This is a genomic window from Streptomyces sp. NPDC022910, from assembly GCF_055561075.1.
In genome coordinates this window covers 1-56,973 of the sequence record NZ_JBVHHL010000039.1, presented here as the reverse complement: position 1 = coordinate 56,973, position 56,973 = coordinate 1, and the positions used below count along the sequence as shown (strand labels likewise).

The 56,973-nt window shown below is 70.5% G+C and carries 49 protein-coding genes and 2 pseudogenes (1 of these 51 only partly in view); 19 read left to right on the top strand and 32 right to left on the bottom strand.

Annotation, left to right across the window (positions count from 1 at the left end; translation table 11 throughout):
* The 8 genes from ACZ3TS_RS29625 to ACZ3TS_RS29590 all read right to left on the bottom strand — a co-directional run.
* Positions 1–1,177: the 5' portion of a hypothetical protein gene (locus ACZ3TS_RS29625; protein WP_467623956.1), read on the bottom strand. It extends 224 nt beyond the left edge of the window; 1,177 of the gene's 1,401 nt are visible here — the first part of the coding sequence; it begins with the start codon at positions 1,175–1,177; the stop codon falls past the left edge of the window.
* A 300-nt stretch (positions 1,178–1,477) separates the two neighbouring features.
* Positions 1,478–2,452: an N-acetylglucosamine kinase gene (locus tag ACZ3TS_RS29620; protein ID WP_467623924.1), complete on the bottom strand. Its 975-nt coding sequence runs from the start codon at positions 2,450–2,452 to the stop codon at positions 1,478–1,480.
* Positions 2,443–3,708 (bottom strand): 6-phospho-beta-glucosidase, encoded by a 1,266-nt coding sequence (locus ACZ3TS_RS29615; protein ID WP_467623922.1) that lies wholly within the window; start codon positions 3,706–3,708, stop codon positions 2,443–2,445. Before ACZ3TS_RS29615 ends, ACZ3TS_RS29620 begins: the two co-directional genes overlap by 10 nt.
* Positions 3,709–3,716: 8 nt before the next feature.
* Complete coding sequence (locus ACZ3TS_RS29610) at positions 3,717–4,610, bottom strand: carbohydrate ABC transporter permease (protein ID WP_467623920.1); 894 nt, start codon at positions 4,608–4,610, stop codon at positions 3,717–3,719.
* Between the two features lie 2 nt (positions 4,611–4,612).
* Positions 4,613–5,554: a carbohydrate ABC transporter permease gene (locus ACZ3TS_RS29605; RefSeq protein WP_467623918.1), complete on the bottom strand. Its 942-nt coding sequence runs from the start codon at positions 5,552–5,554 to the stop codon at positions 4,613–4,615.
* A gap of 2 nt (positions 5,555–5,556) precedes the next feature.
* On the bottom strand, positions 5,557–6,888 hold the full coding sequence (locus ACZ3TS_RS29600) for an ABC transporter substrate-binding protein (RefSeq protein ID WP_467623955.1): 1,332 nt from the start codon (positions 6,886–6,888) through the stop codon (positions 5,557–5,559).
* 103 nt (positions 6,889–6,991) lie between these two features.
* Positions 6,992–8,203 carry an ROK family transcriptional regulator gene (locus ACZ3TS_RS29595; protein ID WP_467623916.1) on the bottom strand — a complete coding sequence of 404 codons (1,212 nt, stop codon included), beginning with the start codon at positions 8,201–8,203 and terminating at the stop codon, positions 6,992–6,994.
* A gap of 636 nt (positions 8,204–8,839) precedes the next feature.
* Entirely contained in the window at positions 8,840–9,934 is a 1,095-nt protein-coding gene (locus ACZ3TS_RS29590) for a mechanosensitive ion channel family protein (protein WP_467623914.1), read from the bottom strand.
* Positions 9,935–10,289: 355 nt separating this feature from the next.
* Between ACZ3TS_RS29590 and ACZ3TS_RS29585 the strand changes: the two genes are divergently transcribed.
* A complete protein-coding gene (locus tag ACZ3TS_RS29585) occupies positions 10,290–10,826 on the top strand; it encodes an HNH endonuclease (RefSeq protein ID WP_331267001.1) in 537 nt (178 codons plus the stop codon).
* Positions 10,827–10,907: 81 nt separating this feature from the next.
* Here the strand turns inward: ACZ3TS_RS29585 and ACZ3TS_RS29580 are convergent, their stop codons facing one another.
* The 4 genes from ACZ3TS_RS29580 to ACZ3TS_RS29565 form a co-directional block, all read right to left on the bottom strand.
* Positions 10,908–11,642, bottom strand: a complete 735-nt coding sequence (locus ACZ3TS_RS29580; RefSeq protein WP_467623911.1) for an ATP-binding cassette domain-containing protein — start codon at positions 11,640–11,642, stop codon at positions 10,908–10,910.
* Positions 11,639–12,226, bottom strand: coding sequence for a hypothetical protein (locus ACZ3TS_RS29575; protein ID WP_467623910.1), 588 nt, complete (start codon positions 12,224–12,226; stop codon positions 11,639–11,641). The genes ACZ3TS_RS29580 and ACZ3TS_RS29575 overlap by 4 nt, the downstream gene beginning before the upstream one ends.
* The gene (locus ACZ3TS_RS29570; protein ID WP_467623908.1) at positions 12,223–13,527 is read right to left on the bottom strand and encodes a DUF7224 domain-containing protein; all 1,305 of its coding nucleotides are present in this window, start codon (positions 13,525–13,527) and stop codon (positions 12,223–12,225) included. The genes ACZ3TS_RS29575 and ACZ3TS_RS29570 overlap by 4 nt, the downstream gene beginning before the upstream one ends.
* Positions 13,528–13,795: 268 nt before the next feature.
* Positions 13,796–14,230 carry a hypothetical protein gene (locus ACZ3TS_RS29565; RefSeq protein ID WP_467623906.1) on the bottom strand — a complete coding sequence of 145 codons (435 nt, stop codon included), beginning with the start codon at positions 14,228–14,230 and terminating at the stop codon, positions 13,796–13,798.
* 480 nt (positions 14,231–14,710) lie between these two features.
* Here ACZ3TS_RS29565 and ACZ3TS_RS29560 point away from each other — a divergent pair, with 480 nt between their 5' ends.
* The 3 genes from ACZ3TS_RS29560 (at position 14,711) to ACZ3TS_RS29550 (ending at position 17,338) form a co-directional block, all read left to right on the top strand.
* Positions 14,711–14,950, top strand: a complete 240-nt coding sequence (locus ACZ3TS_RS29560) for a hypothetical protein (protein WP_467623904.1) — start codon at positions 14,711–14,713, stop codon at positions 14,948–14,950.
* Positions 14,951–17,032 carry a 4-alpha-glucanotransferase gene (gene malQ, locus ACZ3TS_RS29555; protein ID WP_467623902.1) on the top strand — a complete coding sequence of 694 codons (2,082 nt, stop codon included), beginning with the start codon at positions 14,951–14,953 and terminating at the stop codon, positions 17,030–17,032.
* Between the two features lie 66 nt (positions 17,033–17,098).
* Positions 17,099–17,338, top strand: coding sequence for a hypothetical protein (locus ACZ3TS_RS29550; protein ID WP_467623900.1), 240 nt, complete (start codon positions 17,099–17,101; stop codon positions 17,336–17,338).
* Positions 17,339–17,551: 213 nt separating this feature from the next.
* Here the strand turns inward: ACZ3TS_RS29550 and ACZ3TS_RS29545 are convergent, their stop codons facing one another.
* Positions 17,552–18,121, bottom strand: a complete 570-nt coding sequence (locus tag ACZ3TS_RS29545) for a TetR/AcrR family transcriptional regulator (RefSeq protein WP_467623899.1) — start codon at positions 18,119–18,121, stop codon at positions 17,552–17,554.
* Positions 18,122–18,249: 128 nt separating this feature from the next.
* Between ACZ3TS_RS29545 and ACZ3TS_RS29540 the strand changes: the two genes are divergently transcribed.
* Positions 18,250–19,779: an FAD-dependent monooxygenase gene (locus tag ACZ3TS_RS29540; protein ID WP_467623896.1), complete on the top strand. Its 1,530-nt coding sequence runs from the start codon at positions 18,250–18,252 to the stop codon at positions 19,777–19,779.
* 330 nt (positions 19,780–20,109) lie between these two features.
* Here ACZ3TS_RS29540 and pepN (ACZ3TS_RS29535) read toward each other — a convergent pair whose 3' ends face one another.
* The gene (pepN, locus tag ACZ3TS_RS29535; RefSeq protein WP_467623894.1) at positions 20,110–22,689 is read right to left on the bottom strand and encodes an aminopeptidase N; all 2,580 of its coding nucleotides are present in this window, start codon (positions 22,687–22,689) and stop codon (positions 20,110–20,112) included.
* 284 nt (positions 22,690–22,973) lie between these two features.
* Here pepN (ACZ3TS_RS29535) and ACZ3TS_RS29530 point away from each other — a divergent pair.
* Positions 22,974–23,445 (top strand): annotated as a pseudogene (locus ACZ3TS_RS29530) (DUF1203 domain-containing protein).
* Between the two features lie 66 nt (positions 23,446–23,511).
* Here the strand turns inward: ACZ3TS_RS29530 and ACZ3TS_RS29525 are convergent.
* Positions 23,512–24,528 (bottom strand): aspartate-semialdehyde dehydrogenase, encoded by a 1,017-nt coding sequence (locus ACZ3TS_RS29525; protein WP_467623891.1) that lies wholly within the window; start codon positions 24,526–24,528, stop codon positions 23,512–23,514.
* Between the two features lie 340 nt (positions 24,529–24,868).
* On the opposite strand from ACZ3TS_RS29525, the gene ACZ3TS_RS29520 reads away from it, so the two are divergent.
* Both ACZ3TS_RS29520 and ACZ3TS_RS29515 read left to right on the top strand, forming a co-directional pair.
* Positions 24,869–25,408 (top strand): RNA polymerase sigma factor, encoded by a 540-nt coding sequence (locus tag ACZ3TS_RS29520; protein ID WP_467623889.1) that lies wholly within the window; start codon positions 24,869–24,871, stop codon positions 25,406–25,408.
* A 1-nt stretch (position 25,409) separates the two neighbouring features.
* Entirely contained in the window at positions 25,410–26,213 is an 804-nt protein-coding gene (locus ACZ3TS_RS29515; RefSeq protein WP_467623888.1) for a hypothetical protein, read from the top strand.
* A 62-nt stretch (positions 26,214–26,275) separates the two neighbouring features.
* Here the strand turns inward: ACZ3TS_RS29515 and ACZ3TS_RS29510 are convergent, their stop codons facing one another.
* A complete protein-coding gene (locus ACZ3TS_RS29510) occupies positions 26,276–29,581 on the bottom strand; it encodes a S8 family serine peptidase (RefSeq protein WP_467623885.1) in 3,306 nt (1,101 codons plus the stop codon).
* Between the two features lie 254 nt (positions 29,582–29,835).
* Complete coding sequence (locus ACZ3TS_RS29505; RefSeq protein WP_467623884.1) at positions 29,836–30,375, bottom strand: CGNR zinc finger domain-containing protein; 540 nt, start codon at positions 30,373–30,375, stop codon at positions 29,836–29,838.
* A 147-nt stretch (positions 30,376–30,522) separates the two neighbouring features.
* Here ACZ3TS_RS29505 and ACZ3TS_RS29500 point away from each other — a divergent pair, with 147 nt between their 5' ends.
* From ACZ3TS_RS29500 to ACZ3TS_RS29485, 4 genes are all read left to right on the top strand, one after another.
* Complete coding sequence (locus tag ACZ3TS_RS29500) at positions 30,523–30,966, top strand: VOC family protein (RefSeq protein WP_467623881.1); 444 nt, start codon at positions 30,523–30,525, stop codon at positions 30,964–30,966.
* A 2-nt stretch (positions 30,967–30,968) separates the two neighbouring features.
* The gene (locus tag ACZ3TS_RS29495; RefSeq protein ID WP_467623880.1) at positions 30,969–31,856 is read left to right on the top strand and encodes a pyridoxamine 5'-phosphate oxidase family protein; all 888 of its coding nucleotides are present in this window, start codon (positions 30,969–30,971) and stop codon (positions 31,854–31,856) included.
* A gap of 9 nt (positions 31,857–31,865) precedes the next feature.
* Complete coding sequence (locus ACZ3TS_RS29490; protein ID WP_467623879.1) at positions 31,866–32,324, top strand: NUDIX hydrolase; 459 nt, start codon at positions 31,866–31,868, stop codon at positions 32,322–32,324.
* A 231-nt stretch (positions 32,325–32,555) separates the two neighbouring features.
* Positions 32,556–34,316, top strand: coding sequence for a TIGR03767 family metallophosphoesterase (locus ACZ3TS_RS29485; RefSeq protein WP_467623878.1), 1,761 nt, complete (start codon positions 32,556–32,558; stop codon positions 34,314–34,316).
* A gap of 7 nt (positions 34,317–34,323) precedes the next feature.
* Here the strand turns inward: ACZ3TS_RS29485 and ACZ3TS_RS29480 are convergent, their stop codons facing one another.
* Together ACZ3TS_RS29480 and ACZ3TS_RS29475 are read right to left on the bottom strand one after the other, a co-directional pair.
* Positions 34,324–34,494: a hypothetical protein gene (locus tag ACZ3TS_RS29480; RefSeq protein ID WP_467623875.1), complete on the bottom strand. Its 171-nt coding sequence runs from the start codon at positions 34,492–34,494 to the stop codon at positions 34,324–34,326.
* Positions 34,495–34,580: 86 nt separating this feature from the next.
* Positions 34,581–35,153 carry a GNAT family N-acetyltransferase gene (locus ACZ3TS_RS29475; RefSeq protein WP_467623874.1) on the bottom strand — a complete coding sequence of 191 codons (573 nt, stop codon included), beginning with the start codon at positions 35,151–35,153 and terminating at the stop codon, positions 34,581–34,583.
* A 211-nt stretch (positions 35,154–35,364) separates the two neighbouring features.
* Here ACZ3TS_RS29475 and ACZ3TS_RS29470 point away from each other — a divergent pair, with 211 nt between their 5' ends.
* Entirely contained in the window at positions 35,365–36,573 is a 1,209-nt protein-coding gene (locus ACZ3TS_RS29470) for a glycosyltransferase (RefSeq protein WP_467623953.1), read from the top strand.
* A 79-nt stretch (positions 36,574–36,652) separates the two neighbouring features.
* Here ACZ3TS_RS29470 and ACZ3TS_RS29465 read toward each other — a convergent pair whose 3' ends face one another.
* Both ACZ3TS_RS29465 and pepN (ACZ3TS_RS29460) read right to left on the bottom strand, forming a co-directional pair.
* Positions 36,653–37,714 (bottom strand): hypothetical protein, encoded by a 1,062-nt coding sequence (locus tag ACZ3TS_RS29465; protein ID WP_467623872.1) that lies wholly within the window; start codon positions 37,712–37,714, stop codon positions 36,653–36,655.
* Positions 37,715–37,968: 254 nt separating this feature from the next.
* Positions 37,969–40,581 (bottom strand): aminopeptidase N, encoded by a 2,613-nt coding sequence (gene pepN, locus ACZ3TS_RS29460; RefSeq protein ID WP_467623869.1) that lies wholly within the window; start codon positions 40,579–40,581, stop codon positions 37,969–37,971.
* 157 nt (positions 40,582–40,738) lie between these two features.
* Between pepN (ACZ3TS_RS29460) and ACZ3TS_RS29455 the strand changes: the two genes are divergently transcribed.
* Positions 40,739–41,401, top strand: coding sequence for a mycothiol-dependent nitroreductase Rv2466c family protein (locus tag ACZ3TS_RS29455; protein ID WP_467623867.1), 663 nt, complete (start codon positions 40,739–40,741; stop codon positions 41,399–41,401).
* 247 nt (positions 41,402–41,648) lie between these two features.
* Here the strand turns inward: ACZ3TS_RS29455 and ACZ3TS_RS29450 are convergent, their stop codons facing one another.
* The 8 genes and pseudogenes from ACZ3TS_RS29450 to ACZ3TS_RS29415 all read right to left on the bottom strand — a co-directional run bounded on the left by ACZ3TS_RS29450 (position 41,649) and on the right by ACZ3TS_RS29415 (position 48,733).
* Positions 41,649–41,822 (bottom strand): hypothetical protein, encoded by a 174-nt coding sequence (locus tag ACZ3TS_RS29450; protein WP_467623866.1) that lies wholly within the window; start codon positions 41,820–41,822, stop codon positions 41,649–41,651.
* 128 nt (positions 41,823–41,950) lie between these two features.
* Positions 41,951–43,327 carry an amino acid permease gene (locus ACZ3TS_RS29445; protein WP_467623864.1) on the bottom strand — a complete coding sequence of 459 codons (1,377 nt, stop codon included), beginning with the start codon at positions 43,325–43,327 and terminating at the stop codon, positions 41,951–41,953.
* 119 nt (positions 43,328–43,446) lie between these two features.
* Positions 43,447–44,340 (bottom strand): TauD/TfdA dioxygenase family protein, encoded by an 894-nt coding sequence (locus ACZ3TS_RS29440; protein WP_467623862.1) that lies wholly within the window; start codon positions 44,338–44,340, stop codon positions 43,447–43,449.
* Between the two features lie 11 nt (positions 44,341–44,351).
* A pseudogene (locus tag ACZ3TS_RS29435) lies at positions 44,352–44,558 on the bottom strand (LLM class flavin-dependent oxidoreductase); the annotation flags it as partial.
* A 102-nt stretch (positions 44,559–44,660) separates the two neighbouring features.
* Positions 44,661–45,395: an ABC transporter ATP-binding protein gene (locus tag ACZ3TS_RS29430; protein WP_467623861.1), complete on the bottom strand. Its 735-nt coding sequence runs from the start codon at positions 45,393–45,395 to the stop codon at positions 44,661–44,663.
* Positions 45,371–46,210 carry an ABC transporter permease gene (locus ACZ3TS_RS29425; protein WP_467623859.1) on the bottom strand — a complete coding sequence of 280 codons (840 nt, stop codon included), beginning with the start codon at positions 46,208–46,210 and terminating at the stop codon, positions 45,371–45,373. The genes ACZ3TS_RS29430 and ACZ3TS_RS29425 overlap by 25 nt, the downstream gene beginning before the upstream one ends.
* Positions 46,211–46,215: 5 nt before the next feature.
* On the bottom strand, positions 46,216–47,283 hold the full coding sequence (locus ACZ3TS_RS29420) for an ABC transporter substrate-binding protein (RefSeq protein WP_467623856.1): 1,068 nt from the start codon (positions 47,281–47,283) through the stop codon (positions 46,216–46,218).
* 250 nt (positions 47,284–47,533) lie between these two features.
* Positions 47,534–48,733, bottom strand: coding sequence for an ROK family protein (locus tag ACZ3TS_RS29415; protein ID WP_467623853.1), 1,200 nt, complete (start codon positions 48,731–48,733; stop codon positions 47,534–47,536).
* A gap of 587 nt (positions 48,734–49,320) precedes the next feature.
* Here ACZ3TS_RS29415 and ACZ3TS_RS29410 point away from each other — a divergent pair.
* On the top strand, positions 49,321–49,899 hold the full coding sequence (locus ACZ3TS_RS29410; protein WP_467623852.1) for a biotin transporter BioY: 579 nt from the start codon (positions 49,321–49,323) through the stop codon (positions 49,897–49,899).
* Here the strand turns inward: ACZ3TS_RS29410 and ACZ3TS_RS29405 are convergent.
* Positions 49,889–50,074 (bottom strand): hypothetical protein, encoded by a 186-nt coding sequence (locus ACZ3TS_RS29405; protein WP_467623849.1) that lies wholly within the window; start codon positions 50,072–50,074, stop codon positions 49,889–49,891. The two genes, ACZ3TS_RS29410 and ACZ3TS_RS29405, sit on opposite strands and share 11 nt — an antisense overlap.
* Before the next feature lie 301 nt (positions 50,075–50,375).
* Positions 50,376–51,851: an amino acid permease gene (locus tag ACZ3TS_RS29400; RefSeq protein WP_467623847.1), complete on the bottom strand. Its 1,476-nt coding sequence runs from the start codon at positions 51,849–51,851 to the stop codon at positions 50,376–50,378.
* Positions 51,852–52,116: 265 nt separating this feature from the next.
* On the opposite strand from ACZ3TS_RS29400, the gene ACZ3TS_RS29395 reads away from it, so the two are divergent.
* The gene (locus ACZ3TS_RS29395) at positions 52,117–52,602 is read left to right on the top strand and encodes a ribose-5-phosphate isomerase (protein ID WP_467623845.1); all 486 of its coding nucleotides are present in this window, start codon (positions 52,117–52,119) and stop codon (positions 52,600–52,602) included.
* 161 nt (positions 52,603–52,763) lie between these two features.
* Entirely contained in the window at positions 52,764–53,573 is an 810-nt protein-coding gene (locus ACZ3TS_RS29390; RefSeq protein ID WP_467623843.1) for an Fpg/Nei family DNA glycosylase, read from the top strand.
* Between the two features lie 15 nt (positions 53,574–53,588).
* Here ACZ3TS_RS29390 and ACZ3TS_RS29385 read toward each other — a convergent pair whose 3' ends face one another.
* Positions 53,589–54,818, bottom strand: a complete 1,230-nt coding sequence (locus tag ACZ3TS_RS29385; protein ID WP_467623841.1) for a GNAT family N-acetyltransferase — start codon at positions 54,816–54,818, stop codon at positions 53,589–53,591.
* 149 nt (positions 54,819–54,967) lie between these two features.
* On the opposite strand from ACZ3TS_RS29385, the gene ACZ3TS_RS29380 reads away from it, so the two are divergent.
* Complete coding sequence (locus ACZ3TS_RS29380) at positions 54,968–56,146, top strand: PP2C family protein-serine/threonine phosphatase (RefSeq protein ID WP_467623840.1); 1,179 nt, start codon at positions 54,968–54,970, stop codon at positions 56,144–56,146.
* Positions 56,147–56,468: 322 nt separating this feature from the next.
* Positions 56,469–56,795: a hypothetical protein gene (locus ACZ3TS_RS29375; protein ID WP_467623837.1), complete on the top strand. Its 327-nt coding sequence runs from the start codon at positions 56,469–56,471 to the stop codon at positions 56,793–56,795.
* The last annotated feature ends 178 nt before the right edge of the window (positions 56,796–56,973 follow it).

Below are 56,973 nucleotides of genomic sequence, written 5' to 3'. Positions count from 1 at the left end.
TGTTCAGCGCCGCCTGGTAGTTGCCGTCGTCGTCGGCGGCCCGCGCCTGCTTGTGGCGCTGCTGCCAGACCTTCATGTTGCCGGTGGCGGCCGTCACGGGCTGCTTGCCCGCCCGGTCGTCGGCGATCGACTCGGCCTTGGCGAGACCTGCGGAGAGCGTCTTCATGTCCTGCTGGAACTCGTAGTCGTACAGATCCTCGACCGTGCCGTCGGGCAGTTTCTTGGTCTCGGCGCCGCGGCTGACCAGCGTCAGGTTTTCGTTGCCGCGTGCGTTCAGAGAGGCGATGCGCGCGTCGTGCAGCACGTTCAGCGAGCGGACGCCGTGGTCGTACGAGGAGTCGAGCCCTGCGCGGGCGACGCTGTGGCCCACGACCAGCCACAGCAGGACGATCGCGCAGGCCCCGGTGGCCGCGACCAGGCCTTGGTTGAGCAGCCGGTTCGTGCGCAGGTAGTGGCGCCGCTGCGCCCAGCCGAGGGCGGCGAGCGCGAGGACGCCGAGCGCGATGCCGAACCAGGGGTAGGGGGTCGCGTCCGCGTAGTCGGAGCGCAGCCGCTGGTTCTCCCTGGTGTACAGGTCCTGCGCGGCAGGCAGCATCTCGTGCTGCATCTTGTCGTTCGCCGCCCGCAGGTAGGCGCCGCCCACCGGGAAGCCCAGCCGGTTGTTGGCCCGGGCCCGCTCGATCAGGCCCTTGTACTCCGGGAGCAGCTGGTTGAGTCTGGCGATGGCGTGTGCGGACGGGGAGCCCGGGTCGGTGCTCGCGGCCGCTGTGACGAGACCCGCGGCGGCCGTCCGGATGTCCTTGTCGTACCGCTCGGTGGTCGCCTCCGGTTCCTGTCCGCCCGACAGGAAGCCGCTGGAGGCCGTCGTGTTGGCGTCCGCGAGGGAGCGGTAGATGTCGGCGGCCCCCGCGCTGAGCGGCTGGCTGCTGTGCAGCACGTCGTCGGCGGCGTTGGAACGGTCGGTCATCTGCCAGGCGGTGACGGATCCGAACGCGACGACGACGAGGGCGAGGACGGCGCCGATGATGCGCAGCCGACCGGGCTCGGTGGTCGCGGCGGAGCGCAGTCGGTCGACGCCCTCGGCGAAGGCCGTGCGGCGCGGCGGGGCGGGGCGGCCCGGTGGCACGGGGGCCGACTGCGCCGCGGGCTCCGTGGCCTGTGGCGGTACCGCCGGCATCGTGGGTGTCGCGGGTGGCGCGCCGCCCTGCTGCGGTTGTGTCACTTGACCTCCCCCATGGTCATCCGTCGGTCACCTCCGCCCGGAGCGTGGGAACGGACACAGGTGCACGGCGGCAAGTATCGCCGCCGCAACCGGTATCCGCACAGGCCTTTATGCGATCTTGTTTCCGGATCGCGGCGCTTGTGCTGACGCCGGTCACGCCATGTCCGTTGCCCTACCCCCTTCTTGAATACGCGGCATGCCTGTGTTCGGTTCCCGGGGGTGGTGCTGAGCGCGGTCGGCTGGGGGCTGCGGTGGTCAGCCGCGCTCGTAATAGGCGCGCACGCGTGCCTGTGCCTCCTTCGGGGCGTGTTCGTGGTCCAGGCCCAGGAGGGCCGCCCCGAGGACCGGGCGGGCCTTGACCACCTGGGGGACCGCCTTGGGGGCGCGGGCGGCCAGCAGTTCCCGTACGCGGTCGTCGAGTTGGGGGTGGCGGGCGGCCAGGATGCTGCCGCCGAGCAGGACCGGGGCCTCCTCGTCGAGCAGGTCGAGACGGGTCAGCGCGACCGTGGCCATGGCGACCACCTCCTCGGCGAGCCGGTCGACGATCGCGCGGGCCACCGGATCGCCCTCCTCGGCCGTGGCGAACAGCACCGGCGTCAACTCGTGGCGCCGGTCGTGCTCGACGTGCTCCAGGTGGAGCGCCTCGATCAGCGCATACATGGAGTCGAGCCCGAAGTGCGCGGGGAGGGCGCGCACCAGGTCCGTGGGTCCGCCCCGGCCGTCCTCCGCGCGGGCCGCCCACCACAGGGCCTCCTCGGCCAGGCCCCAGCCGCCGCCCCAGTCGCCGGAGATCCGGCCGAGCGCGGGGAAGCGGGCCGTGCGTCCGTCGGGGCGCATACCGACGCAGTTGATGCCGGCCCCGCACACGACCGCCACCCCGCGGGGCTCGGAGACGCCGGCCCGCAGGATGGCGAAGGTGTCGTTGCGCACCTCGACGGACGTGCCCCACGTGCGCGCGTGCAGCGCAGCCGCCAACTGCTCCTCCTCCACCGGGAGGTCGGCGTTGGCGAGACAGGCCGAGACATGGTCGACCGAGGTGACCCCGGCCTTCCCGAAGGCCTGTTCGACGACCTCGCCCAGGGCGTCCACGGCCGTCCCGACACCCACGGCCGGCGGCCGGAAGCCCCCGCCCCGTGCGGTGCCGAGGACCTCGCCGTCGCCGGCCACGACGGCGACGTCGGTCTTGCTGTTGCCCGCGTCGATGGCGAGGACACTTGCGGTCAGGCCCACGCGAGGTGCTCCCGGTTGTGCGCGATCAGCTGGTCGGTGAGGGTGTCGGCGTACGCGTACTGGCCGATGAGGGGGTGGGCGAGCAGGGCCCGGAAGACACGGTCCCGGCCGCCGCGCAGGGCCGCCTCCAGAGCCAGCTCCTCGTACGCCGTCACGTTCGCCATCAGGCCCGCGTACAGCGGGTCCACCTCGGGGACGGGCAGCGGGGTCGGTCCGTGCGGTCCGACGGCCGCCTGCACCTCGATCACCGCGTCGTCCGGCAGGAAGGGCAGTGTGCCCTTGTTGTACGCGTTCACCACCTGGTACGGGGAACCACCGCCGCCCAGCAGCGCCGTGGCGAGGTCTACGGCCGCCTCCGAGTAGTAGGCGCCGCCCCGCTTCGCGAGCAGCGCCGGCTTCTCGTCGAGTGACGGGTCGCCGTACATCTCCAGCAACTGCTTCTCCATGGCGGCCACTTCGGCGGCACGTGACGGCTTCGTCCTGAGTTCCCCGACGACCTCGTCGTGCGCGTAGTAGTAGCGCAGGTAGTACGACGGGACCACGCCGAGCCGGTTCACGAGGGTGCGCGGCAGGTGCAGGTCCTCGGCGATCGCCTCCCCGTGTTCGGCGAGCAGCTTGGGCAGGATGTCCTCGCCCTCGGGGCCGCCCAGGCGCACACCGGTCTCCCAGGTGAGGTGGTTGAGGCCCACATGGTCGAGGTGGACGTCGACCGGAGTGACACCGAGCAGAGCGGCGAACCTCCGCTGGAAGCCGATCGCCACGTTGCACAGTCCCACCGCCCGGTGGCCCTCCTGGAGGAGGGCGCGGGTGACGATGCCGACCGGGTTGGTGAAGTCGATGATCCAGGCCCTCGGGTTGGTGCGGCGGACCCGTTCGGCGATGTCGAGAACCACCGGCACCGTGCGCAGAGCCTTGGCGAGCCCGCCCGCGCCCGTCGTCTCCTGGCCGACGCAACCGCACTCCAGCGGCCAGGTCTCGTCCTGCTCGCGCGCGGCCTGGCCGCCGACGCGCAGCTGGAGGAGCACGGCGTCGGCGCCCTCGACCGCCGCATCCAGGTCGTCCGTCGTGACGATGCGCCCGGGATGCCCCTGCTTGGCGAAGATGCGCCGGGCCAGCCCGCCGACCAGATCGAGGCGTTCGACAGCCGGATCCACGAGCACCAGTTCTTCAACGGGCAGGGTGTCCCGCAAGCGCGCGAATCCGTCGATGAGTTCGGGTGTGTAGGTCGAGCCTCCGCCGACCACGGTGAGTTTCATGAAGTGGTTCAGCCCTTCACTCCGGTGAGCGTGACACCCTCGACGAACGCCTTCTGGGCGAAGAAGAACACGAGGATCACGGGGGCCATGACCAGCACGGTCGCGGCCATGGTGAGGTTCCAGTCGGTGTGGTGCATGCCCTTGAACGACTCCAGGCCGTAACTCAGGGTCCACGCGCCCGCGTTCTCGGAGGCGTAGATCTGCGGCCCGAAGTAGTCGTTCCAGGCGTAGAAGAACTGGAAGAGGGCCACGGCGGCGATCCCGGGCTTCGCCATCGGCACGACGACCCGCAGCAGCACCCGCAGATCCCCGCAGCCGTCGACCTTCGCCGCGTCCAGGTACTCGTTGGGGATGGTCATCAGGAACTGGCGCAGCAGGAAGATGGAGAACGCGTCGCCGAACGCCATCGGAACGATCAGCGGCCACAGCGTGCCCGACAGGTCCAGCTGCTTCGCCCAGAACAGGTACATCGGGATGATGATCACCTGCGGCGGCAGCATCATCATCGAGATCACCAGCATGAGCGACAGACTGCGGCCCGGGAAGCGGAACTTGGCGAGGGCGTACGCGACCGGGATCGACGACACGACGGTCAGGACGGTGCCCAAACCCGCGTAGATCAGCGTGTTCTTCCACCAGGTGAGGAAGCCGGGCGTGTCGAAGACCTTCTTGTAGTTGCCCCACTCCCAGGTGTGCGGGATCAGATCGCGGCTGAGCGCCTGGGTGTCGCTCATCAGCGAGGTCAGGAACACGAACACGAAGGGGAGCGTGAAGAAGAGCGCGGCGGCCACGCCGAGGGAATGGACCGCTATCCACTCGAGGAGAGCCTTGCGGCGGGCGGTGCGTTCGGCCGGCGAGACGGGCGCCTTCAACTCCACGGGCCTGTCGAGTACTTGCGTCATGGTCAGTCACCTGCCAGATTGAGGCCGCCCCGGCGCCGCATCAGGAACGCGGTGAACGCCATCGACAGGGCGAAGAGCACGAGCGCGACCACACAGGCGGAGCCGTAGTCGAAGCGCTGGAAGCCGAGGTTGTAGACGAGCTGAGGCAGGGTGAGCGTGGACTTCTCGGGATAGCCCGGCTCGAACTGCGTACCGGCGCCCTGGATCACTCCCGAGGCGACCTTCCCGGCGATCAGCGGCTGGGTGTAGTACTGCATGGTCTGGATCACGCCGGTGACCACCGCGAACATCACGATCGGCGAGATGTTCGGCAGGGTGACGTACCGGAAGCGCTGCCAGGCGGAGGCTCCGTCCAACTCGGCCGCCTCGTACTGCTCCTTGGGCACGTCGAGCAGCGCGGCCATGAAGATGACCATCAGGTCGCCGACACCCCACAGGGCGAGCAGGGTGAGGGCGGGCTTGGACCAGGCGGGATCGTTGAACCAGCCGGGACCCGGAATGCCGATCTTGTCGAGGATCGAGTTGACCGGGCCCGTACCGGGGTTGAGGAGGAAGGCGAAGGCCATCGTCGCGGCGACGGGCGGGGCGAGGTAGGGCAGGTAGAAGAGGGTGCGGAAGACGCCCGTGCCGGTCTTGATCTTCGTGATGAGCATGCCGACGCCGAGTCCGAAGACGACCCGCAGACTGACCATGACGAGGACCAGCCACAGGGTGTTGCGCAGCGCCGGCCAGAAGAACGGGTAGTCCTTGAAGACGTACGTCCAGTTCTTCGTTCCGCTCCACGTCGGCGGTTTGAAGCCGTCGTAGTGCATGAACGAGAAGTAGAAGGTCGAGATCAGCGGGTACGCGAAGAAGACCGCGAACCCGATCAGCCAGGGCGACATGAAGGCGACCGTCCGAAGCGCCGCACGGCGGCGCTTCGACGCGAGGGTGATGGCGCTCATCGCTACTTCGCCTGCGCGATGTCCGTGTCGATCTGCTTGGCCGTGCTCGCGAGGCCCGCCTCGAGGTCCTTGACCTTGCCGCTCTCGTAGTCGTAGCCGAACTGCTGGATCGTGGTGAGGTACACACCACCGTTGATCGACGCGGGAGTCGTGGTCGAGTTCGGGTTCGCCGCGATGTCCAGGAACGTCTTGAAGCGCGGGTCGTACTTCAGCTTCGGGGACTTCAGCGCGGCCAGCGTGGAGGGCACGTTGTGGATGGCGTTGGAGAAGTTCACCACCGCGTCCGTGTCCGTGGTCATGTACTTCACCAGCTCCCAGGCCGCGTTCTGCTTCTTGCTGGTGGCGGCGATGCCGGCGATGGTGCCGGTGATGTAGCCCTTGCCGTACTGGGCGGCCTGGTCGTCGGGCACGGGCAGCGGGGCCACCCCGATCTCGAAGTCCGGCTTGGCGTCCAGGGCCATGCCCAGGCGCCACTCACCGTCCAGCTGCATGGCGACCTGGCCGGTCTGGAACGGGTGCTTGGGGCCCCATTCGTCACCCAGCTTGGAGCGGTACTTCTCCAGCTTCTGGAATCCGCCCAGCTCGTCCACGAGCTTCTTCTGGAGCGTGAAACCGGCCGCGAAGGCGGGATCCTTGGCGAGGTTCGACTTGCCGCTGGAGTCGAAGTACATCGGGGAGAACTGCGCGAAGTAGTGCTCGGTGGTCGTCTCCCAGCCGTGGTAGTCGGGCATGAATCCGAGCTGCTTGTAGCTGTCGCCGTCGGCGATCGTCAGCTTCTTCGCGTCGGTCTCGAACTCGGACCAGGTCTTGGGCGGGCTCGTGATGCCCGCCTTCTTGAACGCCGTCTTGTTGTAGTAGAGCCCGTACGCGTCCCCCAGCAGCGGCACCGTGCAGCGGTTGCCGTCGAACTGGGTGTACTCGTTCATCGCCTTCGGGAAGGTCGCCTCCGCGTCGATGCCCGACTTCTTGAAGAACGGGTTCAGGTCGACCAGGGCGCCCGAGGAGCAGAACTTGCCGACGTTGTTCGTGGTGAAGGAGGAGATGACGTCGGGGGCCTTGTCGCCGCCGGCGCGCAGCGCCTGGTTGATCTTGTCGTCGGTCATGTTGGCGACGACGTTGACGTGGATGTTGGGGTGCGCCTTCTCGAAGCCCGCGATCAGCGTCTTCACGGCCTTCGTCTCGGAGGGCGCGCTCCAGGCGTGCCAGAAGTTGATGGTGGTCTCCTTGGACGCGTCGTCACTCGCGCCGGAGGAGGACTGGCCGGTACAGGCGGTGGTGAGGAGGGCGACGGACACGGTGAGGGCGAAAGCCGTCTTTCGGATCACTTCGGGCATGACTTCGGGCATGACGGGGTCTCCCTGGGACGGGCGGGGGTGTGGTTCGACCGGAGCGGGTGCCGGGGCCTGGGTGGAACCGGGTTGGGGGGCCCGGAGGTGCTCAGCGCGAGGTGTCGAAGACCTCGTCGCGGGTGGTTGCGAGCGCGCTCTCCAACGCGCCGCGCAGCACGGGGTGTTCGCGTACGTCGCCGACGACGAGGCGCGGCCGGGATGCGGCCAGCTCCTCCAGTTCGGCCTGGAGCAGGGTCCTCAGCGGCTCTCCTCCGGCGGTGAGGGAGGCGCCGCTGAGGACGACGAGTTCGGGGTCGAGCACGGAGACGAGTGCGGCGAGACCGGTGGCCAGCCGTGTCGCGTACGTCTCGAGGAGCCGCCGGTGGGGGCCTGTGGCGCTGTCGGCGCCCAGGGCCACGAGGGCGGCGGCGACCTCGGCGTACGGGCCGGTGGGCACGTCCTTGATGCCGAGTTCGCGGGCCAGCTTGGGGATGGCCTGGGAGCCGGCCAGCTCCTGGTAACCGCCGCTGTTGGCCTTGGTCACCTGGCGGACCAGGGGCGCGCCGGGCACCGGCAGGAAGCCGACCTCGCCGGCGCCCCCGGTCCAGCCGCGGTGCAGCCGGCCGCCGAGGACGAGGGCGGCGCCGAGACCGCCCTCGTTCCACAGCAGGACGAAGTCGCCGTGCCCCTTCGCCGCGCCGAGCCGCTGCTCGGCGAGGGCGACGAGGTTGACGTCGTTCTCGTACTCGACGGGCATCGGGAGGGCGGCCGCGAGTTCGTCGAGCAGTGCGGGGGAGTGCCAGCCGGGCAGGTGGGAGGCGTAGCGCAGCCGACCGGTGTTGGGGTCGAAGGCGCCCGGGGTGCCCAGCACCACCCGGTGCACGTCGGAGACGGCGAGCCCGGCGGCCTTCACGGCGCCGTCGAGGGCGTCGGTGACCAGGCGTACGACGGGTTGTGCGGGACGGCGGCCCGGGGTGGGCAACTCGTACTCGCCCACCGTTGTGCCGGTGATGTCTGCGACGGCGGCGAGGATGCGCTCGGGGGTGACGTCGAGGCCGGCGACGTGGGCGGCGGCCGGGTTGACCACATACAGCTGTGCGCCCGGGCCCGGGCGGCCCTCGCTCGTGCCGGTCATCAGGACGAGGCCGGCGGCTTCCAGGCGCGCGAGGAGCTGGGAGGCGGTGGGCTTCGAAAGGCCGGTGAGCTTGCCGATGCGGGTGCGGCTGAGCGGACCGTGCTCCAGGAGGAGGTCCAGGGCGGCGCGGTCGTTCATGGCGCGCAGTACGCGCGGGGTGCCCGGCGTACCGGCGGATCCTGCCATGTGTGTCGCCACCTGCCTTTCAACAGCCCAGCTTCTCAGCGGGGCCGCCGGGAAGTCCACCGGGTGATCGTTCCGGGCTTCCCTGGTTGGGACGGCCCTAAGATCACTGTTAGGAAAGTTTCCTATTTGTGAGAGGAAAGTAGGCCGTCGTCAGTGAGGCGTCAATACCGGCCACCGGCGGGCAATCAACTCGTTACCTGGACAGGGGACGCGCGCCCGTCCTTCCGCTGTTTCCTGTGGGCGGAGTCACGGCTGCCTGACGATTGGCGTCCGTGCAGGTCAGGCGCGTGGTGCTGAGGGTTGGGGTGATCCGCCCGGAATTCCCGGGAGGGGGACAGGCGGCGCACGGCGAGCCGACAGGAAGGGTGCGCTCCGGGGCGGTGCCAGCGATTTCGTCAAGAGGGTCGACGCGGTCGCCGGTACCGTCCGGCTCGACCTCCGTGACGGCGAGGGGTGGTCGGCGTGGCCGGGCTCAGGATCGGCGGGCCCTTCGTGGCGGTGTGCCGGTTGGCGCGGGCCACCGGGCTCGTGGGAGGGGCGCACTGAGGGGGCGGTGGATGGCGAAGGGTGCCCGGAGGAATCCGGGCACCCTTGGGTTCCTGCGGGCCGTATCGCCCGCTCGTAGGTCCGTGGCCCCTAGCGCACCGTGGGCCGTGCCTGCGGTATAGGGGACGCTGCTTCCGCCTGGGGCGAGCCCGTGTTCGAGTAGGCCGACGGGGGTGCCGTCGAGGCCGCCGGGTCGGCCGGGAGCTCCTGCCCGGGCTCGGCCGGCAGTCCGCCCACGATGGGGATGTCCGCCTCGTCGAAGGCCCGCTTGATGCGCCAGCGCAGCTCGCGCTCGACCGCCAGGGCCTTGCCCGGCATCGTCTTCGCGGAGACCCGCACGACCATCGAGTCCAGCAGCACGCTGTCCAGGCCGAGCACCTCGATCGGGCCCCACAGGAGCTCGTTCCACGGCTCGTCCTTGCTCATCCGCTCCGTCACCGCGTCCAGGGTCGCCTTCACCAGGTCCAGGTTCTCGCTCGCGCGGACGGTCACGTCCACCCCGGCCGTCGCCCAGCCCTGAGAGAGGTTGCCGATGCGCTTGATCTCGCCGTTGCGGACGTACCAGATCTCGCCGCCGTCGCCGCGCAGCTTCGTCACGCGCAGACCGACCTCGATCACCTCACCGGAGGCCACCCCCGCGTCGATGGTGTCGCCGACGCCGTACTGGTCCTCCAGGATCATGAACACGCCGGACAGGAAGTCCGTCACCAGGTTGCGTGCGCCGAAACCGATGGCGACACCCGCGACACCGGCGGAGGCGAGCAGCGGCGCCAGGTTGATCTGGAACGTCGACAGCACCATCAGTGCTGCCGTGCCCAGGATGAGGAACGACGCCACCGAGCGCAGCACCGAGCCGATCGCCTGCGAGCGCTGCCGGCGGCGCTCCGCGTTCACCAGCAGACCGCCGAGCGCCGTGCCGTCCACCGCCTGGACGGTGCGGTTCATGCGGTCGATCAGCTTGGTGATCGCCCGCCGCACCGCGACTCGCAGCACCGCCGCGATCACCAGGATCAGCAGGACCCTGAGACCGATCGCCAGCCACGTGGACCAGTTCTGCTCGACCCAGCTCGCGGCGTTCGTCGCGCTCTGCTGGGCGTCCTGGATCGTGGGGACCGCCGGAGCCGTCGTCTGCGAGGGCGACGGGGACGGCGTGGTGCCGGCGGCCAGTAGGGCGGGCAAGGACACGGCAGGTACCTCCAGGTGCAGCGTCTGCCTCCGCTGCGGGCGGTCAAGGTCGTCGAGGCGTCGAGGCGTCGAGGCGTCGAGGCGTCGAGGCCGTCGAGGTCACGGAAAGGTCGCCGGACGGGCAGGGGCACCACACTAACGGGGCATCGTGTGGGGATCGTGCCGATGTTCCAAGGAGAGGCCGTGCTCACCTGGGGAAGTAAGGGGGCGCGTATCGGGGGATGCATCAGGTGTGGTCGAAAACACTCCCAGCCCGTTACCGGGACATGGTGGCGCTTCCACCAGGCATGAGGGGAGACTGGCTGCAGATCGTCCCGGCGCGAGCCACGCGCCGCCGGCGTACAAGGAGGCGTCCGTGCCGCATGTCCTGGTCCTCAACGCGTCGTACGAGCCACTCGGCGTCGTACCGCTCCGCCGCGCGCTCGTCCTCGTCCTCGAGAACAAGGCCATCTGCCTCGAGGAGTCCGGCGCCTTTATGCACAGCGCAACCGTCACCGTGCCCGCGCCCAGCGTGGTCCGGCTGAAGCGGTTCGTACGGGTTCCCTACCGGGGGCCCGTTCCTCTTACCCGGCGCGCGCTCTTCGCGCGCGACGGCGGCCGGTGCATGTACTGCGGTGGCGTCGCAACCAGCGTCGACCACGTCATTCCGCGCAGCCGCGGTGGTCAGCACGTCTGGGACAACGTGGTGGCGTCCTGCCGCCGCTGCAACCATGTGAAGGCCGACCGGCACCTCTTCGAGCTGGGCTGGCGCCTGCGCCACAAACCCGCCCCGCCGACGGGGCTGGCCTGGCGCATCATCGGAACCGGCCATAGGGACCCGCGCTGGCTGCCATACCTGCAGCCGTACGGCGCGGATGACGCCTTGGCCCGGATCGACGGCATTTCCGCCTGACGATCCGGGCTTTCGCATACCCGGCGCCCCGGACCGGCCCCGCGACCGTGACGCGGGGCCGGTCGCCGTGGCCTGCCTCTGCTACTCGAGGTGGCCCAGGAGAGCGGTGTACGCACCTTCCGCGGCGCGCCCGAGGGGAACGCCGGCCGGAGCGTGGGCCAGGAAGGACGGGGTCGTGCCGGAGTGCAGGATCCGTCCGCCCTGCAGAACGGTGACGTGATCGGCTTCCTCGGCGAGGTCCGCGACGTCGTGGGTGGACATGAGCACGCGCACCTCGTCCCTCAGCCCGGCCAGGATGTCCCGGAAGACCCGGCGCTGACGCGGGTCCATGCCGGCCGTCGGTTCGTCCAAAAGCAGCACCCTGGCCTCGTGCACCAGGGCGGCGGCCACGCCCACCCTGCGCAGCTGGCCGCCGGAGAGGCGGCTGGTGCGCTCGTCCGCCTTGTCCGAGAGCTCGACGCGTTGCAGCGCCCGGCGTGCCTGCGCCCAGGCGTCGCCGCGGTTCATCCCCTTCAGCCAGCCGATGTAGGCGACGTACTCGCGTGCGGTCAGGGAGGGCAGCGGGGTGATGGTCTGGGGCATCCAGGCGACGGCCTTGCGGAACTCCCGGCTGCCGGCCCGCAGCCGGCCGAAGGACACCGAGCCGTCTTCCGGGGCGACGACGGACGCCGAGATCTTGAGCAGTGTCGACTTTCCCGCGCCGTTGGGGCCGAGAAGGATGGTCAGGCCGCCGGGGAGCTCGTAGCTGAAGTCGCTGAGCACGGGCCTCTTGCGTCGGCCGTAGGCGTACGTGCAGTCGGAAAGTACCAGGGTCATGGCTGATTCCTTCGAGAGCGGAGCTGGGCGGCGATCCCTGCGGCGAGGGCCACGACGGCGGCGATCGCGGCATGCGGGGCACCGAGCGGTTCGGGGACGATCGCCCAGAAGTACGGATCCGTGAAGGTGCGGAAACCGACGAGGACGACGGCCATGACCCAGGCGACGGGCACCATGACGGCGGGTGTGCCGAGCAGGGCGTGGAAGCAGAGCATCAGCCCGGTGAGGAAGGCGGTGTTGCGTCCGACCGCCCAGGCGGCGGAGGAGCCTGTGAGGGCGCCGACGGCGAAGCCCACGAGCAGCGAGGCGACGACGACCGCGAGGACCAGGAGCGTGTCCATCCGCCGGACCGGCCGGATCCCCGAGATCTCCGGGGCCGGCAGCCGTGAGTCCAGGCAGTGGGCCACCGCCGCCACCGGCACGATCGCGACGAAGGTCATCACCTGGGTCTGGGTGCCGCCGGAGAGGCTGATCGACGGCAGCAGGGCCGTCGTGTCCTGGAAGACGAGCGTCAGCAAGGCCAGCCCCGCCAGGCTCGCGGGAAGCACCACATGGGCCTGGCGCGCCTTGAGCCACCAGATCATCCGGCCGCTCCGGTCCCGGCCTTCGCGCATGCCGCGGTCAGCTGCTGCCGGTACCAGTGGGTCTGCTCGGCCTCGGGCTTGTCGAGCACGGCGCTCACCTGTCGCTGGAGCGCCGACCGCTGATCCGTGCCGTAGAAAGGGTCCTGCTCGAGGAACTTCTCGAGCGTCCTCGACTCACCGGTCCGTGCGGCCGCCCATCCGACCACGACCCGGGTGGTGGCGATGTCGGGTCTCGCGCACGGGAAGGCGACCGCCATGCGGACGATCTGGTAGCGGAGGGTTCCGCGCTTGGCGCCCTTGGTCAGGCCCACCCGCCAGGTGCTCTGGGTGGAGACCGGGTGGCTGGGCCCGTCGGCGAGCGTGTCGGTGACGAGCGACGGAGCGGTGCGGGTGACGCCCGCGGCGGTCAGGTCCTCCAGGGCGCTAGCCACATCGGTGCGTACGGCGTCCAGGTCGCCCGCCGTCTCCTTGGGCATGCACACCTTCGGCGCCGTGCCCGTGCACGACAGGGCGACGTCACCCTCGGCCAAGGGGGGCGTGGGGCCCCAGCCCCGGGTGATGGAGAAGGCGCTCACCGCGCAGACACCTGCGAGGCAGGCGGCGAGTGCCATGCGTACGGCGGGTCGGCGCAGCGCGGACCAGGACGACCACAGCAGGGTGGTCGCCAGCGCCACACCGCAGGTCGGCAGAAGCTGAGCGAGCATGGACGTCCAGGTCGCGGCCTCGCCGAACATCAGCGTGTGGGGGTACTGGCCGCTTATGTGACGCCACCAGAAGGCTTCAAGGGTGACCGACGTCGCCACCAGGAGAAAGACCACCACGGCCAGGACGGGTGCGGCGAAGACGGGCTTGATCCGCAGTCCCACGGCGAAGCCGATCACCGAGTGCGCGACGGACACGAGCATCGCCATCAGCAGCGGCCGCGCGCTCACGAGAGTGGGCGTCGCACCTTCCTGGACCAGAGCCATGACCACCGGCAGGAGCAGCATCAGCCAGGCCAGGGCGATCACGGGCCCGAGCGCCTCGGCGGCGATCCGGTAGCGGGAGCGGGCCGGGGCGAGCTGCCAGACCGCCCCCTGGGTCAGACGCCCGCTCTCCCAGGCACCCAGGGCGGAGGCGAGAGCGTAGACGAACGGGTACATGGACGCCAGCGGGTAGGCGACCAGGGTCGGGGCGTAGGCGTAGCCCGACTCCGAGATCGAGGGGGCGGTCACCTCGTAGTAGTAGAAGAGGGCCAGCGCGATCGCGACGGGGAAGGCCCACAAGGCGCTGCTGGCGCGCAGCCGAGTGCGAAGTCTCACGGATGTCCTTGGGTGGGGGGCGGGGGGTGGGGGGGGGGGGCCCCCCCCCCCCCCGGGCCCCCCCCCCCCCCCCCCCCAAAAATAAGGGGCCCCCCGCACACACGACGGGGGGTGGCAGCAAAAGAGAAAAAAACGACACAAACAAAACAAACACAANNNNGTACGTGCCCCCCCCCCCCCCCGCCCGCCCCCCCCCCCCCCCCCCCCCCCGGGCCCCCCCCCCCGGGGGGGGGGGCAACGCCCCACCACCTCCTGATCGTTCGGCCGCTCAGTCCGCCTGCGTGGTGTCGACGTAGACGCTGCTGACGGAGAGCAGGCAGCAGGAACCGCCTTGGGCGATCTTGTCCGTCTCGAAGTAGAAGTCACCGGACGGCAGGCCGGTCCACTCACCGTTGCTGGTGTAGCCCGCGCCGTTGAAGCAGTTGGTGAACGTCTTGCTGCCGTAGTTCGGGTCGACCGACAGCGGGACGTCTCGCCACATCTTGACGACGACCTGGTCCGTGGTGCCGTACTGGGCGAAGCAGTTGGTGAACTGGACCTGCGAGTAGCTCTCGTCCGCCCAGCGGCGGGACTCGTGGCCGTCGGTCCAGCTGCTGATGTAGCTGGACCAGTTGGCGGACGCCGCGGGCGCGTTGACAAGCCCCAGGGAGGCCACGGCGGCGGCTGCCGCAGCCGCGCGGCGTATGGTGGTGGCGGAACGCATGTCTGTTACTCCTAGTCAGGTTGCGGATCATGTGCTCCGGAGGCGGATGCGCCTCCAGGCCCCTTCAGGCCGGCCAGGGCGTGAAGGGGCCCTTAAAGATCACTTACGTGCTTCACCTTGTCAACATCGCTCGTTTTCAAAGGCTTTACCTTCCCGTGGCCGCTTCCGTCCTCTAAGTCCGGTCGCCTGAGCTGCTGTTCCCGGGGCCCGCACTACGTCCGTCCCCGTCATGTCGCGGCTGCGAGGCCTCCTCCTCGCTCGGCTCCCGGCGGCTCCGCCGGAGAAGCGGTGACTCCGCCGTTCACGTGGCTAGAGTGTCGACGGGAGTAGCCGATGTGTCGTATTTGTCCCTCCAGGGAGAAGCGCACCGGAACGAAATGTGACCAGACGCACGTTGTTCCTCCGGGTACGTCTGCGAACGCGCCCACTGGGTAGGCCTGCTCTCACCCGCATCCGTCGTACGACGACAAGGAGGCCCCCGTGGCCGCACCGGCACACCTCTTGCTCCCGGCCCTGTCCAAACGCGACGCGGAGCCGTCCGCCGACCCGGACGCCCCGCTGTGTGTCCTGAGCGCGGAGGGCGCCTGCGCAGAGGCGCCGCTGACCAGTGAGCCGCCGCTGCCCGACGCCGAGCCCCTCACCAGCGAACCCCCACTCGCCGATCTCACGCCCCTGACCAGCGAGCCCTCGGTCGCCGGCCCGGACTCCACGGGGTACTAGATGACGCCGGCCGACCCCGCGCGCGACGGGACGCCGCTGGCCCGGCTTGCCGCGCTGCACGGCGTCGCCACCTCCTACCGCCCGTCCCCGGACCGTACGGTCGCGGCCTCGGACACCGCCGTCACCGCCGCCCTGGCCGCGCTCGGCGTGGACGCGAGCACCCCGGAGGCCGTGCGCCGGGCCCTGGCCGCACGCGAGAGCGAGCTACGGGAACGGCTGCTGCCGCCGACCGTGGTCTGCTGGGGCGGGCGGCCGCCCGCCGCGCTCGCCTCCCTCCCGGACGGCACCCGTCTGCGGATCGAGACGGAACAGGGCGAGACGCGCGCCTCGGCCGAACAACTCCCGCCCGGCATCCATGCCTTGCACGTCACCGCACCCGACGGACGCACCGCCGATGCCCATCTCGTGGCCGCGCCCGCCCGGCTGCCCGCGCCGCCGGCCCGCTCCTACGGACTGCTCGTCCAGCTCTACTCCCTGATCTCCCGCCGCTCCTGGGGCATGGGCGACCTCGGTGACCTCGCCGAGGTGACCGCATGGGCCGGACGGGCGCTCGGCGCCGGGTTCGTGCAGGTCAACCCGTTGCACGCGGCCGTGCCTGGTGCCCCCACCGACCCGTCTCCCTACCGTCCCTCCTCCCGCCGCTTCCCGGACCCCGTGCACCTGCGGATCGAGGACGTCCCCGAGTTCCCCTACGTCGAGGACCGGACCCGCCTCCTCACGCTGCTGGAGCGCGCGGCGCGGCTGCGGGAATCCGTCCTCGACAAGGGCGCGTTGATCGACCGCGACGCCGTGTGGGAGCTCAAGCGCGAGGCGCTCGAACTCGTGCACGCCGTCCCCCTCGGACCCGGACGGCGCGCCGCCTACGCCGACTTCCTGGCCGAGGAGGGCGTGGTGCTGGAGGACCATGCGACCTGGTCCGCGCTCGCGGAGGTGTACGGCTCCGACTGGCACGGCTGGCCCTCCCGGCTGCGCTATCCGCGCTCGCCCGAAACCGCTCGCGCCCGCGTCGAGTTGATGGACCGCGTCGACTTCCACAGCCGGCTCGCCTGGCTGACCGACGCCCAGCTCGCCACCGCCCAGCGCACCGCGCGCGACGCCGGGATGGCGGTCGGTCTGATCCACGACCTCGCGGTCGGTGTGCACCCGGGCGGCGCCGACGCCTGGGCGCAGCAGGAGTACCTCGCGGCCGGCATGTCGGTGGGCGCCCCGCCGGACGCCTTCAACGCGCGCGGCCAGGACTGGGGCCTGCCCCCGTGGCGCCCCGACCGCCTCGCGGCCTCCGGATACGCCCCCTACCGCAGGCTCCTGCGCGCCCTGCTGCGGCACGCGGGCGCCCTGCGCATCGACCACGTCATGGGGCTGTTCCGGCTGTGGTGGGTGCCGCAGGGGCAGCCGCCCACGGAGGGTACCTACGTCCGCTACGACGCCGAGGCCATGCTCGCCGTCCTGGTGCTGGAGGCCTCGCGTGCCGGGGCGCTGGTCATCGGCGAGGACCTCGGGACAGTGGAGCCCGGCGTGCGCGAGGCGCTGCACGAGCGCGGAGTGCTCGGCACGTCCGTCCTGTGGTTCGAGCGCGACTGGGAGGGTACCGGGCAGCCGTTGCCGCCCGAGCGCTGGCGGGCGGACTGCCTGGCCACCGCCACCACCCACGACCTGCCGCCGACCGCCGCCCGGCTCACCGGCGAACACGTCGAACTCCGTGACCGGCTCGGCCTGTTGGCTCGCCCCCTGGACCTGGAGCGGGCCGCTGCGGCAGCCGACACCGGCGAGTGGCTCGCCCTGCTGTCCCGCCTGGGTCTGCTGAAGGGGGCGAGCGGAGGGGTCTCGGCGGTGTCGGAGGAGCGGGAGATCCAGGCCGTCCACCGCTTCCTGTTGCGCACCCCCGCCCGGCTGATCGGCGTCTGGCTCCCCGACGCGGTGGGCGACCGGCGCCCGCAGAACCTGCCGGGCACCTGGGACGAGTACCCGAACTGGCGGCTGCCGATAGCGGACGCGCAAGGGCAGCCGGTGACCCTGGAGGACCTGGCGGCCTCGCCGCGGCTGCACGCGCTGCTGGACGTGTTGCGGGGGAGGGGCGGGTGACCGGGCCCGGGCCCGTACCGCACCCCCGGGCGCGCGGGCCGTTGGGGCGTTCGCTAGTTTGGCACCGTGGACAAGAAGAACGCCCTGCGCGCCGGCGCCCTGGCTGCCGGTACGACGCTGATGATGCTGCTCATGTCGTCCCCCGCGCTCGCGCTCACACGCGACGACGGCGACGACCCCGGCAAGGGCCTGAGTGTGGCCGAGACGCTGGGGCTCTTCGTGGCGGCGCCGCTCGTGCTGTTCGCGGTCATCGCCGGTCTCGTCATGGCCACGGACAGGTCCCGCAAGCAGGCGAAGCAGGGCTGACATCTCTCCCGGAGCCGCGGTCCTTCCGCCGCCCGGGCCCTTGGGCCGCCTGATCCCTTTCACGCTTCCGTCGAGGGAGTCCGCGCACCCGTACGATGCGCGGACTCCCTCGACGTCTTTCACTCCCCTGCACCGTCCTTCGCCGTCTGTCACCCGTATGTATGCAGTCGGTGCAGGCAACCGGCGCGCGGTTCCGTCGTACGCGCCCGGCGCCTACGGGTGGGGCGCCGTGAGATAGCGCCGGACCGTCGGCGCCAGCCAGGCCATGACCTCCTCGCGGGCCAGGGCGACGGCCGGCGGGAACTTCAGCACATACCGTGCCAGCGCCATCCCGAGCACCTGCGACGCGATGAGCCCGGCCCGGGCCGGTGCCTGCTCGGGGTCCGGGCAGAGGTGCCGGGCGACCGGCAGCAACTGGTCCCGGAAGATCCCCTGGAGCCGCTCGGCCCCTGCCGGATTGGTGACTCCGACGCGCAGCATCGCGGTGAGCGCGTCGTTGTTCTCCTCCCAGAGGGTGAGGAAGTGGCTCACCAGGACCTCGCCCACGTCGTGGCTGCGCAGCCGCTCGGGGTCGGGCAGGCGCAGATCGACGTCGAGGACCGCGTCGAAGAGGCCCTCCTTGGAGCCGTAGTAGCGCATCACCATGGACGGATCGATCCGTGCGTCCTTGGCGATCGCGCGGATGGTGGCGCGCTCGTAGCCATCGGAGGCGAAGCGCTCGCGCGCGGCGGCGAGGATCGCGGTGCGGGTGGCGTCGGAGCGGCGGGGTTGCTTCTCAGGCATGCCAACAAACGTAGGCCAACACGTGTTGACAGTCCAGGTGAGACCTGCCTATGTTGGCAAACGAGCGTTGGCCTACACATGTTGGCCAACAGGTGTAGGCCAACAATGGTTGGCCCCAGGAGGTGGCCATGACAGGCAAGTCCCGCACCACCAGCACCACCGTTTCTGGTCACGGCACCGCCGCCGGTGTCCTTGTCGTCGGTTCCGGTCCCACCGGCCTCCTCCTCGCCGGTGATCTCGCCGCCGCCGGTGTCCCTGTCACCCTCGTCGAGAAACGCCCCCACAAGATCAGCAATCTCTCCCGCGCCTTCGTCCTGCACGCCCGCACCCTGGAGCAGCTCGACGCCCGCCCGTCTCCCATGACCACCCTCGACGGACGTGCCGCGCACGCAACTGCTTCGCAAAGCCTCGCCGACGACCTGGAGGCCAAGGGCCGGCCCCTTTCCGACATCCGCCTCTTCGGCCGCCTCTCGGTCCGGCTCGACACGCTCCCCTCCCGCTTCAATCACCTGCTCGTCCTCCCGCAGTACGAGGTGGAGAGGGCGCTGGAGCGACGCGCGGTCGAGGCCGGGGTGCGGTTCGAGTACGAGACCGAGGTCACCCGGCTGAGCCAGGACGACGGCGGTGTGACGCTGCACGTCCGCCGGGCCGACGGCGAGCCCGGCGAGATGCGCGCCGCTTACGCCGTGGGCGCCGACGGCCTGCACAGCGTCGTGCGCCAGGCGATCGGCCTGTCCTTCCCCGGCAAGTCCGTCATCCGTTCGGTCGTCCTGGCCGACGTGCTCCTCGACCAGAAGCCCGAACAGGTGCTCACCGCCAACGCGGTCGGCGACGCGTTCGCCTTCATCGCGCCCTTCGGCGACGGCTACTACCGGGTCATCGGCTGGCACCGCGGCCGCAACGTCCCCGACAGCACGCCGCTGGACCTCGCCGAGGTCCGCGAGATCGCCCGTCTCGCGCTCGGCCGCGACTACGGTATGCGCGACGCCCGCTGGATGTCCCGCTTCCACAGCGACGAGCGCCAGGCGCCCGCGTATCGCGTCGGCCGCGTCTTCCTCGCGGGTGACGCAGCGCACGTGCACACGCCGGCCGGCGGCCAGGGCATGAACACCGGTCTCCAGGACGCCGCGAACCTCTCCTGGAAGCTCGCCGCCGTCCTGCGCGGCCACGCCGATCCCGCCCTCCTCGACACCTACCAGTCCGAGCGCCACCCCGTCGGCAGGTCGGTCCTGCGCAGCAGCGGCGGAATCGTCCGGCTGGCCATGGCCAAACGCCCCTGGACCGTGGCCCTGCGGGCCGCGCTGACCACCTTCGTCGACCACGTGGGTCCGGTGCGGCGGCGCGTGACGGGAGGGATCACCGGCATCGGATACGCGTACGCCGCCCCCCGCGGCGCCCACCCGCTGGTCGGCAGGCGCATCCCCGATGTCGCCCTCACCTCCGGCCGGCTCTACGAAGCCCTGCGCGGCGGCCGGTTCGTGCTGATCACCCCTGAGGGGTACGAGGCGGCGGGCCGCAAGGACCGGCTGGCGGTGGAGCGCTGGGCGAGCGAGCGGCACACGACCGTGCTCGTGCGGCCCGACGGGTACGTCGCCTGGGCGGCGGACTCGGCGGACCCGGCGACGACCGGCGCCGCCCTCGCCGCCCACGTGGGATGAGACAGGACGCGATGGACGTGACGGTTCCCGCCCGGCGACGGTGGGCGGGCGGTCGTCGAAGAAGGAGCCGTGGCCCGGGACCGGTGTCCCGTGTGCGGCAAGCCGCTGCCCGCCCGCTCCGGATGTATCCGGATGTAAAGGGCGTACGTCCCTCTATCGGAGGTAAAAGGCGTACGTCCCTGTACAGTTCGCCCGCCTGCCGGCGGAAGGCCTGGTCGCCCACTGTCCGCCCCCGGACAAGAAAGAGACCACGGGCGACAGCAACTCCAGCGGATCCTGAGCACAGCGGAGGGCGCCCGGTACACGCCGGGCGCCCTCACATCCGTACGGCTATGCGGCGGTCGCGTCCGCCGCCTGTGCCCTCAGCGCCCGTTCGACGCCCGCGCGTGACTCCAGGATCAGTCGGCGCAGCGCCGGCGGCGGCTCGGCGGAGGCCAGCCAAGCGTCGGTCTTCGCCAGCGTCTCCTCGGAGACCTGGATCGACGGGTGGAGCCCGACGACGATCTGCTGGGCCATCTCGTGCGAGCGGGAGTCCCAGATGCCCTTGACCACCTCGAAGTACTTGTCGGTGTACGGGGCGAGCAGCTCGCGCTGGTCTGTCTGGACGAAGCCCGAGATCACCGCCTCCTGCACGGCGTTCGGCAGCTTGTCGGACTCGACGACCGACGCCCAGGCCTCCGCCTTGGCCTCCGGCGTCGGGCGCGCGGCCCGGGCGGTGGCGGCGTGCCGCTCACCGGCCGCCGTCTTGTCCCGCTCCAGCTCTCCCGCGATCTCCGCCTCGTCGAAACGGCCCACCGCGGCGAGCCGCTCCACGAACGCCCAGCGCAGCTCGGTGTCGACGACCAGACCCTCGACGGTCTGCGTACCCTCTAGCAGCGCCTCCAGCAGATCCAGCTGCTCCGGTGTACGGGCGGTCGCCGCGAAGGCGCGCGCCCACGCCAGCTGGTGGTCGCCGCCCGGCTCGGCGGAGCGCAGATGGGCCAGGGTGGCGTCCGTCCAGCGGGTCAGCAGCGCCTCGCGCGTGGACGGGTCGGCGTACAGGTCGATGGCCAGCTTCACCTGGCGGTGCAGCGACTGCACGACACCGATGTCGGACTCCTTGCCGATGCCGGAAAGGACCAGGGAGAGGTAGTCGCGGGTCGCCAGCTCCGCGTCCCGCGTCATGTCCCAGGCCGAGGCCCAGCACAGGGCGCGCGGAAGCGACGAGTCGAAGTCGCCCAGGTGCTCGGTGACGAAGGCGAGGGACTTCTCGTCCAGACGGACCTTCGCGTACGACAGGTCGTCGTCGTTGAGCAGGACGACGTCCGGGCGGCGCCGGCCGGCCAGCTGCGGTACGGCGGTCAGCTCGCCGTCGACGTCGAGCTCGATCCGGCCGTCGTCGGCGCGCAGCAATTTGCCGCTGTCGGCGTCGAGGTGGTAAAGGCCGATGGCGATGCGGTGCGGACGCAGGGTGGGCTCACCCTTGGCGCCGGCCGGGAGTGCGGGGGCCTCCTGGCGGATGCCGAAGGAGGTGATGACGCCGTTGTCGTCGGTCTCGATCTCCGGCCGCAGGATGTTGATCCCCGCGGTCTCCAGCCATTTCCTCGACCAGCTCTTCAGATCCCGGCCGGAGGTCTCCTCCAGGGCGCCCAGCAGGTCGGACAGGCGCGTGTTGCCGTACGCGTGCCGCTTGAAGTACGCCTGCACGCCGCGGAAGAACTCGTCCATGCCGACGTACGCGACGAGTTGCTTGAGGACCGAGGCGCCCTTGGCGTACGTGATGCCGTCGAAGTTGACGAGCACGTCGTCCAGGTCGTTGATCTCGGCCATGATCGGGTGCGTGGACGGCAGCTGGTCCTGCCGGTACGCCCACGTCTTCATGGAGTTGGCGAACGTGGTCCAGGAGTGCGGCCAGCGGGACTGAGGGTGGTACGCCTGGGACGCGATGGAGGTGTAGGTGGCGAACGACTCGTTCAGCCACAGGTCGTTCCACCACTCCATGGTCACGAGGTCACCGAACCACATGTGGGCCAGCTCGTGCAGGATGGTCTCGGCGCGCACCTCGTAGGCCGCGTCGGTGACCTTGGACCGGAAGACGTACTGGTCACGGATGGTCACGGCACCCGCGTTCTCCATCGCGCCCGCGTTGAACTCCGGCACGAAGAGCTGGTCGTACTTCTTGAAGGGATACGCGTAGTCGAACTTCTCCTGGAACCAGTCGAAGCCCTGCCGGGTCACCTCGAAGATCGCGTCCGAGTCGAGGAACTCGGCGAGGGAGGGCCGGCAGTAGATGCCGAGCGGGACGCTCTGGCCGTCCTTCTCGTACACACTGTGCACGGAGTGGTACGGGCCCACGATCAGGGCGGTGACATACGTCGACAGGCGCGGCGTCGGCTCGAAGACCCAGACGTCGTCCTTCGGTTCGGGGGTGGGCGAGTTGGAAATGACGGTCCAGCCGGTGGGAGCCTTCACGGTGAACTGGAAGGTGGCCTTGAGGTCCGGTTGCTCGAAGGAGGCGAAGACGCGGCGGGCGTCCGGGACCTCGAACTGGGTGTAGAGGTACGCCTGGTCGTCGACCGGGTCGACGAAACGGTGCAGGCCCTCGCCGGTGTTGGTGTACGCGCAGTCGGCGACCACGCGGAGCACGTTGCGGCCCTCCAGGAGACCGGGGAGCGCGATCCGCGAGTCCTTGAAGACCGCGGCGGGGTCGAGCGGGTCGCCGTTGAGGGTGATCTCGTGGACGGTCGGGGCCACCAGGTCGATGAAGGACTCCGCGCCGTTTTCGGCGGAGTCGAAGCGCACCGTGGTCACAGACCGGTAGGTGCCGCCCTCCTGCGCGCCGGAGAGGTCGAGATCGATCTCGTACGAGTCAACGGTGAGCAGCTTCGCCCGCTGCTGCGCCTCTTCGCGAGTCAGGTTTGTGCCAGGCACGCGGTCATCTCCTCGTTATGTGTGGGTTGCGCCATCCTTCCACGTCGCCACTGCGTTGGGCGATGACCGGGGTGTGCGGCACCGTGCGCCTGCCTGGCACCCGGTGGCTGCCCGGCCGTCGCGGGGGGCTGCCGCCCAGCCCCCCGCTTTCGGCCTGAACGGCCCCGTCCTCAACCGCCGGGCGGGCTGATTTCGCCGTCCGGCACCGGGATGCTCACCGGTACACGGAACGCCATGTCCGTTTCCCGCCGGTGGCGGGGGCGGGTGCGCGCGAGTCTGGGGCTATGACGACATACACGGCACGACCCATCGATCCGACGGACCTGAAGGAACTGCGCTCCATGGACGACGCGGGCCGCCCCATGGCCCCCTTCGCGGACGAGGAGGGCGACGCGCCCCCTGCGCTGCTGTCTGCGCCGGAGCGCGCCGGGCGACCGGATCGCCCTGGTCTCGTACGCACCCCTGCGCCGCTGGGCGGCGGAGACGGGCGCGGACCCGGGGGCGTACGACGAACAGGGACCCGTCTTCATCCACGCCGATGAGTGCAGGGGGCCCGACCTGCTCGGATATCCGTTCCCGGGTGCCCACCGCACTGTCCGCCGGTACTCGGAAGAGGGCCGCATCCTCGGCGGCCGTCTGGTCGAGGAAGGCGTCGAGGCGGCCGTCACGGAGGCGTTCGCGGACCCGGAGGTCGCGCTCGTCCATGTGCGGGCGGTGGAGTACGGGTGCTTCCTGTACGAGGTCCGCAGGGACTGACCACGGCCAAGGGCGCGCACCACACGGTGCGCGCCCTTGGCCGTGGTCCTTACCCGCTCGGCTCCGCTACTTGCTCAGTTCCGCTGCGACGAGCTCCGCGATCTGCACCGCGTTGAGGGCCGCGCCCTTGCGGAGGTTGTCGTTGGAGATGAACAGGGCGAGGCCGTACTCCACCGTCTCGTCACGGCGGATGCGGCCGACGTAGGACGGGTCCTGCCCGGCGGCCTGCAGCGGGGTCGGGATGTCGGACAGGGTCACGCCCGGTGCGCCGGCCAGCAGCTCCGTCGCGCGCTCCACCGGCAGCGGGCGCGCGAAGCGGGCGTTGACCTGGAGGGAGTGGCCGGAGAAGACGGGGACGCGGACACAGGTACCGGAGACCTTGAGCTCGGGGATCTCCAGGATCTTGCGGGACTCGTTGCGGAGCTTCTGCTCCTCGTCCGTCTCGTTCAGACCGTCGTCGACGAGGTTGCCCGCGAAGGGCACCACGTTGAAGGCGATCGGGCGCTTGTAGACCTGCGGCTCGGGGAAGTCGACCGCCCCGCCGTCGTGGGTGAGCCTGTCGGCGTCGGCGACCACCTTCTGGGCCTGGCCGTGCAGTTCGGCGACGCCCGCGAGGCCCGAGCCGGACACCGCCTGGTAGGTGGCGACGACCAGCGCCTCGAGGCCCGCCTCCTCGTGCAGCGGCTTCAGCACCGGCATCGCGGCCATCGTCGTGCAGTTCGGGTTGGCGATGATCCCCTTGGGGCGGTTCACGATCGCGTGCGGGTTCACCTCGGAGACCACGAGGGGTACGTCGGGGTCCTTGCGCCAGGCCGAGGAGTTGTCGATCACGACGGCGCCCTGCGAGGCGACCTTCTCGGCCAGCGCCTTCGAGGTCGCGCCGCCCGCGGAGAACAGCACGATGTCCAGGCCGGTGTAGTCGGCCGTCGCCGCGTCCTCCACCGTCACGCCGTCGAGGACCGTCCCCGCCGAACGGGCCGAGGCGAACAGGCGCGGCTCGCCGACGGGGAAGTTCCGCTCGGTGAGGATCCTGCGCATGACCGTGCCGACCTGACCGGTGGCTCCGACGATTCCGACCCTCACGGCGACTCCCTCTGCGTGTCTTTACGTGCTCTGTTGCCTGGCCGAGGCTTTTCCATCATGCGGCCGACCCCGGGCCGCCTGTCCAATTCTTTGCGCTGTGTGCCCGAGGAATGGGACGTGAGGGCCCGGTCGCCGGTTGCGGGCATCCGGTGTCCACCCCGGCTGAACTGGAGAAATTCGCCCGGTGAGCGCCCCGCGCCGCAAGCTGTGCTGTCCCGCGCCTGCCCGTCGCCTCCCGGCCCACACGGCGGTGTGACGTACACCTCTGCCCTACGCCCCAGAAGTCGTCCGAACGTTTCGGCCCCCCGCGGCGTCGTAGAGGAAACGGGCAAGGGGAGGGGTGGCTGTGCTGCGCAGAAAGGCCCGCCGCGGGCTGGGGGCGGACCACGCGGTGGACGATCCCCTGGACGCGGCCCAGGAGCGGCGGGTGCGGGCGGTGCTCGCGCTCGGCGGGGTTCCGCAGGCGGACCTGCCGGACGGGGTGCAGCAGGTCCGCCTGCGGCTGCTGGAACGGGCCGCGAGCGGCCGGGAGGCGCCGCGCGACGTCTCGGCCTGGGCGGCGGTCGTCGCCTCCAACCTGGCGATGGACTGGCACCGGGCCAAGCGCCGCCAGGAGCGGCTCGGGGAGCGGCTCGCCTCCCTGCGGCAGCCGGAGCACGCCTCCGGCGAGGACTCCCGCCTGCTTCAGCTCGCGGTCGCCCGGGGCCTGGACGAGCTGCCCGACGCCCAGCGCCAGGTGCTCGTCCTGCGCTTCTACGCCGATCTGCCGGTCCGGGGGATCGCTCAGGAGCTCGGCATTCCCGAGGGCACGGTCAAGAGCAGGCTCCACACGGCGGTGCGCGCGCTGCGCGACCGTCTGCACGAGGACGAGGTGGTGTGACGTGGCCGCCGAGTACGACGGCGTCGACGCCCTGATGGCGGCGATCACCGGCGAGCCGCTGCCGGAGGCGGCGCGGGCCGATGCCGAGTTCATGGCGGGACATCGGGCGGCCGTGGCCGACGTGGCGCTGCTGCGGGAGCAGCTGAGCATCGTCGGGGAGGTGCTGGCGGAGCCGGCGGGCGAGGCGGCGGCGTCACGGACCGCCGTCACGGACGCCCCACGGCCGGTCACCGTCTCGGACGTTCCTGACGTCGCCCGTCCGGTGCGGCCCGCGCGCCGCCGCCGGGCCCTGCGCATCGCCCTCGGCTCGCTCGCGGCCGTGGCGGCCCTGTCGATGGTCGTCGGGCTGAGCCGACTCATCGCGCTCAGTGGGGGAGCGGACGACACCGCGTCCAAGAGCAGCGCCGACGCCGGCTCCCGAAGCAGCGGTGCCGCCGGCCCCTCGGCCGGCGACGGGCCGCCGCCGTCCGATCCCGAGCTGGAAGTGGCGTGCTCCCGGCTCGTCGTCGAGGGGACGGTGGCCGAGGTGGGACCGCTCGGTGATCCCCGGATGCGGGTGGTGCTGACCGTCACGCGCTCCTACAAGCCCGAACACGGTCCGTCCCGCGTCACCTTCCTCCTCGACAGCGGGGCCGAGCCGCAGCCGCGCCGGGGCCAGCATGTGCTGATCCGTATCCCGCGGGGCGGGGACGGGCCGACCCTGTGGGCCGTGGGCGACGAGCGCGTCGCCGCGAACCGCGCGTGGATCATCAAGGCGCTGCCCGGCGCCCGGCACACCGGGTGTCCCTCGGACGGGCCGACCTGACCCGTACCACGACGAAGGGCGGGCGCCCTTGTGGACGCCCGCCCTCACCGCCGTACGGAGAGCTACGGCGTGACCTTCTCGATCTTCACGCTGCCGATGCCCGCGACCGTGCCGCGGCCGTTGACCAGCTGGACCTGCCCGAAGAACTCACGTCCCTCGGGAGCCGCCGCGGCCGCGGTGACCGTGCCGGAGACCGTCGCGGAGTCACCGGTACCGAGCTTGACCGGCGCCGACCCGTCGACCGAGACCTGGCCCAGCGCCGGGGAGAAGAACACGTCCCGGTAGTCGTACGCCGTCGAGCCGGACGGGACCGAGTAGCCCACGACCTCGATGGTGTACGTACCGGCGGCGGGCGAGGCGATGTGCACGGCCTCCTCGGAGTCACCGTCCGCGGACTGCCCGACCTCCTTGCCGGCCGCGTCGTACACCGTCAGGTCGAGGTCGGCGGCCGTGTCCGACACGTTGCCGATGACGACGTCGAGCGACGTGGCGCCCGCGGGGACCTCGACGGTGGTGGTCTGCTTCTCAGCACCCTTGATGGTGGGCCGTGCCGTCTTGGACGAGCCGAGCGGGCCGCCGACCAGCTTGCCGTCGAGGGCCGCGTACTTGTTCGTCACCTTCCAGGAGGCGGCGGCCGGGGTGCCGACCTTGGCCTCGGGCACGGTCACGGTCTCCGGGTCGAAGGCCGCGCCGAGGACGGTGACGCCCAGCTTGTACGGGTTGTCGAGCAGCGGCGACGTACGGCGCGACTCGACCTCGATCTCCCAGACGCCGGCCTGCGGGTCCGCGTACGAGCGCACGTCGGGCTTGCAGCCGTTGCCGTCGAGGTAGTTGTTGTAGCAGTAGGGCGTCGAGGTGGTGTCGACCGGAACGCCGTACGGATGGATCGCGATGAACCGGGTCTGGCTCTTGTCCTTCAGCCCGCCGATCGCGACCTCGAGCGACTTCGCGCCCTCGGGCACGGTCAGGAAGTACGACTGTCTGCTGTTGCGCTGCACCGAACTCGACGCCGAGTAGGTGTACTTGACCGGGGTCGAGACCACGACCGTGGTCAGGATCTGCTTGTCGACGCCCTCGGTGAAGGGGTCGTCGACCTCGAGGATCGCGCTCTTGATGCCCGCGGAGTGCGGGGCGGCCTGGACCTTGACGGTCACCGGCTGGTTCAGCGGCAGCCGCACCAGGGGGGAGCCGAGGATCCGGAAGGTGTCGCCGGCGTTGTTCCGCAGGGACAGCGTGTGCCAGACGGCCTTGTCGGAGCCGGAGGTACGGGTGACGGTCACGTCGTACGTCTTGCGCTCACCCGCCTTCAGGCCGCCCTCGCGGTCGTACAGTCCCGTGCCGAAGCCCGGAGTCTTCAGCGCGTAGTCGATCGCGGTGTCGACCGGGGCCTTGACCGTGTAGTCGTGGGAGGTGGCGTCGCCCTTGATGGCGTCCCACGCGTCCACGATGTTGATGCGGCCCGCGCCCTCCTCGTACGCCTGCACACCCTTGATGTGGTCGGCGGTCGAGGTGAGGGCCGTGCGCAGCTTCGCGGGCGTCAGGTCGATGCCCTGCTGCTTGGCGGCCGACAGAAGCAGGGCTGAGGCGCCCGCTGCCTGCGGGGACGCCATCGAGGTGCCCTGGAGCATCGAGTAGCCGGCCGGCAGCGAGTAGCCCGCCTCGGCGACCGGGGAGCCCGGCAGCCAGGTCTGGGTGGTGTTGATCGCGGCGCCCGGCGCGACGAGCGTCGGGGTGAAGCCGCCGTCCTCACGCGGTCCGCGCGAGGAGAAGGGCATCAGCGCGTACTCCGTCTCCACCTGCGAGCCGTAGTTGGCGGCCCAGGTCTCCTTGGAGATGCCCGCGCCGACCGAGATCACCTTGTCCGCGAGGCCGGGGTCGCCGATGGTGTTGGCACCGGGGCCGGAGTTGCCCGCGGAGATCACCAGCTGGACGCCGTAGGTGTCGATGAGGCGCGTGTAGAGCTCGGCGCGCGCGTTGTTGCCGTCGTTCAGCGCCGGCAGGCCGCCGATCGACATGTTGACGATGTCGACGCCGCGGTTGACAACGAGGTCGATCATGCCCTCGGTGAGCGCGATGTTGGTGCAGCTGCCGGTCCAGGTGCAGGCACGCGAGGAGACGATCTTCGCGCCCGGGGCCGCGCCGTTCATCTTGCCGCCGAACAGGCCGTTCGCCGAGGTGATGCCCGCGACGTGCGTGCCGTGCTCGGACTCGATGACGCCGATGTTGACGTAGTCGGCCTTGGCGCCCGCGGCGTTGTAGACGACGTCCTTGCGGATCTCGACGACGAACGGGATGCGCTCGACGACCTCGGTCGAGGGGTCGTCGGTGCCGAAGTAGCCGATCTGGTAGCCGTCCTTGTACGGCTTCATCGGCACGTCGTCGGTGAAGTCGAGGTTGTCGTTCGCGTCGACGCGGACGGTGCCGGTGGCCGGGTCGTACAGCACGCCCCAGGCGTCGGTGGTGTCGCCGTCGCGGTTCAGGTCGCCCTGCATGTCGCCACCGGTGGTGGCGGACTCGTACATGTAGTTGAACTTGTACGCGCCTGCGGGGGCCTTGAACGTCTCGGTGCCCCCGCCGGTCGAGGGGACGGAGAACGTCGGGCCGGAGACCGAGGCGGTCATGCGCCGCCAGGTGCCGTCGCCGTCGGAGACCGGGTCGGTGGCCGTCACCCAGTCGACGATCTTCCGTTCGCCGGTGGTGGTCTTCTGCAGCGCCGGGTGGCCGAGGTCGACGCCCGAGTCGAGAATGCCGATGGTGATGCCCCGGCCGTCCGCCTTCGGGTGGTCCTTGACGAAGTCGACGGCACCCGTCTCGAAGGACGGGTTGTACGGGTTCTCGGCGGGGGTGTTCCTGCCGGGGGCGGAGTAGGTGGCCGTGCCCCGGGCCGAGGCGCCCTTCGCGGTGTCCGCGCCGGGCGTCGGGTCGTCCAGCGGGATCTCCTGCCGCAGGTCGATGCCGTGCACGGAGGAGAGCTTCGCGGCGGCGGCGATGGCGGCGTCCGCCTTCGCCGTCGGGACGGTGGCGCGGACGTAGCCGACCTTGTCGTAGGTCTGGCCCACGATGCCGCCCTTGACCGCGTCCAGTTCCTCGGTGACCTGTTCGGTCTGGCCCGGCGTGGTGGCGATCATCATCGTGACGTTCTTGTCGCCGTCGGCCTTGGCCTCGGTGAGGAGGTCCGCGTCGTCCGAACCGAGCTTGGCGCTCGCGGACTTGACGGACGGGTCGGCGGAGACCGGCTGCTGGTCCGCGGAGAAGGCCACGGGTATCGGCCCGGCCGCGGAGAGCGCGGCCACGAGTCCCGTGGCGAGGGCTAGGCGGGCCACGCGTCTCGCGCCCGATATCGGGGCGCGCTGAGGGTCGGTGGTCATCGGCATCCCTTGTAGGTAAAGGAACGAAAGGGGTGCGGCCGGAACCCGAAGGTGGATCGGTCCTGGCCGCGGTCGTCCGGATTTCGGGTCCGGAAGACCGCTCAGCTTTACCCAAGGGACAGATGTTTGGGGAGAGTTGACCGAGACGGGATGGAGTCATGGCGTAATTCCGCCATACGTCATCGGGGATTTAGTGACGCAGGCCGGGACATTCCTGTGCACCGGCTTCCCCCTACGCGCGTAGTCCGCGGGACTCAGCCCTCACGTGTGCGCGCGTAGTGACGGGACGCCTTCGCGCGGTTGCCGCAGGCCGCCATGGAGCACCAGCGGCGGGTGCCGTTCCGCGACGTGTCGAAGAAGTGCAGGATGCAGGCCTCGTGGGCGCAGCCGCGGATACGGTCCCCGGCGGTGGCCAGCAGCTCTAGGTAGTCACGGGCGGCGAGCCAGGCGGGACCCCAGGCCGGGTCGTCGAACTCGGCGCGCTCGCCGGGCCCTTGGGGCTCCAGTGTCGGCCGCAGTCGCCCGTGCTCGAGCACGGTGTCGACGAGCCCGGCCCCTTCCTCCAGTGACCTGTCCACCGCGGTCTTCAGGGCGTCGCGCGCCTGGAGCGTGTGCCGCAGGGTCGCGTCGTCGGCGGCGAATGCATCGAGCCCGTTGGTGGTCAGCCACACCGCGAGCCCGGCGGTGTCCGTGAGCAGGTCCTGGACGGCTCCCTCGCGCATCCAGCGGGTGTTGAGCAGGTCGAGCGCGAGCGGCTCCCCGGTGAGCGGGCGTGGATCGCGGACGACGGACATCGCATGCTCCTCGGTTGCTGACCTTGCTAACCGGTCAAGGGTATGTGAGCGGTTGACGCTTCTTGATTCTAACCTCTAATGTCGATTACAGAGGTTAGCCTGCCCGGCCCGGATTCCTCGGGCTGCCATCGAACTGAGGGGACCGCCATGTCACTGCGCACGGGCCACGTCGGCCTGAACGTCACCGACCTCGACCGCTCGCTCGTCTTCTACAGGGACGTCCTCGGCTTCCAGGTCCTCGCGGAGGGCAAGGAGGACGACCGCAGGTACGCGTTCCTGAGCGAGGGCCCGCGCCCGCTGCTCACGCTCTGGCAGCAGGCGCAGGGGGCGTACGACACCGGGCGCGCCGGACTGCACCACCTCGCGCTGGAGGTGGACACTCTCGAGCAGGTCAGGGAGTACGAGACGGCGCTGCGCGGGTACGGAGTGGAGTTCGCGTACGAGGGTGTGGTCGCCCACCAGGAGGGCTCGGCGTCCGGCGGCATCTTCTTCCACGACCCGGACGGGACACGGCTGGAGATCAGTGCGCCGAGCGGGGCCGAAGGTGCCCCCGTCCCCCACGCATCCGCTCCGACCTGCGGATTCTTCTAGCCATGGGCGTCTACCACGCGGGCTCGCGCGCGGTGCAGGACCGGGTCGGCGTCCGTGAGCAGGCGGACCACGTGGGCCGGGCCGTCGGCGACACCCTGAAGCCGGTGGCCGCGGCCTTCCTCGAGCTCCAGCCGATGCTGGTGCTCGGCGCGGCCGACCCGGTCGACGGCGCCGTATGGGCGTCCCTGCTGACCGGTGAGCCGGGATTCGTGCAGGCCACGAGCCCTCGCCGGGTGTCGGTCGCCGGCAAGGCGACGCCCGTCGACCCGCTGGCGCGGGCGCTGACCGCGGAGGGCGTCCGCGTCGGCACGATCGCCCTCGACCCGCGCACCCGCCGCCGTATGCGCCTGGGCGGCCGCTCCCGCCCGACGTCGCGGGGACTGGTGATCGAGGCGGAGAAGGTGTTCTCCAACTGCCCGAAGTACCTGCAGAAGAGGGAGTCGTACGAGACGGTCGCGGGCCGCGGGCCGGGGGAGCCCCGGCGCGATCGTGAACTGACACTCGCGCAACGGGAGTTCGTCAACCGGGCCGACACCTTCTTTCTCGCCACCGTTCATGCCCGGGGAGTCGATGTGAGCCACCGCGGCGGCAACCCCGGTTTCGTACGGGTTGTGTCACCCCGCGAACTGAGCTGGCGCGACTACCCGGGCAACTCCATGTTCCTCACCCTCGGCAACCTCGCGACGGACCCCCGCGCCGGGCTGCTGTTCCTCGACTGGACGACGGGTACGGTCCTGCAGCTCACGGGCGAGGCACGGACGGAGTTCGGCGCCGACGGGGAGCGGAGGGTCGGCTTCACCCTGGCCACGGCGGTCGAGACGACGGGCGCGAGTCCCCTTCGCTGGTCTCCTCCCGAATACTCGCCTGCCAATCCCGACCCGGCGGGGTAACGTCCCCGAGTGCGCAAGAAGTTGAGGGTGGCGGCCTACGCCGTCTGTGTCCGCGACGGCCGGCTCCTGCTCGCCCGTATGCCCGGCCCCGACGGCACGTCCGAGTGGGGCCTGCCGGGCGGCGGCATGGAACACGGCGAGGACCCCTACGACACCGTCCTGCGGGAGGTGGAGGAGGAGACCGGCTATCGCATCGAGCTCACCGGGCTGCTCGGCGTGGACTCGATCCGCCACCGCTCCCGTGACCGCTTCGGCCGCGCCGTCGACCACCACGGAGTACGGCTCGTCTACGAGGGGCGTGTCATCGGCGGCGACCTCCGCAACGAGGTCGGCGGTTCCACGGACCTCGCGGCCTGGCAGGATCTCGCCGCCGTGCCCGGGCTGACGCGCGTCGGACTCGTCGACGCCGGGCTCGCGCTGTGGCGGCAGCGACCTGCGGCGGGCCGGCCGGCACTGCCAGAGGGATGACTTCACTACCCCGTGAGTTGAACACGGAGTGACCGCTCCCGGGCCGCCCGAGGAGCGGTCGTGAACGCGCAGGGTAGCCCAAGATCGACGTACGGTGATCGGCGCTGCGTGTTGCCGCCGCGTTCATGCTCAGGTCACTCCCGGTGCCAACGATGCAGAGCGAGCGGGACATTCGCGGCAGCGGCTGTTCCGCGATCACTGCTGACGTGTTCGCACTCGGGGAGACCGCGCATGTCGCGCATACGCTCTGTCGCCACGGCGGCTGGACCCAATCGTCGCACTCTGCTCGCCGCCGCCGGGGCGGTGTCCCTGACCACGGGCCTCACACTCGCGCTGCGGCCCGAGGAGAGCCATGGCGTCGGCACCTCGGCCCGCACCGCTGCCGGCGAGGCTCCCGTCGCCGTCTCCCGGCAGGCGCCGGCCGCGTCCCTCGCCCCGTACACCAAGGGCACCACGCTCGCCGGTGTCGCCGCACCCCGGGGCAGATCCGGTTACCGCCGTCTCGGCGACGGCCCCGGCTGGAAGCGCGTCGTGCGCAGCGAACTGGCCGCGCCCAAGTCCGGCCGGGCCGGCCGCCGTGCCGCGCTCGCCGCTTTCGTGCAGTTCACCGATACACATCTGGCGGACACCCAACACCCCCTGCGCACCGAGTACATGCGCTCGGCCGACCTGCACGCCTGGCGGCCCCACGAGGCGTTGACCGTGGCCGGTGCGATCTCGCTGGTCGAGCGGGTCAACTCGCTGCGCGGCGCTCCCGTCACCGGTGCACCGCTCCACTTCGTCATGACCACCGGCGACAACACGGACAACAACGCCAAGTCCGAGCTCGAGTGGTTCATGAAGATCATGAGCGGTGGCCGCATCACCCCCAACTCGGGTGACCCCCGGCACTACGAGGGCGTCCAGAACAGCGGGCTCAAGCTGTACTGGCAGCCCGACTCGAACGCGCGTGACGCCGACAAGCAGCTCGGCTTCCCGCACATCCAGGGCTTCCTGGCCGCCGCGATCCGCGAGGTGCGCAGCCCCGGCCTCAACCTGCCCTGGTACTCCACGGTCGGCAATCACGACGCCTTGCCCCTCGGCTGCTACGCGAACGGCGACCCGTACCTCGCCGAGTACGCCATCGGCGGCAAGAAGCTGATGAGCCTGTCCGCGGCGGAGGCGAAGAATCTCCAGGACGCGATCAAGAACGCCACGGACCCCAAGGGCGTGCGGTTCCGCGACCTGCTCAAGGCCCACGCCCGCGCCATGCGCTCGGTCACCCCGGACGAGAGGCGCGCCCCCTACACCCCCGCCGACTACCTCAAGGCCCACCTCGACCCGGCGTACACCGGTCTCGGCCCGGTCGGGCACGGCTACTCGGCGGCGAATCTGGACGCCGGCACCCAGTACTACTCCTTCCGCATCGCCGACGACGTCATCGGCATCAGCCTCGACAGCACCGACCCGGGTGGCCACTTCCAAGGTGCCCTCGGCACGGCGCAGTTGAAGTGGCTGGACAAGACGCTGCGCGACAACAAGGACTCGTACGCCGTCGTCTTCAGCCACCACACCAGCACGACGATGGACAGCACCGTCCCCGACCCGGCCCGCCCGAACGAGCGGCGCCACGGCGGAGCCGAGCTCGTCGCCCTCCTCGGCAGCCACCGCAACGTGCTGGCTTGGGTGAACGGACACATGCACAAGAACGCCATCACCGCGCACTCCGCCCCCGACGGCCGCTCCTTCTGGGAGATCTCCACGGCCTCGCACATCGACTACCCGCAGCTCGCCCGCGTCATCGAACTGGTGGACAACAAGGACGGTACGCTGTCGATCTTCACCACGCTGATCGAGTCCGCGGCCCCGCACCGCACGGATTTCACCGATCTGTCCCAGACGGGACTGGCCGCCCTCTACCGAGAGCTGTCCTTCAACGCCCCCGGCGCCCACATGACGTTCGCGGGTGACGCCGTCGACCGCAACACGGAACTGGTGCTGAAGAAGGCCTGAAACCCGCTCAACCGCCGCGCACCCGGGCGACGTCGCGTTCTGCCGGGACGACGACGGGCCCGGCGTACGACGTGACGAGGCTCAGCCCCCTGGCGTCCTCGAGCGGCAAGATGATCTCGGACTCCTCGTACCTGGTCACGACCGCGGACGGCCGCCACCCCCTCGTCTTCGACGTCACCTTCGCCGTCACCTTCGACGGCGACCGGGCGGGGACGGTGACGCGGTGTTCGAGGCGGAGTTCTGCGGCAACTGAGCCGCCCCGGGTCAACTCTGCCGTGGCAGCACCAGTTCGGCCCGCTCCACGGCCGGCTCCCGGGGCCCCGTCGAGCGGTTGGCGGTGGTCGGGCCCTGGGGGGCCGGGCCGGTGAAGCGGAAGGCGAGCGACGACAGGAAGCGGCGGCCCCGGGGCCAGTCCACCGGGACCGTCGCCGTCACGCGGGTGGTACCGGAGGCTGCCGCCCGGTCCAGGAGCGCGGTGGCCACGGCCCGACCCGTCCGCGTGCCCCACAACGACGAGTGCAGCAGGAACAGACCCACCGCACAGGCGTCCGCTGCGGGGAAGCGCAGCACCACGTCGATGATCCCGACCACCGGACCGGCGGTGTCCTCGGTCACGACCAGGATCCGCTTGTCCTGCCAGTCCGCGCCCGGCGGCAGGCTGTAGTAGAGACTCTGCAGGTCGGCGGGGCCGGAAGGCAGGCCGGTGGCCGCCTCGACGTACCCGGTGTCCGCCTCGAAGAGCGCCAGGACGCCCGGCTCGTCGTCGGGCCCGGCCTCCCGCACCGTGTAGACTCGCCCGTCCGCCATGGTGATCGTGGTGTTGATCGGCTCGGTCATCCACTCATCGTCACACCGGGTTCGCGCGGGGACCAGCGAATTGCGAGGGCACCGAATTGCGGAGTAAACCCATCCGACCCGGACATGAGACGCTCCGTTCATCTGTTTGAAATATCTGTGCCGCCTCATATCGGACAACCCGCTGTTCACGGGGATGGTTCGAGATTTGTGCAAGGCGGGTGGTCGTGTGCTCATGAGGCACGGTCTGCGCGTGCTCTCGGTCTACGAGGGCTTCTTCTCCGGGGGCGCCCGGATTCTCCACACCGACGTCGTCCTGGGACTGCAGGAAGGCGGCCAGTACCACCGTGTGCTGAGCGTCCACGGGGAAGTGCACCGTGAGGCGACCCGGCAGGCGATGCAGGACGACGCCTGCTACCGGTCGCTGACCGCGGCCGGTGTGGAGGTCACCTCCCTCGGCCGCACCTTCGGCCTGCCCGGGAGCCTCGCCGCCGACCCGACGCTGTTCACCGGGCCGGAGCTGGCGACGACGGCCAGGGCGATGGCGGGCGCCGACGTCATCCTGTCGCTCAAGGAGCAGCCGCTCGGCCTGCTCAACCAGGCGGGTCTGCCGCGTCGGCCGGTGGTGGTCAGCCTGCACCGCTCGGACCCGGAGAATCAGGGCGCGGCGCTCGACGAGCTGAAGGCCGCCATCGCCGACGGGACCGTGGTGGCCTGCGTCTGCTGCGCCGAGTCGACCCGGGCCGCCTACGAGGCCGCCGGAATCCCGGCCGGTGTGCTGCACGTCATCCCCAACGGCGTCGACCTGTTGCGCTTTCGGCCCGACCCCGGTCGGCGGGTCCAGCTGCGGGCCGGGCTCGGCATCCCGGACGCTGCGCCGGTCGTCGTCTTCGCGGCCCGGTACGACGCGATGAAGAACGTCCCGTTGTTCCTGCGCGCCGCGCGTGCCTGGCTGCGCCGCCGTCCCGGCGGGCACGTGCTGATGTGCGGTGCGGGCATGAGCGAGGGCCAGCCCGGGCTGCGTGCCGACATCGAGGCCGCCTTCGGCGACGATCTGCGGCTCGCGGACGGGCTGCACCTGCTGGGGGTGCGGCGCGACATGGAGAGCGTCTACGCGGCCGCCGACGTGGTGGCGCTGACCTCGGCCTGGGGCGAGGCGGCTCCGCTGTGCCTGATCGAGGGCATGATGTGCGGGGCCGTCCCCGTCACCACCGATGTCGGCGACAGCGCGGCGATCGTGGCCGGGCACGGTTTCGTCACCCCGACGGACCCCGAGGCGATCGCGCGGGCCTGGGACGATGCCGTCGCCGCCCGCCCCGGTCTCGCGCCCGTCTTCGAGCGCAGCCGCGAGCGCTTCAGCCGCACCCGCATGATCGCCTCGTACGCCGCGCTCATCGACCAGGTCCACGCGGATTCGGTCAGGCCGTCCCTGTCGGAGCCGCCGCTGCCCGAGCCTCTTTGACCGGAGCGGTTCACGAGGAGGGGCCGCCGACCGTCCGGCGGCCCCTCCTCTCCCCTCCTGATGGCCGCCCCGGTGGTGACTACCGGGGCAGCACCACGACATACGCGGCCGGCTCCCGGTCCGCCGCGGCCATCAACGCCGTGCGGACCACGGCCGCCTGCTGCTCCGGCGCGACCCGCAGCTTCTTCGGAGTGAGGTGGACGACCGTGATGCCGAGCCGCTCCAGCTGTTCGCGCTTGCGGGCGTACTCCGACCACAGCGTGTCGTCCTCCTGGCGGAAGCCGTGGCGCGGGGCCGGGTCCAGTTCCAGTGCCACCGCCTGCTCGGGCCAGTAGGCGTCCAGGCCGCCGAGGTAGGGGCCGCCGGCGAGCTTCAGGTCCACGTTCCACACCGGGTCGGGGAGGGTGTACTCGCGCACCATCCGATACAGGCGGTCCTCGGCGATCGCCCGGCTCTCCGCCAGGAGCGAGTCCACCGCGTCCACCACGTGCGGGCGGCTCAGCAGCTTCGCCTGGTTCAACTCCCTTACGACGGAAGCCGGTTCGCAGTGTCCGCCGCGTACCGCCTCGGTCAGCAGGCGGCGCACCGTGCCCGCGTCCTGCAGGTGTGCCACCGCGTCCGCGACGGCGCGTGCAACCGGTGCGACGGGCAGGTCCGTGACCTGCCGCGGGGTCGGCATCGCCGGTGTGCGGACCACCCGCGCGCAGCCCGCGCTGCGCAGTCGGCGCATCCGCGGGACCAGGACGTCGATCCTCTCCAGCGAGGTCAACGGGGGTGAGCAGCTGAAGCCGTGCAGCGTCAGCGCGGCCAGGCCCGTGATCACCGCGTCCGGCTGGGGGAGCGGGGGACGCGCGCCGTCCGCGTCCGGCTGGGACGGGACACCCGGGGCCGGGCTGCCGAGCGACGAGCGCGTCGCGTAGAGCAGCACCGCGTGCAGGCGTTCGTCGGATGTCGGCGGGCCGGGGTGGAGCAGATACACGCCGGGCAGGAACTGCTGCCAGGCGCCGCCGGGCCGGCACTGCTCGTTGACTTCGGCGGCGGTCACGCCGTGGGCGCGCAGCTGTGCCGTGGTCAGCACCCGGCGCTGCATCTCCGACAGATGGCTGAGGGGGCGGGGGGAGAGCGGGGTGTTGTGGGTCATGACCCCGGAGTTCCCGCGTCCGATCCACCTCCTAACCCCTGTTACACGGCTGTCGACAAATATGGACAAGATGGCACTAAAGTACGCGCGTTCGACTGCCGAAAGAGGCTGGTCCGGATGCGGGAAGCGGAGGGTTACGGGTTCGGATACTCGTATTTCGTAACTGTCGTCCCTGAACATCTGTCGACCGCCGCCCCGCCGCGAGAGCGCTCCGGCCGGGGTCGCCTGTGCGGTGGCCCCGGCCGAGGGGCGTTCTAGCGCATCGCCTGGGCGTCGCGTACCTGTCCGCGCAGGGTGCGTGCCAGGTCGTCGCGTGCCTCCAGTACCAGCCTGCGCAGCGCCGGAGGGGCGTCCTCGTGTGCGGCGAGCCACGCGTCGGTCGCGTCCAGGGTCTCCGGTGAGTCCTGGAGCGACGGGAACAGGCCCCGCACCACGTCCATGCCGATCTGGATGGAACGCTCGGCCCACACGCCCTCGATCGCCGCGAAGTACTTCGCCGTGTAGGGCGCGAGCAGCTCCCGCTGCGACGGCTGCACGAAGCCCGCGATGGTCGCCTCGACGAGCGCGTTCGACAGGGCGTCCGACTCGACGACCTGGGCCCAGGCCTGGGCCTTGACCGCCGCCGAGGGGCGCGCCGCCAGACAGCGGACCTGATGGCGCTTGCCGGAAGCCGTGTCGTCGCGGGCCAGTTCCGCCGCCAGCACCGACTCGTCCGCGGCACCGTGCGCGGCCAGCGGCTCCAGGAACGCCCATCGCAGCTCCTGGTCCACGTCCAGGCCGTCGATCTTCGCCGTGCCCTGCAGAAGGCCCGCGAGCAGCTGCAGATCCGCCTCGCTCGACGCCACCGCAGCGAAGAACCGGGCCCACGTCAGCTGGTGCTGGCTGCCCGGCTCCGCCTGCCGCAGCTCGCTCAGTGCGCCCTCCGCCAGGAGCTGCCCGCCGGTCTCCCGCCACTCGGGCGCCGCGTAGTACGTCAGCGCCGAGTTCGCCCAGGTGTGCAGCATCTGCAGGACGCCGATGTCGGACTCACGGCCGGCGAACCGCAGCACCAGGTCGACGAAGTCCCGCGCCGGCAGCAGCGCGTCCCGGGTCAGGTTCCACAGCGCCGACCAGCACAGCGCCCGTGCCAACGGGTCGGTGATGTCACCGAGTCGGTCCTTCAGGGTCTCCAGCGAGGACTCGTCGAAGCGGATCTTGCAGTACGTGAGGTCGTCGTCGTTGACCAGGACCAGGGCCGGGGCCTCAGCACCCACCAGTTCGGCCACCACCGCACGCGGGCCGTGGACGTCCACCTCGGTGCGTGCGTACCGGACGAGAGTGCCGCCCTCGCCGCGGTACAGGCCCACCGCCACCCGGTGCGGGCGCAGTTCGCCACGCGGCGGAGCCGCAGATTCGGATGCAGCGGACTCGGCCGCCTCCTGGAGCACGGACAGCTCGGAGATCCGCCCGTCCTCGCCGAGCAGCACCTGCGGGGTGAGGGAGTTGACGCCCGCCGTCTGCAGCCAGGACCGCGCCCAGGCCGCCATGTCCCGGCCGCTCGTCTCCTCCAGGACCGACAGCAGGTCGCCGAGGCGCGTGTTGCCGTACGCGTTCCGCTTGAAGTAGCGGCGCGACCCCTCCAGGAACGCGTCCCGGCCCACGTACGCCACCAGTTGCTTCAGCACCGAGGCGCCCTTGGCGTAGGTGATGCCGTCGAAGTTGAGCTTCGCGTCCTCCAGGTCGCGGATGTCCGCCGTGATCGGGTGCGTCGACGGCAGCTGGTCGGCGCGGTACGCCCACGCCTTGCGGTTGTTGGCGAAGGTGATCCAGCCGTTGGTGAAGCGGGTCGCCTCCACCAGCGACAGCGAGCCCATGAAGTCCGCGAAGGACTCCTTCAGCCACAGGTCGTCCCACCACGCCATGGTCACGAGGTCGCCGAACCACATGTGGGCCATCTCGTGCAGGATCACGTTGGCCCGGCGCTCGTACGACGCCTGTGTGACCTTGCCGCGGAAGATGTACTCCTCACGGAAGGTGACCAGGCCCGGGTTCTCCATCGCGCCGAGGTTGTACTCGGGCACGAACGCCTGGTCGTACTTCCCGAACGGGTACGGGTAGTCGAAGTGGTCGTGGAAGAAGTCCAGGCCCTGCTTGGTGACCAGGAAGACGTCGTCCGCGTCGAAGTGCTTCGCCAGACCCTTGCGGCACATCGCGCCGAGCGGGATCTCCAGCGTCGTACCGTCGTCGAAGGTGCGGGAGTAGGTGTCCGTGACGTAGTGGTACGGGCCCGCCACCACGGCCGTGATGTACGTCGAGATGGGCTTCGTCTCCGCGAAGCGCCACACACCGTCGTGCCGCTCGCCGACGCCGTTGCTCCACACCGTCCAGCCCTCGGGGGTGCGCACCTCGAACCGGAAGGGAGCCTTGAGGTCGGGCTGCTCGAAGTTGGCGAAGACGCGGCGGGAGTCCGCGGGCTCGTACTGCGTGTAGAGGTAGACCTCGCCGTCCTCCGGGTCGACGAAGCGGTGCAGGCCCTCGCCGGTGCGGGAGTAGGCGCACTGGGCGTCGACGACCAGCTCGTTCTCGGCGGCCAGGTCCTCCAGCCGGATGCGGGCGCCGTCGAAGACCTCGCCGGGGTCGAGGTCCTTGCCGTTGAGCGAGACCGCGGTGACGCTCGGGGCGATCAGGTCGGCGAAGCTCGTGGCGCCCGCCTCGGCACAGCGGAAGCGGATCGTGGTGACCGAGCGGAACGTGCGCGACCCGGTGTCCGCCTCGCCGGGTGCCTCGCCCACCGCGGAGCGCAGGTCGAGCGACACGTCGTACCCGTCGACGGACAGCAGGGCGGCCCGCTCCTGGGCCTCGTCGCGGGACAGGTTCTCACCGGGCACGGGCGGCACTCCCTCTGGTCGACTGGGTGGGATGAGCAGGACCGATCCTCCCACGTACCCCTGACACGGGGCACGGGGCGCAGCCGGTGAGGATCCCGGGAATGGCGCAGGCCACCTCGGATGTTGCACGATCAACGACCGCTTCTTTAGGAGAGCCATGTCCGAAACCGTGACCGCTTCCGGCAAGACCCCCGTCGACTTCTGGTTCGACCCCCTGTGCCCCTGGGCCTGGATGACCTCCCGCTGGGTCCTGGAAGTGGAGAAGGTCCGGGACATCGAGGTCCGCTGGCACATCATGAGCCTCGCCGTGCTCAACGAGGACAAGCTGGACCAACTGCCGGAGGAATACCGGGAGATGCTCGCGACCAAGGCGTGGAAGCCGGTGCGCGTGGTGACCGCGGCCTGGCAGAAGCACGGCGCGGACGTCCTCGGCCCCCTGTACACCGCCCTCGGCACCCGCTTCCACAACCAGGGCGAGGGACCGACGCTCGAGGCGATCGCCGCCGCGCTCGAGGACGCCGGGCTGCCCGCCGACCTGATCGACTACGCCGACCAGGAGGACTTCGAGTTCGACGCCGAGCTGCGCGCCTCGCACAAGGAGGGCATCGAGAAGGTCGGCCAGGAGGTGGGCACGCCGGTGATCGCGGTCCCGGGCGCCGACGGCGAGCAGATCGCCTTCTTCGGTCCGGTGGTCACCCCGGCTCCCAAGGGCGAGGACGCGGCGAAGCTGTGGGACGGCACCCTGGCGGTCGCCTCGGTCCCGGGCTTCTACGAGATCAAGCGCACGCGGACGAAGGGTCCGGACTTCAGCAACCTGTAGGGCGGTCGGCGGGCACCCTGCCGGAGGGGTACCTGTCGCGTGGTGGGCGCACGCGGCCTGTCGGCTCCGCACAGCGCCGCCGACCGTCGGGTCTTCCCGCAGTTGCGTAACGCGGCGGTGACCGAACTCCGCCTCGAGGGACGTCGGCCTCCCTGTGCCCTGCGCCTGAACAGGACCGGCCCCGCGCATCATGTCCTCGCGGGGCCGCTCCCTTCATTCGCCTGCCGCGTGAAAGGTGAGAAGACGATCACGAGCAGGACGCTTCATACCGCTCTCCGGGCGCCAGGAGCAACACGTCGGTGCGGGACCCGGCCGCCTCATGACGCTTCGCGACGTCCTGCCGGCCCCTCGGCCCCGGGCGCCTGGTGCTGTTCTTCTCCAGGCCGTCGTACGGCAGGTCGGGCGGCGTGCAGACGGGCATGACAGGTCCTCTCCGCACCCCCTTATTGCACAACTCTTGCAACTGCACGCTACCAACAACGAGGACTGGGCAGGCAACAAGAAGGCCCCCACGTGCGCCACGTGAGGGCCTCTCGGCGGTGTGCTGTGTCAGCTCCTGGCTCGCGCCCGCTGCCACGCGTAGCCCACGGCCGCCAGGACCAGCGTCATCCCGCCGGTCGAGTACAGCTGGACGCGGGTGTCCGGCTGCCGTGCCATCAGGACGAAGATCGCCACCATGCCCGCCACCGCGACCCAGGTCAGCGCCGGGAAGGCCCACATCCGGACGACCAGCTTCTCGGGTGCCTCCCGCTCCAGGCGGCGGCGCAGGCGCAGCTGCGAGACCGCGATGAAGAACCAGACCACCAGGATGACCGCGCCGATCATGTTCAGCAGCCAGGGGAAGGCGTCGTCGGGCCGCCAGTAGCTGAGCGCCACGCAGGCGAAGCCGAAGACACAGGAGGTCAGCACGGCGGTCCGCGGGACGCCTCCGGACACCCTGGCCAGCGCCTTGGGGCCCTGACCCCGTTCCACCAGCGAGTACGCGATGCGCGAGGAGCCGTAGATGTTGGCGTTCATCGCCGAGAGCAGGGCGACCAGCACGACGACGTTCATCAGCCGGCCGGCGCCGGGGATGCCCAGGTGGTCGAGGGCGGCGACGTACGGGCCCTTCTCGACGACCTCCTTCGAGTCCCACGGGACCAGGGTGACGATGACCGCCATCGAGCCGACGTAGAAGACGGCGATGCGCCACATCGCCGTGCGGACCGCGCTCGCCACGCCCTTGACGGGGTTCTCCGACTCGGCCGCCGCGATGGTGACGGTCTCCAGACCGCCGTATGCGAAGACCGACGCGAGCAGGCCGATGACAAAGCCCTCGCTGCCGTGCGGCAGGAAGTCGCTGAGATTCGAGGCGCCCGGCGAGTCCGTGCCGGGCAGGACGCCGGCGATCGCCAGCACGCCGAGCACCAGGAACAGGGTGATCGCGCCGACCTTGAGCGCCGCGAACCAGAACTCGAACTCGCCGAAGTTCTTCACCGCGGCCAGGTTCGCGCCACAGAAGACCAGCATGAACAGGGCGACCCACGCCCACTCGGGCGTGCCCGGCAGCCAGCCGGTGACGATCTTCGCGGCGCCGATGCCCTCCAGGCCGACGGCCGTGCACAGCAGCACCCAGAACGACCAGCCCGCGGTGAAGCCCGCCCAGGGTCCGATGGCCCGCTCGGCGTGCGCCGAGAAGGAACCCGACGAGGGATGGGCGGCCGACATCTCGCCGAGCATCCGCATCACCAGCATGACGAGCAGACCGGAGGCGGCGTACGCGATCACGATAGAGGGGCCGGCGGCGGCGATGCCCGCGCCGGAGCCGACGAACAGACCGGCGCCGATCACCCCGCCGAGGGCGATCATCGACAGGTGGCGTTGCTTGAGGCCGTGGGAGAGCGCGACGTCCGGCTTCGTCGGCGTCTCGACCGTGGTACTGGGCATGGAGGGCTCGTTCGGTGCGTGAGGCGGGCAAAAACCCCCACAGTCTGGGCGGCCTCTCCGCTCACACGGAGAGGCCGCCCACTATCCGGACGTGTGTCGCACGCAGGGTGAGCGTACGGTCACGCAGCGACTGGCGTGTAATGCGAGGCGTCGCCCTCGATCGAGTAGCTCTCCTTGCCCTCGATGCCGACCGGGATGTCGCCGGCCACGGTCACCCGATTCAGGCGGCGCGGCAGGCCGTCGTAGTTGTCGATGGCGTAGTGCTGGGTGATGCGGTTGTCGAACAGGACCAGCTGGTTCGGCGACCAGCGCCAGCGCAGGATGTTCTCCGGACGGGTGACGTACGCCTGCAGCAGGTCCAGGATCTTCCGGGACTCGGGCAGGGACAGGCCGACGATCCGCTGCGCGAACCCACCGATGAACAGCCCGCGCTCGCCGGTCAGCGGATGGACGCGGACGACAGGGTGGGCGGTGCGGTACTTGATCGACGTGAACTGGGCCCGCTGGGCGGCCTTCCCCTCGTCGATCGCCTCGTCGGGCACCGCGTAGTCGTAGTCGTTGGTGTGCTCGGCCCACAGCGTGTCGGCGAGACGGCGCAGCGGTTCGGGCAGGTCCCGGTAGGCGGCCGCGGCGTCGGCGATCAGGGTCTCGCCGCCGTAGGGCGGGATCGTGATGCTGCGCAGGGTGCTGGCCTGCGGCGGGTTGAGGACGAAGGTCACGTCGGTGTGCCAGTGGTTGGCGCGGCCCCGCTCGCTGTCGACGGGCAGCACGTTGGGGGCGTCCTCGACGGCGGGCACCGTCGGGTGAGCGGTGGTGAGGTCCCCGAAGTGGCGGGCGAAGGCCTGCTGTCCCTCGTCGTCCAGGTTCACGTCGTCGAAGACGAGCGCCTTGTGCGCGTTCAGAGCCTCCCGGAGGGCGGCGACGGTGCCGCCGTCCAGTGGCTTGGAGATGTCGACGCCGGAGATCTGGGCGCCGATGTTCGCGGTGACCTTGCGGATCTCGATGTCAGCCATGTCGGAACCTTTCAGTGAGCGGTGAGTGCCGGAGTGAGGTACTGGTCGGCGGGACGCGGAAGGCCGTAGCGCTTCCGCGGGGTCTGGCGGAGGCCGTACTCGTTGCGGAGCAGGCGTCTGGCGCGCGGGATCGGGACCACGTGATCGGCGAAGGCCCCCAGGCCGGAGGGCAGCACGGCGGGCATGATGTCGAAGCCGTCCGCGGCGCCCTTGACGTAGGGGCCTGCTCGACGTGCGCGAACGGGTCGCTCTCCGGCAGCCGCCACGACGCCTCGTGGTGGTCTGTGGTCATCAGGAACGCGTTCAGGTGAGTTGTCCCGTCATGCGTGGTCCTCCGTCACGCCCAGCGCGGCGAGCAGTCGCTCCCGGTACTCGCCGAGCAGCGGGTCCCGGTACGAGCGCGGGTGCGGGCGGTCGATGGTCAGGTCGAGGCCGATACGGCCCTTGTCGAGCACGAGCACTCGGTCGGCGAGCACGATCGCCTCGTCCACGTCGTGGGTGACGAGGAGCACGGACGGCTGGTGGCGCTTCCACAGCTCCCGCAGCAGGGCGTGCATCTTGATCCGGGTGAGGGCGTCGAGGGCACCGAACGGCTCGTCGGCAAGGAGCAGTTCGGGTTCGCGGACCAGGGAGCGGGCCAGGGCGGCGCGCTGGGCCTCGCCGCCGGACAGCTCGTTCGGCCAGGCCCGTTCGCGGCCCTTCAGCCCCACCTCGGCGAGGGCCTCGCGGCCCTTCTGCGCCGCCTCCTTGCCGTCGAGGCCGAGGAGCACGTTGTCCAGGATCCGGCGCCAGGGCAGCAGCCGGGAGTCCTGGAAGACCACGGACACCCGTTCCGGGGCGGTGAGCCGGCCGCTTCCGGCCACGTTGTGGTCGAGACCCGCGACGGCCCGAAGCAGCGTGCTCTTGCCGGATCCGCTGTGCCCGAGCAGGGCCGTGAACTGGCCGGCCGGGAGGTCGAGATCGATACCGTCGAGGACCGTACGACCGTCGAAGGACCTGGTCAGTCCGCGGAGTTGGACGGCGGGCCGGGTCAGCTGCTCAGTGTGCGGCGCCATGACAGCACCCTCCGTTCGATGAGACGGACCGCGCTGTCGGAGACGAGGCCGAAGATGCCGTAGACGAGCAGGCCCACGAGGATGACGTCGGACCGGCCGTAGTTCTGGGCCTGGAACATCATGTAGCCGAGGCCGCTCGTGGCGTTGATCTGCTCCAGGACCACCAGGCCCAGCCAGGAGCCGGTCACGCCGAGCCGGAGCCCGACGAAGAAGCCGGGCAGCGCGCCGGGGATGACGATCTGGCGGATGAACTGGAACCTCGACAGGCCCTGTACCTCGGCGAGTTCGACGAAACGGCTGTCGATGCCGGACAGTGCGGCATGTGTGTTGAGGTAGATCGGGATGTAGACGACGATCGCGATGATGGCGATCTTGAAGGTCTCGCCGATGCCCAGCCAGAGGATGAACAGCGGGATCAGTCCGAGGGTCGGGATCGCCCGGTTGAGGTTCACCGTCCCGTCGATCAGCGCCTCGCCGACCCGGCTGAGCCCGGACGCCAGCGCGAGGGCGACCCCCGCGGTCAGTCCGATGGCGAAGCCGTAAGCGGCGCGCTCGAGTGACGTCAGGACATCGGTCGGCAGGGTTCCGGCCGACCACAGGCGACCGGCCGTCTTCAGCACCGTCCAGGGAGCCGGGATCGCGCCCGGGTCGAGCTGTCCGGCGGCGGAGGCGGCGGCCCACAGGGCGAGGAAGAGGGCGGGGCCGATGAGCCGGGTGGCGGGCGGCCGCTTGCCCGGGGAGAGGCCGCGGCGCCGTCGTACCCGATGGCTCTCCTCCTCGACCGTCACCGGTGCTGCGGTGGTCGTGGTGGTCATGGTCGTCACCTCCGGTACTCCGCCGGTACGGCCTTGGCCGCGATGTCCTCGAAGCGGTGGTCGAAGAGGGAGGAGACATCGAACTTCTTCACGAAGCCGCCCTCGGCGAGCAGGTCGGCGGTCTCCTGCTCCCACTTGATCGCCTCGTCCCACCTGGGTGGGAAGAGGGGCTTGTTCGCGAGCGCGCTGATCGACTTGGCCTGGTCGAGGGTCAGGTTCTGCGTCTTGACGTAGAAGTCCTCGTTCCAGATGTCCGGGTGCTCGTACTGCCACACCTGGCCCTGCGCCCACTGCGGGATGTACGCGGCGATCGCGGCGGCCTTCGCGGAGTCGTTCAGCACCGAGGTCGGCGCCCACAGCAGGTTGAGCAGGTCGACGACGTCGGTGGTGATGCTGTGCGCGCCCTTGGGCCCGTACTGCTTCAGGTACGCAGGGGCCTGGCTGTTGGCGAGCGGGGCGATGTCCACCTGGCCGGACTGCAGGGCGGTCAGGAACTGGTTGCTGGTCAGCGGGACCAGGTTCACCTCGTCGTACTTCAGCCCCGCCTCCTTCAGCGCCCGCAGCAGCACCACCCCTTGGGCCTGGCCCTGTGAGAAGGCGAGCTTCTTGCCCTTGAAGTCCTCGACCGCGCTGATGTCGCTGCCGGGCTTGGTGGCGAAGAGGTAGTTGGGTTTTCGGGTGATGTCGATCGCCACGATCTTCGCGTCGAAGCCCTGGTAGTGCGCCTGGATCGGCGGAATGCCCGCGTTGTTGGCGAGATCCAGGGACTTGGCGCGGAAAGCGTTGATGACATCCGGTCCCGCGCCGATGTTCACCCAGCTCGACACCGTGAACGGCAACGCGGGCAGGCCCGCCAGCTTGAACTGCAACTGCTGGGCGTTCTGGTACGAGGCGACCTTGAGGCTGGTGCCGGCAGGAACCCTGTCGGCCAGCGGGGCGGACGAGGCCCCCTGGGTCCCGGCGGCGGCACTGCTTCCCGCGCAGCCGCTCAGTCCGGCCGCAGCGGCGGCGGCGCCGAGCAGGGAGGTCAGGAACAGCCGCCGGTCGACAGCGGGCGCAGGCAGAGATGGCATGGGAGGGCTCCCTGGGTTCACGTGGCAGGCATACGTGGGAAATTCCGGGCAGCGCAAAGCCCGGAAATGAGGGGAAGGCGTAGTGAGAGAAATACGCGCGAAGGCGCCGCGGGAAATCGCCTGACGGAATGTCAGTGCGTCAACGTGTCAGCAACAAAGGGTGCGACAGATCATGCGCGGGCTCATGAACACGATGGTCCTGGCCTGGGCCGGTCCCTGTCAACATTCGGAGTTTCTGAATTAATTCGGCTCAGGTGGAAGCGCTCAGGGGATCCCGGTAGAGCACGTCCAATGCCACCGATCCGCCCGCCACCGCCAGCACGGAATCCGGAAAACTGGTCGGTAGAACGACCGACGCCCGCTCGGCCCCGACCGCCTCCCGCAACGCGGACAAGCAGTCCTCCCGGTGAATCGCACCGATGTCGGTGACGACGACCGTCTCGGGATTGAGCACGTCGAGCAGCAGACCCGCCGCCCGTCCGATCATCCGGGCCCGCTCCAGCAGCAGCCCTGCGGCCACCGCGTTTCCGGCCGCCGCCACGGCGACCACCCGCATCGGGTTCTCGCCCTCGATGACACCCGCCTGCCGGGCCCGTCGGCACAGTGTCCGCTCGCTCAACTCGGCCTGGAGGCAGCCGGCGCGCCCGCAGGCGCAGGGCTCGGTGGCGCCTGGCACGGGCAGATGGGCGACCGCCCCGGACTGGGAGCGGGGACCGTAGTGCACCTCGTCGTTGGTGGCGAAGGCCGCGTCGACGACGTTGCCGACGAACAGGTGCAGCAGGCTGCGACTGCCGCGGGCCCGCCCGAACAGTCGCTCGGCGTTGACCAACGCCCGCGCGTGCCCGTCGACGTGCACCGGCAGCCCGGTGTGCGCGCCGATCACCTCCCGCACCGGCACGTCCCGCCAGCCGAGCAGCGGGTGCTCGACGATGGTCCCGGAGTCGCGGTCCACCCAGCCGCCGGCTGCCACCCCGACCCCCAGGGGGCTGCTTCCGCGGGCGTCGGCGAGCAGCCCGCGCAGCCCGTCGGCGGCCCGCGCCAGCACCCACCCGGGATCGGTGCGGTCGTGCTTCACCTGCCGTTCGGCCACCACCCGCCCGCGTAGATCGAGCAGGGCGACCGTGGTGTACGGCACCGCCACATGGACGCCGCCGACCACGAAGCGCGAGTCGTCGAGGTCGACGGGAACGTGCGGACGCCCCACCCCCTTCGACTGCCGGGGCGCGGCGGCCTCACGGATCAGGCCGAGTTCCGTGAACCGGGTGCAGTAGTCCGTCACCGACGCGGGGGACAGTCCCGTCAGGCGGGCGATGGCGCTGCGCGCCACCGGTCCGTGCTCCAGCACGGAGCGCAGGACGACGCTCGCGCTCGTCCTGCGCCGGTCACGGTCGGCGGCGCGGGCTACGGGGGATACGGGGGAGGTGAGAGTGGGTGCTGCGGTGCGGGGCATGGAAGCTTCCTCGGGAACGGGTCCGACACTGCGCTGTCCGAACGGTGGAGGCGCTCCGGAGCCGCTCCGCCCGCCTCACACGATTCACATGGCTCGTTCGCCTACGGGGCGCTCGGGCCGGTGTCGAGACCGCGACCGTGCTCAGCCCTTCGGGCCTCCGCCCGGTCGGGTCCTCGAAACCGGCACGCCCCTTCGGTTCACGCGCAGGCGGCGACAGGTGGCTGTGCCCTGGCGTCGCAGGTCGACATAGCGACGCGACGTGAAGTTCCGGGCCTGGGCAACCATGGACGTGAAGCTAGCAAAACGGTCCACCTCTGCCCAGACGGCGCCCGACGGGCGAGACGACGCCCGCTCGAGAAACAAGCCCGGTTGGCGAATCCCCACAGTCGCCACCGCGATCAGTGCCGCATCGCGACCCCTCCACCTCAGTGACCGGTATCACGCCGTCCCAGGTGTAAGCCGCGTCTTTTGTGAACAGCCCACCAAGCCCTGGTTCCACCCTTTGTCGAGCGCTGACGGTGATCGGCTCACCGGCCTGGGATAGCGTCACGGTGTCCCGAACCGTCCCAGCGCCGGAGTGAGTCCCCATGAGCACCGCCACCGCAACCGCACGCCCCGGCGAGGTCCTCGCCGACCTGCTGCCCGCGTCCCGGGTCCGCGACGCCGCCCTCGTGGTCGGCGGCGCCGTGCTCACCGGGCTCGCCGCGCAGATCTCGGTGCCCGTGCCCGGCTCCCCGGTGCCGGTGACCGGCCAGACCTTCGCCGCGCTGCTCGTGGGCACGTCCCTCGGCGCCGGCCGCGGCTTCCTGTCGCTCGCCCTGTACGCGCTGGCCGGTGTCGTCGGTGTGCCGTGGTTCGCCGGTGGCGCCTCCGGTGCCGCCGGCCCCTCCTTCGGCTACATCCTCGGCATGCTGCTCGCCTCCACCGTCGTGGGTGCCCTGGCCCGCCGCGGCGCCGACCGTTCGGTGCTGCGCACTGCCGGCGCGATGCTGCTGGGCGAGGCGATCGTCTACGCGGTCGGCGTCCCGTACCTCGCCGTGGCCACCGGCATGTCCGCGAACGCGGCGATCGCTGCCGGGCTCACCCCGTTCCTGATCGGCGACGCCCTGAAGGCGGCCTTGGCGATGGGCCTGCTGCCCACCGTCTGGAAGTTCGTCAGGAAGTGACGTCGTAGTTTCTTCGGAAGAGGTTCGCCGGGTCGTACGTTGCCTTCCGCCCGGCGAGCCTCTTTCGCGTTCCGGCGTCGTACAGCCCGCCGGTGCGGTCACCCGCCCCGAACGCGAAGTTGAGCGCGCGCCCGGTCGTCCACGGTGCCACCTCGGCGAACGCGGGGTCGAGCACCGCCCGGCGCGGCCTCGCGTCCGCCCGTGGGCACGTTCCGGGGCGAGCCCGCGGTCGTCCGGGAATACACCGTCACGGCCAGGGCCGCCTGTGGCCCGTCCGGCTGCTCGGCTTCCGTGCGCACGGGCCGTCGTACGAGATCAGCACCCGGTGCCAACCGGACGTCGAGGACCGCGCGACCACGGTCTACGACCAGGTCAGGGACGGCTTCACGCCGCGTGAGCCGCCCGGCGGGAGACAGCCGGAGGGCCCCGCGGCCGTATGCCGCGGGGCCCTCACCGAGCTCATGCCGGTGCGGTGGTCAGGCGCCGACCTCGGCCCGCGCCCTCTCCGTGTCCTCGACCGGGTCCGCGGTCCGGCCGCCGCCCAGCTTCTGCTTGACCACGGCGATGGTGAGTACCACCGCGGCGACGAGCAGCGACAGCAGGACGGTCTCGCGTCCGTCATGTTCCGTGTCGGTCAGCATGTAGCCGAGGACGAACACGATCAGGGCGGCAGTGGCCCAGGTCAGGTACGGGTACAGCCACATCTTCACGACCAGCTTTTCCGGCGCCTCGCGCTGGATGATCTTCCGCATCCGCAGCTGCGAGAAGCAGATCACCAGCCAGACGAACAGGGCGACCGCACCGCTGGAGTTGACCAGGAAGAGGAAGACCGAGTCCGGGAACTTGTAGTTGAAGAAGACGGCGACGAAGCCGAAGACGACGGAGACGACGATCGCCGCCATCGGCACACCACGGCTGGTCGTCCGCGCGAAGGCCTTCGGCGCGTCGCCCCGCTGGCCGAGCGAGAAGGCCATCCGGGAGGCCGTGTAGAGCCCGGAGTTCAGGCAGGACAGCACCGAGGTCAGGACGATGAAGTTCATGATCTGACCGGCGTGCGCGATGCCGAGGGAGTCCAGGGCGGCGACGTACGAACCCTTCTCCTTGATCGACGGGTCGTTCCACGGCAGCAGCGAGACGACCACCAGGATCGAGCCCAGGTAGAAGACGGCGATACGCCAGATGATGCTGTTGGTGGACTTGGTCACCGCCCGCTGCGGGTCCTCGGACTCGCCGGCCGCCAGTGTGGCGATCTCGCTTCCCATGAAGGAGAAGACGACGAGTAGCACGCCGGTCAGGATGGCCCCGGGACCGTTGGGCAGGAAGCCGCCGTGGTCGGTGAGGTTGCCCAGGCCCGCCTTGTCACTGTCGACGCCGGGCAGCACCCCGAAGACGGCGAGAGCGCCGATGACGATGAAGGCGCCGATCGCCACGACCTTGATCCCGGCGAACCAGAACTCGAACTCACCGTAGGAGCCGACGGAGACGAGGTTGGTGGCGGTCAGGACGACCATGACGATGAGGGCCCAGCCCCACTGGGGCACGGCCGGGATCCAGCCCTCGAGGATCTTGGCGCCCGCGGTCGCCTCCACGGCGAGTACGACCACCCAGAAGAACCAGTAGAGCCAGCCGATCGAGAAACCGGCCCAACGGCCGAGCGCGCGGTCCGCATGGGCGGAGAAGGAGCCGGAGGTGGGGTTCGCCGCGGACATCTCGCCCAGCATGCGCATCACCAGCACCACGAGCGTGCCGACGAGGGCGTACGAGAGCAGGATGCCGGGTCCGGCGGTGGCGATTCCGGAGCTCGAGCCGACGAAGAGGCCGGCGCCGATGACGCCACCGATGGCGATCATCGACAGGTGACGGTTCTTGAGTCCGGCCTGAAGGCCGCCGCCGGGTTCTCCGGGACGGCCGGGGCTGTTTCCGGCCTTGGTGGGGGTCGGCTGCGAGGTCATCGAGGGGTAATTCCTTTGAGCCGGGTGTACGGAATGTGGGGGACACACGTACGTACGGACACTTCTGGATCCGTACGAGCGGTACGGGGGACTCGTACGAGCGGTGTACGAGTCGGTCCAGTGAATCCGAGGCCAATGAATTGGGGAACCTTTGAATCCGGATCGTTACTTGAGGTTTTCTTGAGGTTTTGTAGCCCGGCTCACATTTTTTCCTGGGTAAGTACCCGGCCAGGCCGATGCGCGACAGGCGTGACACACTCGGATCATGCGCGTGTATCTCGGCTCCGACCATGCCGGCTTCGAACTCAAGAACCACCTCGTTGAGTGGCTCAAGGCCGCCGGCCACGAGCCCGTGGACTGCGGGCCGCACATCTACGACGCCCAGGACGACTACCCCCCGTTCTGCCTCCGCGCGGCGGAGCGCACCGCGGCGGACCCCGGCTCCCTCGGCATCGTGATCGGTGGCTCCGGCAACGGGGAGCAGATCGCCGCGAACAAGGTGAAGGGTGTGCGGGCGGCCCTCGCGTGGAGCGAGGAGACGGCGTCGCTCGGTCGGCAGCACAACAACGCGAACGTCGTCGCCATGGGTGCGCGGATGCACACGCAGGAGGAGGCGACGAAGTTCGTCGAGACGTTCCTGAACACGCCGTTCTCGGGTGACGAGCGTCACGTGCGGCGCATCGACATGCTGACGTCGTACGAGACCACGGGCGACCTGCCGCCGATCCCCCCGCACCACCCGCAGGGCTGAGAGCCCCGGCCAGGGGCCGGCACAACGGCGGCGTCCGCAAGGCGCTGTTGCACGCCCGGCATCGCGGCGTGGGGTGTAAGGGTGGAGGGGCAGAGTCCCCGGCGGGGTCCGGGGAGCCCACAGCACTGGGGCGTCGGCGTTCACCGGGAGGTAGGGCAACCGTGCCGGAGGGGCACACCATTCATCGGCTGGCCAAGGACTATGCAGCACGGTTCGGCGGCGGTGCGGTCGGCGTCCGCAGCCCTCAGGGGAAGTTCGCCGACGCCGCCGCCCTTCTCGACGGGGCCGAGCTGCACACCGCGGACGCCCACGGCAAGCACCTCTTCCTCGGCTTCCGCGACAGCGACTGGGTGCACATCCACCTCGGTCTCTTCGGCAAGGTCACCTTCGGCGACGCCCCCGCGCCCCCGCCCACCGACACGGTCCGCCTGCGCCTTGCGAACCCGTCCTCGTACGTCGACCTCCGCGGCCCCACCACCTGTGCGCTGATCACCGACGACGAGAAGGCAGCCGTTCACCGCCGCCTCGGCCCCGACCCGCTCCGTGACGACGCCGACCCCGCGGCCGCGTACCGCCGCGTCTCCCGCAGCCGTACGTCCATCGCCGCCCTGCTCATGGACCAGAAGGTCATCGCCGGCGTCGGCAACGTCTACCGTGCCGAGGTCCTCTTCCGGCACGGCATCGACCCGTACCGGCCCGGTAAGGACATCACCCCCGCCGAGTGGGAAGCGGTCTGGGCCGACCTCGTCGAGCTCATGCACGAGGGTGTGCAGAACAACCGCATCGACACCGTCCGCCCCCAACACACCCCGCAGGCCATGGGCCGCCCGCCGCGCGTCGACGACCACGGCGGCGAGGTGTACGTGTACCGCAGGGCGACCCTGCCCTGCCACATCTGTGGCGGCGAGATCCGCACCGCCGGTCTCGCCGCCCGCAATCTGTTCTGGTGCCCCGGCTGCCAGAGTTCCTGAAGGATCCAGTCGGGTCTAGAACCCGTGCGGCAGCCACGGCGCCACCGCCGAGCCGAACGCGAGCGACGCCTCCGCCAGCGCTCCCTGCCGCAGCTCCCGCACCCGCCCGGCCGCCGCCAACGAGGCCAGGGACACACCGCCGAGGTACGCGGCCCCCAACTCCCGTACCGACATCGCGAGATCGGCCAAGTCCGCCGTGGGCACGCAGGACGCGCCTTTCGCGTCACCCGTGAGCCGCAGGCGCCCGGAGTTCCAGGGGCAGAAGGCGTCCTCGACCTCGAACACCACGTCCACCGGGGCCTGATAGGTCCGTACCTCCAGCGCCGCCGCGACGTCGACGAGACGCACGTACAGCGCGTCGCGCAGCCGCGTCCGGCACCGCCGGATGTCGGAGACCATGTGCTGCCAGCCCTCATCGACCGGGCGTCCGCGTACGGACAGCGTCGTCATCAGGTCGATGCCGAACAGGAAGCGCCACAGTGCCGCGTCCGTCGCCGGGTCGAGCGCCGCCAGGTCCGACAGGGTCACCGTGCCGTCGTGCCCCGAGACCCCCCAGCCGAGTTTGGTGCGGAAGCGTGCGTACCCCGTGATCCCGCCGTCCCGCTCGGCGATCACGCACTGGAGTGGCGACGCCCCGTCCCGCTCGCTCGCCGGGTCGAGCAGCCCCGCCCGCTCCCAGCCGGGCTGCCGCGCCAGCATCCCCGGGCGGACGGGCACCAGCCGTGCGTACACGGCCTCACAGGCGTCGAGGACGTCGGCGGGGGCCGCGTACCGCACTCGTACGTCATCCGTGCCCTCCGGAACGGACAGGCGTACGCGGCTCGTGTCGATCTCGGCGCCCACCTGGAAGGTCGCTGCGCCGTACCCGAACCGGGAGTAGATCTCCGGCTCCGACGCGGTCAGCACCGCGAGCGGCTCGCCCCAGGAACGGATGTCGTCCAGTTGCCGGCGCATCATCGACGTCAGCACCCCGCGCCGACGGTGCGTGGCCGCGACGCTCACCATCGTGATGCCCGCCGCGGGGACCGAGGCGCCGCCGGGCACGGTGAGGCGGAAACTGAACGCGCCCGCCGTGCCCACACACGCTTCCCCATCCCATATGCCAATGGAACGGTCGAATTCGGTCAGTTCGCGCCAGAGTTCAAGCTCTTCAGCTGATTCGTCCGCTCCGCCGAAGGCCCGGAGGAGGTTGCCGTACCAGTGATCCCACTCGTCGGGCCGCAGCACCCGCACGTCCGTCGTCATGGGTCATGCCTACCAGGGCAATGCAGGACGAGCGAGGGGATTTCCACCCGGTTACCAGCCCCCGGTTCCTGTGAAGTTCAGCGCTCGGACGAGGGACAAGTGGGACCTCCCGTGCCAAGCGGCTGGTCGGATGGATAGGGTCCCGAACAATGGCAGCAGGACGAGAGCGGCGCGCGGAAGCCGAAACGTTCACGGCCCGGTTGAAGAAGCAGTGGCACCGGGCCCGCACCGGCATGCGCAGATCCGCTGTGGACTACTTCCGCGGGGACGGCTCGGACTGGGTCGCGCTGGCCGGTCTGTTGCTGACGATTCCGGTGATAGCGGCGACCACCCTGGTGGACCCCGTGTGGTGCTCGCCCGCCGTGCTCGTCCTGCCGATCGTGGCGGGCGGCGTGCTGCTGCGGCCCTCCAGCCTGCTCGGTCTGTATGCCGCCGCGGCCACCGCGCTGATCGTCGAGTCCGTCAGACTCGGCCCGTACACGGAGGGGCCCTCGCGGGTCACCCCGGGCATCGTGCTCGTGGTCGCGGCCTGCGGGTTCTTCGGGCTGCTGATCGCGCAGTTCCGCAGCCGGGTGGGCGTGCCGTGGCGGCGCGGCGGAACCATGCTCTTCGACCTGCGTGAACGCATCCGGGTGCAGAGCAAGCTGCCGAAGCTGCCGCTGGGCTGGCACCGCGAGATGGCGCTCAGACCGGCCGGCGGGCAGTCCTTCTCGGGCGACTTCGTGGTGGCGGCCCGGACGAACGGCGGCCGCACGCTGGAGGTCGTCCTGACCGACGTCTCGGGCAAGGGGATGGACGCCGGATCTCGTGCCCTGTTGCTGTCCGGGGCGTTCGGCGGGCTGCTGGGATCGCTCCCACCCCACGCGTTCCTGCCGGCGGCCAACGGCTATCTGCTCCGCCAGGACTGGGACGAGGGCTTCGCGACCTCCATCCACCTCGTCCTCGACCTGGAGTCGGGCGACTACGAACTGTACTCGGCCGGACATCCGCCGGGCCTCCAGCTCAGCGCGGGCAGCGGCCGTTGGGAGGAGAAGTCGGCGGAGGGACCGCTCCTCGGGGTCTACGACGGCGCCCAGTTCGACTCCGTGAAGGGCTCGCTGCGCTCCGGCGACGTCCTGATGCTGTTCACCGACGGGCTGGTGGAGACGTCCGACCGCGACATCGTCGAGGGCATCGACCGCCTCACCGGAGAGGCCGACCGCTACGTGGCCGGCGGCTTCCACGGCGCGGCCTGGCACCTCATCGAGGCGGTGGCGAAGGACGTCAACGACGACCGGGCGCTGCTGCTGATCTGCCGGGAGGGCCCGACGGCTCAGGCCGCGCGCTGAGCCCGGGAAAGCGATGCCGCCGGAGGGGTCGGGGCGGGGCGTACTGCTCACGCGCCGTCCATACCCCGTTGCCGAACGGCTCATTCGCGGCGGCTGGTCGTCGCACCCGGACAGACGACGACCGCACTCCCGTCCCAACTGCCCCTGAGAGCCGACCGGCTGGGCGGGTTGCGAAGGATGCCCTGTATCACCCCACGGACTGGTCACACGTTTGTGGCGGCTCTGTAAGCGTCGATTGCACAGGCAATCGCCGAGTTGGTAGAGATGGTTCTGTCTACGTCGCAGAGAGCGCACGACCGGCAGGTCGAAACGGGGAGGCGAGATGAAGTTCGACATGGGGGCGCAGACCCTGTCCGCGTTGATGAAGGACTCGCGTGGGTCGAGTGATGATCTGGGGGTGTTGATCCGTCAGTTGGTGGAGGCGGCGCAGCCGTTGGAGGGGAAGTTCAACGGTGCGGGGCGGGTGGCGTTCGATCAGTTCAAGGCGCGGGCGGATGGGATCGCGCGGGAGTTGAACGCGTCGTTGGCGGCGATTTTGGGTGGTCAGTCGGGGATGGACTCTGCGTTCGGTTCGGGTGACCAGGAGCAGGGTGACAACGCGCGGCGTCAGATGGGTGCGGCGAACTTCGACGGGGCGCGGTTCCGCTGAACTGGCTTGGAACGCAGGGCTGTTGAGGTCTGGCCGGGCGTTTCGTCGTGTCTGATGGTGCGGGTCTCGGTGAGGCCTGTCGGTGGACGTCTTTTTGCGGGGAGTGGTGTGTGATGGCGGGTTCGGGTGCGGATCGTCGGTCGTATGACACGGGTGCGTCGGCGGATGTGCAGGGCAG

Bases quoted from the DNA above. Each gene is read 5' to 3' on its own strand.
- ACZ3TS_RS29615 (WP_467623922.1), bottom strand. From the start codon at position 3,708: ATGAAACTCACCGTGGTCGGCGGAGGCTCGACCTACACACCCGAACTC.
- ACZ3TS_RS29610 (WP_467623920.1), bottom strand. From the start codon at position 4,610: ATGACGCAAGTACTCGACAGGCCCGTGGAGTTGAAGGCGCCCGTCTCG.
- ACZ3TS_RS29605 (WP_467623918.1), bottom strand. From the start codon at position 5,554: ATGAGCGCCATCACCCTCGCGTCGAAGCGCCGCCGTGCGGCGCTTCGG.
- ACZ3TS_RS29600 (WP_467623955.1), bottom strand. From the start codon at position 6,888: ATGCCCGAAGTGATCCGAAAGACGGCTTTCGCCCTCACCGTGTCCGTC.
- ACZ3TS_RS29595 (WP_467623916.1), bottom strand. From the start codon at position 8,203: ATGGCAGGATCCGCCGGTACGCCGGGCACCCCGCGCGTACTGCGCGCC.
- ACZ3TS_RS29580 (WP_467623911.1), bottom strand. From the start codon at position 11,642: ATGACCCTGGTACTTTCCGACTGCACGTACGCCTACGGCCGACGCAAG.
- ACZ3TS_RS29575 (WP_467623910.1), bottom strand. From the start codon at position 12,226: ATGATCTGGTGGCTCAAGGCGCGCCAGGCCCATGTGGTGCTTCCCGCG.
- ACZ3TS_RS29565 (WP_467623906.1), bottom strand. From the start codon at position 14,230: ATGCGTTCCGCCACCACCATACGCCGCGCGGCTGCGGCAGCCGCCGCC.
- malQ (WP_467623902.1), top strand. From the start codon at position 14,951: ATGACGCCGGCCGACCCCGCGCGCGACGGGACGCCGCTGGCCCGGCTT.
- ACZ3TS_RS29545 (WP_467623899.1), bottom strand. From the start codon at position 18,121: ATGCCTGAGAAGCAACCCCGCCGCTCCGACGCCACCCGCACCGCGATC.
- ACZ3TS_RS29540 (WP_467623896.1), top strand. From the start codon at position 18,250: ATGACAGGCAAGTCCCGCACCACCAGCACCACCGTTTCTGGTCACGGC.
- ACZ3TS_RS29510 (WP_467623885.1), bottom strand. From the start codon at position 29,581: ATGACCACCGACCCTCAGCGCGCCCCGATATCGGGCGCGAGACGCGTG.
- ACZ3TS_RS29505 (WP_467623884.1), bottom strand. From the start codon at position 30,375: ATGTCCGTCGTCCGCGATCCACGCCCGCTCACCGGGGAGCCGCTCGCG.
- ACZ3TS_RS29500 (WP_467623881.1), top strand. From the start codon at position 30,523: ATGTCACTGCGCACGGGCCACGTCGGCCTGAACGTCACCGACCTCGAC.
- ACZ3TS_RS29495 (WP_467623880.1), top strand. From the start codon at position 30,969: ATGGGCGTCTACCACGCGGGCTCGCGCGCGGTGCAGGACCGGGTCGGC.
- ACZ3TS_RS29485 (WP_467623878.1), top strand. From the start codon at position 32,556: ATGTCGCGCATACGCTCTGTCGCCACGGCGGCTGGACCCAATCGTCGC.
- ACZ3TS_RS29475 (WP_467623874.1), bottom strand. From the start codon at position 35,153: ATGACCGAGCCGATCAACACCACGATCACCATGGCGGACGGGCGAGTC.
- ACZ3TS_RS29465 (WP_467623872.1), bottom strand. From the start codon at position 37,714: ATGACCCACAACACCCCGCTCTCCCCCCGCCCCCTCAGCCATCTGTCG.
- ACZ3TS_RS29455 (WP_467623867.1), top strand. From the start codon at position 40,739: ATGTCCGAAACCGTGACCGCTTCCGGCAAGACCCCCGTCGACTTCTGG.
- ACZ3TS_RS29450 (WP_467623866.1), bottom strand. From the start codon at position 41,822: ATGCCCGTCTGCACGCCGCCCGACCTGCCGTACGACGGCCTGGAGAAG.
- ACZ3TS_RS29445 (WP_467623864.1), bottom strand. From the start codon at position 43,327: ATGCCCAGTACCACGGTCGAGACGCCGACGAAGCCGGACGTCGCGCTC.
- ACZ3TS_RS29440 (WP_467623862.1), bottom strand. From the start codon at position 44,340: ATGGCTGACATCGAGATCCGCAAGGTCACCGCGAACATCGGCGCCCAG.
- ACZ3TS_RS29430 (WP_467623861.1), bottom strand. From the start codon at position 45,395: ATGGCGCCGCACACTGAGCAGCTGACCCGGCCCGCCGTCCAACTCCGC.
- ACZ3TS_RS29425 (WP_467623859.1), bottom strand. From the start codon at position 46,210: ATGACCACCACGACCACCGCAGCACCGGTGACGGTCGAGGAGGAGAGC.
- ACZ3TS_RS29420 (WP_467623856.1), bottom strand. From the start codon at position 47,283: ATGCCATCTCTGCCTGCGCCCGCTGTCGACCGGCGGCTGTTCCTGACC.
- ACZ3TS_RS29415 (WP_467623853.1), bottom strand. From the start codon at position 48,733: ATGCCCCGCACCGCAGCACCCACTCTCACCTCCCCCGTATCCCCCGTA.
- ACZ3TS_RS29410 (WP_467623852.1), top strand. From the start codon at position 49,321: ATGAGCACCGCCACCGCAACCGCACGCCCCGGCGAGGTCCTCGCCGAC.
- ACZ3TS_RS29400 (WP_467623847.1), bottom strand. From the start codon at position 51,851: ATGACCTCGCAGCCGACCCCCACCAAGGCCGGAAACAGCCCCGGCCGT.
- ACZ3TS_RS29395 (WP_467623845.1), top strand. From the start codon at position 52,117: ATGCGCGTGTATCTCGGCTCCGACCATGCCGGCTTCGAACTCAAGAAC.
- ACZ3TS_RS29385 (WP_467623841.1), bottom strand. From the start codon at position 54,818: ATGACGACGGACGTGCGGGTGCTGCGGCCCGACGAGTGGGATCACTGG.
- ACZ3TS_RS29380 (WP_467623840.1), top strand. From the start codon at position 54,968: ATGGCAGCAGGACGAGAGCGGCGCGCGGAAGCCGAAACGTTCACGGCC.
- ACZ3TS_RS29375 (WP_467623837.1), top strand. From the start codon at position 56,469: ATGAAGTTCGACATGGGGGCGCAGACCCTGTCCGCGTTGATGAAGGAC.